Consider the following 55,348-nt stretch of genomic DNA (forward strand, 5'->3'; position numbering starts at 1 on the left):
GCCGTGCCGCGCTCGGCTGCTCCTGCGCCGCGCCGGGCTACTCCCGTGCCGCGCTCGGCTGCTCCTGCGCCGCGCCGGGCTACTCCCGTGCCGCGCTCGGCTGCTCCTGCGCCGCGCCGGGCTACTCCCGTGCCGCGCCCGGCTGCTCCCGCGCCGCGCCCGGTCACTCCCGCGCCGCGCCCGGTCACCGCCGCCCGCCGAAGCGCCCCGCGAGGAACTCCTCGAACGTGCCCTTGCCCACCGCCCGCTCGGGGGTCAGATGCCCGCCCGCGCGCATGCCGCGGTACGCCTTGCCCGCGAGCCGCACCGGCAGCACGGGTCGGCGCTTCCCGCTCGCCCGCAGATAGGCGCGGCCCAGCTCCTGGAACGTACGGACCTCGGGGCCTCCCATGTCCGCGACCCGCCCGGCGGGCGACGCCACCGCCAACTCCGCGAGCCGGTCCGCCACTTCGCGGACCTCGATCGGCTGGTCGCTGACGCCCGCGGGCAGCGGCATGACCGGCAGCTTCGCCGCGCCCGCCAGGATGCTCAGGACGAGGTCGTGGAACTGCGTCGTGCGCAGCACCGTCCAGCCGAGCCCCGACTCCTCGACCAGCTTCTCGACGGCGAGCTTCGAGCGGTAGTAGCCGAGCGGCACCCGGTCCACGCCGACGATCGAGATGTAGACCAGGTGCGGCACCCGGGCGCGCCGTGCGGCCTCGACGAGACGCCTCGCGGCCCGCTCGTCGCCGCCGCGCGGCATGGTCGCGCAGTGCACGATCGCGTCCGCGCCCGCCACGGCCGCGTCAAGACCCGCGCCGCCCTCGCGCAGGTCGACGGCGTACGGCCGGGCGTGGCGGCTCAGGACGCGTACGTCGTGTCCGTCCGCGCGCAGCCGATCGGCCAGCGGGCGGCCGAGGGTTCCGGTGCCGCCGGTCACCAGGATCGTGGTCATTGCAGGGCTCCTTCGCTGAGCGGTGCGGGACGCCGGGCAGGCGTCCTTCACAGCTGAGACCGGGCAGCCCTCAGGAATGTGACAGCTGCCCCGCCGAGAAGACCAGCTTGTCGGGATTGACCACCACCCACACCTCGCTGACCAGGCCGCCCCGGAACGCGAACGACGCGAGTCCCACGACCGTCCCCGCCGCCCTCGCGACCAGCGCGGGCGCGCCGTTGACCTCGGCGTACGAGAGATCCATGGCGGAGGCGAACTTCCGCATGCCGCCCACCACGAACGGCACCACCTTCGCGCGCCCCAGGATCGGCCTGCGCGCGGCGGTGACCTTGCCGCCGCCGTCGCCCCACCACGTCACGTCCGCCGCGAGCATCGTCTCCAGGCCCGCGAGATCCCCCTCGCGGGCCGCCGCGACGAACGACTCCAGGAACGCGTCCCGCCGCTCCGCCACCGCGTCGAACCGGGTCCGCTCGTCGGCCACCGCCCGCGCCGCCCTGCGGTACAGCTGCCGGCAGTTGGCCTCGCCGATGTCCAGGACACCGGCGATGTCCCGATGGCTGTAGGCGAACGCCTCCCGCAGCACGAACACCGCGCGCTCCACCGGCGTGAGCCGCTCAAGCAGGACCAGCAGCGCCATCGACACCGCGTCCCGCTGCTCCGCCGACTCCAGCGGGCCGAGCGTGCCGCCCGAGGTGACGACCGGCTCCGGGAGCCAGGGCCCCACGTACTCCTCGCGCCGCGCACGCGCCGAAGTCAGCCTGTTCAGACAGAGGTTGGTGACGACCTTGGCCAGCCACGCGGCAGGGTGCCCGATGTCCGCGCGGCGCGCGCCGCTCCAGCGCAGATACGCGTCCTGGACGGCGTCCTCCGCCTCCTGGGCGGAGCCGAGCATGCGGTAGGCGAGCGAGAACATACGAGGCCGATGGGACTCGAATTCATCGGCCGGAGCAGCGGTCGTCACGGCACTCAGCGTGCCAGAGGGGTCCGTCACCGCCGGTCAGAGGGCTGTCACAGGCTGCTGTGAGCCAGACCACAGAGGTTCGCTCGTATGGGCGTCGATCAGGCGTGGCACACTGGCCTCGTACCAAAAGCAGCGCACTCCGGGGTCGGTGTAATTCCGAACCGGCGGTTATAGTCCGCGACCCGGCCGCCTCCAGTGGCCGGTTGACCAGGTGAAACTCCTGGACCGACGGTGAAAGTCCGGATGGGAGGCAGTGCGCGGCGGGCGGGCATTCGTGCACGTCGCCGAGTGGCTTGTTTTTGGGATTCCCGGTTTTCCGGGTTCCCCAGGGAGAGGTCTCGTTTCCGGCGACGCTCCCGGTGTCGCAGTCCGTACATTCTGTCGTCATCGACAGGCCCCGGAGTCCGTGCCCCATGAGGCAGGAGGACCCGGTGGCCACCGCAGTCGCAGCGAACGAACCCGAGCGCACCGCCATGCGCCGCGCCATCGCGCTCGCCGCCCTCGGGCTCGGCTCCACCAGCCCCAATCCGGTCGTCGGCTGCGTCATCGTCGACGCCTCCGGGCAGCCGGTCGGCGAGGGGTACCACCAGCGCGCCGGCGGCCCGCACGCCGAGGTCCACGCCCTGCGCGCGGCCGGTGAACGAGCCCGCGGCGCCACCGCCCTGGTCACCCTCGAACCCTGCAACCACACCGGACGCACCGGCCCCTGCGCCCAGGCGCTCATCGACGCCGGGATCGCCCGCGTCGTCTACGCGGTCGGCGACCCGAACCCCGCCGCGACCGGCGGCGCGCAGCGGCTGCGTACCGCCGGGGTCGACGTGGAGGCGGGCCTGCTCGAGGGCGAGGCCGCCGCGGGTAACGCCGCCTGGCTGACCTCCGTACGGCTCGGCCGCCCGCACATCACCTGGAAGTACGCCGCGACGCTCGACGGCCGCATCGCCGCCGCCGACGGCAGCAGCCGCTGGATCACCTCCGCCGCGGCCCGCGCCGACGTCCACCGGCTGCGCGCCGAGTGCGACGCGGTCCTCGTCGGCTCCGGCACCCAGCGCGCCGACGACCCGCACCTCGCCGTGCGGGACATCGAAGGCGCCGTCCAGCCCCTGCGCGTCGTCGTCGACACGAACGGCACCGCGGTGGCGCCCGGCGCCCGCGTCCTGGACGACGCGGCGCCCACGCTCGTCGCCGTCGCCGAGAACGTGACCCCCGCGGCCGATGCGCAGACGGTGCGACTTCCGCGCGCGGACGGCGGGTTGGACATCCACGCCCTCCTCGACGAGCTGCACACCCGCGGCGTGCGCTCCGTCCTCCTCGAAGGCGGCCCGACGCTCGCCGGGGCCTTCGTCGCCGCGGGCGCCGTCGACCGCGTCGTCGCCTATCTCGCCCCCGTCCTGCTCGGCGCGGGCCCCGCCGCCCTCACCGGCGGCGGAATCACGACCATCACCGAAGCGTTGCGGCTCGACGTGAGCGAGACCGTCCGCATCGGCCCCGATCTGCGGATCACCGCGACCCTCGTAGCGAAGGAGCACTGAAGTGTTCACCGGAATCGTCGAAGAGCTGGGCGAGATCACCGCCGTCGAGAACCTGGACGACGCGTCCCGCTTCCGCGTCCGCGGCCCCGTCGTCACCGACGGCGCCAAGCACGGCGACTCCATCGCGGTCAACGGCGTCTGTCTGACGGTCGTGGAGCACGAGGGCGACGAGTTCACCGCCGATGTGATGGCCGAGACCCTGGACCGCTCCAGCCTGGGCGCGCTCGCGTCCGGCTCGCGGGTCAACCTGGAGCGACCCACCGCCGTGGGCGACCGCCTCGGCGGCCACATCGTGCAGGGACACGTGGACGGTACCGGCGAGATCGTCGAGCGCAAGCCCTCCGAGAACTGGGAGATCGTCAAGGTCTCGCTCCCCGCGGACCTCGCTCGCTACGTGGTGGAGAAGGGCTCCATCACCGTCGACGGCGTCAGCCTGACGGTGGTCGACGCCGGGCCCGACTACTTCACCATCAGCCTCATCCCCACCACCCTCGCGCTGACCACGCTCGGCATCAAGCAGCCCGGCGACCCGGTCAATCTCGAAGTGGACATCATCGCCAAGTACGTCGAGCGGATGCTCGGCGACCGCGCCCGCACCGCCGCTCCGGCTCCCGCTCCCGCTCAGGAGGCCACCAAGTGAACTGGCTCAACTCCGAAGCCTTCACGGCCTTCGGGCAGCACGTCATCTGGTCCGACATGGTGGGCAACACCGTCGGCCTGATCGCCCTCGCGCTCGGCTGGCGGCGCTCCATATGGACCTGGCCCGCCCAGTTCCTCTCCGGTGTCATCCTCGTCGGCGCGTACGCCTCCGCCCATCTCTCCGGCGGCGTCGGCAAGCAGCTGCTCGTCATCGGCGTGGCCCTGTGGGGCTGGCGCCTGTGGACCAACGGCAAGCAGCAGGCGCAGGACGGTTCCATCGCCGTCCGGTTCGCCACCTGGAAGGAGCGCGGGGTGCTGCTCGGCGGCACGGCTCTTGGCACCCTCGCGGTCGGCGCCCTGTTCTCCGCCGTGCCCGACCTGTCCTGGAACCCCTGGCCCGACGCCTACATCTTCGTCGGCACGCTCGCCGCGATGGTCGCCCAGGCCCGCGGTCTGGTCGAGTTCTGGTTCGCCTGGCTGCTGGTCGACGTGGTCGGCGTGCCGCTCGCGTTCAGCAGTGGTCTGGCCTTCTCCGGCCTCGTGTACGTCATCTACCTCGCGCTCGTCCTGTGGGGCATGCGCGACTGGTGGCTGCGGTCGCGCTCTGCGTCTTCGCAGGCCTCGCAGCCCGTCATGGAAGGAGCCCCGGCATGACTGCGGCACCTGTTTGGTACAGCACGGGTCACGAAGAGGACGCCTCTGACCTCGCCCTCGACCCCGTCGAGGCGGCCATCCGCGACATCGCCGCCGGGCGGCCCGTCGTGGTCGTCGACGACGAGGACCGGGAGAACGAGGGCGACCTCGTCATCGCCGCCGAGAAGGCGACGCCCGAGATCATCGCGTTCATGATGAGCGAGTGCCGCGGCCTGATCTGCGCGCCGATGGAGGGCGACGAGCTGGACCGCCTCCAGCTCCCGCAGATGGTCGAGAACAACACCGAGTCGATGCGGACGGCCTTCACCGTCTCCGTCGACGCGAGCGGCGCGCACGGCGTCACCACCGGCATCTCGGCCGCCGACCGCGCCACCACGCTCCAGATGCTCGCCGCGGGCACCTTCGAGCCCACCGACTTCGTGCGCCCGGGCCACATCTTCCCGCTGCGCGCCAAGTCCGGCGGCGTCCTGGTCCGCAACGGCCACACCGAGGCCGCGGTCGACCTGGCCCGCCTCGCGGGGCTGCGCCCGGCAGGCGCGATCGTCGAGATCGCCGGCGAGGACGGGACGATGCTCCGCCTCCCGGAACTGATCCCCTTCGCCCGCAAGCACGGCCTGACGATCATCTCCATCGAGGACCTGATCGCGTATCGCTCCAGCTCCGAGCCGAAGGTCCGCCGCGAGGCCGAGGTCCGCCTGCCCACCGCCTTCGGCGACTTCACGGCGTACGGCTACCGCTCCACCGTCGACGGGGTCGAGCACGTCGCCCTCGTGCACGGCGAGATCGCCGAGGGCGACGACGTCCTCGTGCGCATCCACTCCGAGTGCCTGACCGGCGACGTCTTCCACTCCCTGCGCTGCGACTGCGGCCCGCAGCTGGAGGCGTCCATGCGGCGCATCACGGACGAGGGACGCGGCGTCGTGGTCTACCTCCGCGGCCACGAGGGGCGCGGCATCGGTCTGCTGTCCAAGCTGCGCGCCTACGAGCTCCAGGAGCGCGGCAGCGACACCCTGGACGCCAACCTGGAACTCGGCCTGCCCGCCGACGCCCGGGACTACGGCGCGGGCGCGCGCATCCTGGACGACCTCGGCGTCCGCAGCGTGCGCCTGATGACGAACAACCCCGACAAGACCGACGCGGTGATCCGGCACGGCCTGAAGGTCACCGGACGCGAGCCCATGGCGGTCCAGGCGGGCGAGCACAACCTCCGGTACCTGCGCACCAAGCGGGACCGGATGGGGCACGACCTGCCCTGGCTGGACACCCCCGAGGTGTCCGCCTGCGGCAATCAGTAAGCAACGTACAGAGAATTTTCGAGCGACCAGGAGAAGCGCGTGAGCGGCAAGGGTGCACCCGAACTGAGCGTGAAGAACTGCGGAGACCTGAGGGTCGCGGTGATCGCCGCCCAGTGGCACGAGAAGGTCATGGACGGCCTCGTCGACGGCGCGCTGCGCGCCCTGCACGAGCTCGGCATCGACGAGCCGACCGTCCTGCGCGTGCCCGGCAGCTTCGAGCTGCCGGTCGTCGCCAAGGTCCTCGCGGGCCGCGGCTACGACGCGATCGTGGCGCTCGGCGTCGTCATCCGCGGCGGCACCCCGCACTTCGAGTACGTGTGCCAGGGCGTCACCCAGGGCCTGACCCAGGTCACGGTGGACACCGGAGTGCCGATCGGCTTCGGCGTCCTCACCTGCGACACCGAGGAGCAGGCCCTGGACCGGGCGGGCATCGAGGGCTCCCGCGAGGACAAGGGGCACGAAGCGGTCACCGCCGCCGTCGCCACCGCGACCACGCTGCGTACGATCTCCGAACCCTGGCGGTGAGCGGGGTCGACGAGCCGCGTAAAGTAAGCGACATCATGTCCAAGAAGACTTTCGAGGAGCTCTTCACCGAGCTCCAGCACAAGGCCGCCAACGGCGACCCCGCCACGTCGCGCACCGCCGAGCTGGTCGACAAGGGCGTCCATGCCATCGGCAAGAAGGTCGTCGAGGAGGCCGCCGAAGTCTGGATGGCCGCCGAGCACGAGGGCAAGGAAGCCACCGCCGAGGAGATCTCGCAGCTCCTCTACCACGTGCAGGTGATGATGGTCGCCCGCGGCATCTCCCTCGACGACGTGTACGCGCACCTCTGAGCCGTACGCCCCGCTGTCTCCAACTCCCTTCAACGCAAAGGAATCCGACCTCATGCTGCGCATCGCCGTCCCCAACAAGGGTTCACTGTCCGGACCTGCGTCGGCGATGCTCCATGAGGCCGGATACCAGCAGCGCAAGGAGTCCAAGGAGCTCGTCCTGGTCGACCCGGACAACGAGGTCGAGTTCTTCTACCTCCGGCCCAAGGACATCGCGATCTATGTCTCGGCCGGCAAGCTCGACATCGGCATCACCGGCCAGGACCTCCTGATCGACTCCGGCGCGAACGCCGAGACGATCCTGCCGCTCGGCTTCGCCCGCTCCACCTTCCGGTTCGCCGCGAAGCCGGGCACGGCGAGCACCATCGCGGACCTCGCGGGCAAGACCGTCGCGACCTCGTACGAGGGCATCGTCGCCAAGCACCTCGCGGACAGCGGCATCGACGCCTCCGTCGTCCACCTGGACGGCGCCGTCGAGACCGCCATCGAGCTGGGCGTCGCCCAGGTCATCGCGGACGTCGTGGAGACCGGCACCTCGCTGCGCAACGCGGGCCTCGAGGTGTTCGGCGAGCCGATCATGAAGTCCGAGGCGGTCGTCATCCGGCGCACCGGCGCCGGCACCGACGACCCCAAGGTCGAGCAGTTCCTGCGCCGCCTGCAGGGCGTCCTGGTCGCCCGGGCGTACGTGATGATGGACTACGACTGCCGGGCCGAGCACCTGGAGCAGGCCGTCGCCCTCACCCCGGGCCTCGAGTCGCCGACGATCTCGCCGCTGCACAACGAAGGCTGGGTCGCCGTCCGCTCCATGGTCCCGGCCAAGGAGGCCCAGCGGATCATGGACGACCTGTACGCCATCGGAGCGCGGGCCATCCTGACCACGGCCATCCACGCCTGCCGCCTCTGATGACCCGGCAGGAGACCCCGGCGATGACCGACCAGACCGACCTTCCCACGCTGCCCGTCACCTTCCGGCCCAGCCGGACCCGGGCCGTCCTGCTCACCGCGGGCGCCGCGATCTTCGTGGTCCTCACGGTGATCTCCCTGCTCATCCCGGGCCTCAGCCCGGGGGAGCGGACCAGCTTCATCTTCACCGGCGCGCTGCTGTTCGGCGTGCTCATGCTCCTGAGCAGGCCCAAGGTCGTCGCCGACGAGTCCGGCGTGACCGTCGTCAACATTGCCACCAGCAGGCGCCTTGCCTGGGCCGAGATCGTCCAGGTCAACCTGCGGCCCGGCGACCCGTGGGTGTTCCTCAACCTCACCGACGGCACCAGCCTCCCGGCCATGGGCATCCAGCCGGGCATCGCCAAGCAGCGGGCCATCAGCGACGCCCGCGCCCTGCGCGCACTCGCCGACGCCCGCAGCCCGCAGGGCTGACGTTTGTGGCCGGGTCTTGATTAACCTGGTGGCGGGGCACGCATGGTGTGCCGCCCCGCCCCTGTCGGGCCCGCCCGGTCCACAGGGGCTCCTGCTACCCGAGGAGTGACTCCCTCCGGCGATGGACGGTTCGTCCTGTAGTACATGCGCCGCCCCCTCCCGGCATACCGGGACTGGACACACCAGGGAGGCGGCGGCATGACGACTTCCCTGCTGCTTCTCGGGGCGGCATTCCTGCTGATCCTGGCCAACGGCTTCTTCGTGGCCGCCGAGTTCGGACTCGTCACCGTCGAGCGCCCGGACGCCGAGAGGGCCGCCGCCGATGGCGACCGACGGGCCCGCACGGTCGTCGACGCCCTCAAGGAGCTGTCCTTCCAGCTCTCCGGCACCCAGCTCGGCATCACCATCACCTCCCTCGTGGTCGGCATGCTCGCCGAACCGGCCCTCGCGCATCTGCTCGCGGGCCCCTTCACGGCGACCGGCCTTCCGGAAGGCGCCGTACCGGGCGTCTCCGTAGTGGTCGGCATGCTGCTCGCGTCCGCCGTGCAGATGGTGATCGGCGAGCTGGTCCCGAAGAACTGGGCGGTGTCCAAGCCGCTCCAGGTCGCGCGGTTCGTCGCGGGCCCGCAGCACGTCTTCTCGCGCCTCTTCAGGCCCGTGATCTCCCTCCTGAACGCCACGGCCAACCGACTCGTCCGGCTTCTGGGCGTCGAGCCCGCCGAGGAGCTTGCCTCGGCCCGCACCCCCGGCGAACTGGTCTCCCTCGCCCGGCACTCGGCGCAGGCCGGCACCCTCGAACAGGACACCGCGGAGCTGTTCGTCCGCACGCTCTCCCTGGGCGAGCTGACCGCGCAGCACGTCATGACCCCGCGCGTGAAGGTCAGCGCGCTCCAGACGTCCGCCACCGCCGAGGACGTGGTCAACCTGACCCGCGCCACCGGCCTCTCGCGCTTTCCCGTGTACCGCGAGCGCATCGACGAGATCGTCGGCATGGTGCACCTCAAGGACGCCCTCGCGGTCCCGGCCCACGAGCGCCTGAGAACGCCCGTGAGCCGCATCGCGCAGGCGCCGCTCCTGGTCCCCGAGACGCTGCCCGTGCAGCAGCTCCTGGAGCAGCTGCGCAGCGAGCAGCCGATAGCCGTGGTCGTCGACGAGTACGGCGGCACGGCCGGCGTGGTCACCCTGGAGGACATCGTCGAGGAGCTGGTCGGCGAGGTCCGCGACGAGCACGACCTGCTCGACCTGCCCGAGATCGCCGCGGCACCGGCCGAGGACGGCCGCCCCGCGTGGGACGCCGACGGCAGCTGTCGCGTCGACACGCTCCAGCGGATAGGACTCGACGTCCCCGAGGGGCCGTACGAGACCGTGGCCGGACTCGTCGCTGATCTGCTGGGCCGCATCCCCGCCCCCGGCGACCGGGCCGAACTGCCGGGCTGGCGGCTCGCGGTGCGCCAGGTGGACCACTACCGCGCCGAGCGGGTCCGTCTGGTGCGGACCGTGGGGGCCCCTGAGGCCATGAGCGTGGCGGAGGCCGCCCGATGAGCGTGCTGCAACTCCTGTTCGCCCTGCTGCTCGTCCTCGCCAACGGCTTCTTCGTGGGGGCCGAGTTCGCGCTCGTCTCCGTGCGCCGCAGCCAGATCGAACCGCTGGGCACCAAGCGGGCCCGCCAGGTCCTCTACGGCCTGGAGCATCTGCCGCAGATGATGGCGGCCGCCCAGTTCGGCATCACCATGTGCTCGTTGACGCTCGGCGCGGTCGCCGAGCCCACCGTCGCGCATCTCCTGGAGCCCGTCTTCGAGGCGGCGCACATCCCCGAAGGGGCGATCCATCCGCTCGGGTACGCCATCGCGCTCGCCGTGGTCGTGTTCCTGCACCTGGTGGTCGGCGAGATGGTCCCGAAGAACCTCGCGATGGCCGCCCCGGAGAGGACCGCGCTCTGGTTCAGCCCCGGCCTCGTCGCCTTCGCCCGGCTGTGCCGTCCGGTCACGGTGGCTCTCGGGGCGTGTGCGCGGCTGGTCCTGAAGCTCTTCGGGGTCGAGCCCAAGGACGAGGTCGAGGCCGTCTTCACCAGCGAGCAGCTCAACCGGCTCGTCGGCGACTCGGGCCAGGCGGGACTGCTCGAACCCGAGGAGCAGGAGCGCCTGGAGGACGCCCTGGAGCTGGGCTCGCGCCTGGTGACGGACGTCCTGCTCGACCGGGCCGCACTGGTGACCGTGGGCGCCGGGGTCACCCCGTCCCAGGTCATCGAACTCACCGGGCGCACCGGCTACTCCCGCTTCCCGGTCTGCGCGGAGAACGGCGCCTTCATGGGCTACCTGCACGTGAAGGACGTACTCGATCTCACCGAGGGCGCGGAGACGGACCGTGCGGTGCCGCAGCAGGTCTGGCGTCCGATGACGACGCTGCGCGCCGAACTCCCCCTGGACGACGCCCTGACGGTGATGCGCCGCGCCGCGACGCATCTGGCGCAGGTCGCCGACGCGTCGGGCAAGGTGCTCGGCCTGGTCGCCCTGGAGGACGTACTGGAGCTCCTGGTCGGCGAGGTCCGTGACCCGGCGCACCGGGTCTCCGTGCCCCGCAGGCCCCAGGAGTCCAGGGACGGCGCCCTGGTGTGACCGGGCGGGGCGGGGGCCTCATGCCCTCGGCGGGTCCTGCGGCCCCCGCCCCGAGAGCACTTCGCCGTACGCCTGCATGAGGTCCGGGAGCCGCAGGGTCGACAGGTCGTCACGGCTCGGCTCGCCGGGATAGCCGGAGAGCCGCAGGTCGCGGTAGGCACAGCTCTTCTCGTAGAGCGTGCGCAGGAAGCGGCCGTTGCCCAGCTCGTCGATCCACGCCTGGTCGACGACGTGCCCGCTGATGGAGCGCAGCTCGTCCAGGGCCTCCTCGTCCCACACGTCGCCGTTCTCGGCGGCCAGGACCTCGCCGATGGAGGTGAGCTCCAGGGGGCGGTACGAGGGGAAGTCCACGCGGGTCGTGAAACGGGACGAGAGCCCGGGGTTGGCGGCCAGCAGGCGGTCCATGCCCTCGGGGTAGCCCGCGAGGATCACGACCAGGTGGTCGCGGTTGTCCTCGGCGCGCTTGAGCAGGACCTGGAGGGCCTCGTCGCCGTACGCGTCGCCCTTGCCGTAGCCCGAGTTGGAGAGCGAATAGGCCTCGTCCACGAAGAGGACGCCGCCGATCGCCGAGTCGATCAGCTCGTTGGCCTTCACGGCGGTCTGGCCCAGATACTCGCCGACCAGGTCCGCGCGCTGCGCCTCCACCAGGTGGTCGCCGCCGAGCAGGCCGAGGGCGTAGAACGCCCTGCCCAGGATGCGGGCCACCGTGGTCTTGCCGGTGCCCGAGGGGCCGGAGAAGACGAAGTGTCGTTTCGGCGGCTGCACCGGCAGGCCCTGCGCGGCCCGCAGGCGGGCCATGTTCAGCTGCGCCGAGAGCGCCTTGACCTGGCGCTTCACCGGTTCGAGGCCGACCATGCCCTCCAGTTCGGCGAGGGCGGCCTCCAGGAGCGCGGGGTCGGTGGGCCCCGGCGGCAGCTGCGGCTGGACGGGGATCACGGCCTTCTCGCGCACCGCGTCGGCCTCGGACGGGCCGCCGGTGGGCGGCAGTTCGGCCTCGGTGACCTTCAGGTCGCGGCCCTCGGTGCCGAAAAGCGGCTCGATCCCGTCCGGGCCGTCGAGCACGTCCTGCCCGAAGCCGGTCAGGGCGATCGCCGCCAGGTCGGTGACCTCGTCGTACCCGTCGCCCTCGGAGATCGCCGCGAGCCGTGCGGAGGTGTCCATGAAGGAGGGGTCCACCCGGTGCACCGCCCGGTAGAGCGGCAGGGCCGCCGCCGAGCGGCCCGTGCCCTCGTGCGCGCGGGCCAGCCAGTAGCGCAGCTCCTTGCGCTGCGGCTGCTCGCTGCGGCACCGCATCAGGGCGGCGGACAGGAGCGGCTCGGCGTGGCCGAACATCTCCAGGCGTACGCGGGCCATGCCGCCGAAGAGGCCGGCCTCGATGCCCAGCATCGCGTCGTCGATCAGCGAGTCCGTGTGCCGCACCAACTGGTCCCAGTCCTTGACCAGGTAGGACCGGCACGCGTGCAGAAACCGCACCTGCGGGTCCGCGTCCACCGGCGGCAGACCCGCCAACGCCCGGTCGAGCTCCGGGACATGACGCCCGTCGAGCCAGTGCGATGCGTGCGCGAGCAGCAGATCGCGGGTGCTCTCCAGGACCGGCTGCACCCACCAGCCGAGCCAGTACCAGGAGTTGAGCGTGCGCGCGTGCCGGGTGCGCTGCTCCCCGAACCTGTCCCGGTGCTGGAACATCCGAAGGAGTGCCGTCGTCGTGTCGATGCGCAGCGCGTGCAGTCCGAGCCAGCCGTCGGCCATCCCCGGATCGATCCGCACCGCCGCCCGGAACTCCTCTTCCGCCTGCGGATAGGCGCCCATCGTGTAGGCGTCGACGCCCCTCAGCCAGGCGAGGTCGGCCGGGGCGGGTGAGCCCACCGCGTCGAAGTCCATCACGTCCCCCACAAACCGTGCCCCCGTTTGTGTACCGCCGGACCGGTGCCCGTCGGCAACTTCGCTGAACCGCCGTGCTGCGGACGGACGTTGAACCGGTGCGCCGAGCAGCAGCCGTCCGTAAGTCGCACCGAAAGGCATCGTACCTGCGGAGGAGCGCTCGGCCGTAGGGTGCCGCAGTGCGGGATCAGGCAGGTGAGGGGGAACCTCGTCGTCACCGAGGGTGAGCGAAAGGCGGCTCGCAGCGTCCGGAATGCGAGGTCGGAGGGCAGAACGAAGCCCCCGATCACGGGGGAACAACCGGGGGCTTCGCGTCTGCGGGCGACCTCGAAAGGCCGCACATTCAGAACGTAAGTCCTGTAAGGGCCCTCGGTCAAGCCGAGTTGAGGCACTCATGGAAACTCGTGAGAAGTTCCGGAAGGTGCTTTCCGCGGGTTCAGCGCACCGCCTCCGGTCCCTCACCGTGCGTGACGATTTGGCTCGGCGCAGCCGTCTCATTCGGACCCTGCAGCACCTCATATCCCTCGCGCCACTGTCGCACCAAAGACTGAGCGAAGGGGCGTGAGGGGTCATCCGCGAAGTGCCGGCGCTCCGCGGGCTCCCACCCGTCCCAGAACTCGCTCTGGACCGACCCGTCCCGGTGGCGCCCCCGGCCCCAGGCCTCTTCGCGGGGCAACTCCATCCACAGCAGCCACGCCAGGAACGGGCGCAGCGCGCGGCGGCCCGCGCCGACCCCCTCGACGAGGACCACGGGCGTCGGCGGCAGGGCGCGGGTCCCGGGGCCGAACCGGCGCGCGTGCCAGTCGTACGTCTCGTAGTGCGCCGTTTCGCCGCGCGAGAGCGGCAGGACGACCTGCCGCCGCAGCCGCTCCGTCCAGCCGAAGAGCGCCTCGTGGCTCGCGATGTCGTCCAGGTGCAGGACGGGAGCGCCGCCCAGGGCCGCGGCGAGGCGGTCGGCGAAGGTCGACTTGCCGGAGCCCGCGTGCCCGTCGACGGCGACGAGCCGGACGGGCCCGCAGGAGGGCGGCAGCCGGACCAGGGTGCGGGCGAGGCGGGAGAGGGGCGCGGGCGTGGAGCGGGGCTGTGCGGTCATCGCCTACCAGCGTACGGGTGCGGAATGTGCAGTTCCGCGCGCCGTCCCAGCTCACGCCAGTGGTCGAGGCCAATATTGGCGGACGCGGTGGGTGTCGAAGCGCTGGCAGAAGTCGGCGTGGAGCAGCCATAGTTGGCCTACCGCCGTGTATCTGACCTGCCCCTTCCGGATCCGTCCGGAACCCACGTCGACTGGGGGTCCCGCCATGGACCGAGCTGATGACATGTCCCGCAGAACCGTCCTCGCCGCGGCCGCTGCCGTGGCCGCGGTGGCCGCCACCGCGAGCCCCGCGCTCGCGTCGGGCGGCCTGAGCGGCGCCGCGCGCGCGAAGCGGCCGGTGAGCAACCGCTTCTGGACCTCGCACGCGGACTGGAGCGCCGGGAGCGCGAACGGCACCCGTGCGGTCTCCGGCGCCCGCCCCGCCGTGGAGATCGCCACGGCCGCGGGCCGCACCGACTACGCCGATCCGCACACCGGCAAGACCGCCACCTGGGAGTACGCCCAGTGGACCTCGCCCGTGCACCGCCCCACCGTCCCGGCCACGGAGGTGATCGCCTCCTGGAACGCGCGCACCCCCACCGGGACGTGGCTCCAGGTCGAGCTCCAGGGAACGTACTCGGACGAGACGAAGACTCCTTGGTACGTCCTCGGCCGCTGGACCTCGGGCGACGACAAGGAGAAGGACATCCGCCGTACGTCGGTCGACGACCAGAGCGACGGCAAGTCGAGCATCTGGACCGACACCCTCTCCATCGACGACACCACGACGGGACTCCGCCTCGTCTCGTACCGCCTGCGGCTGACCCTGTACCGCAAGCCCGGCGCCACGCAGACGCCCACCGTGTGGCGGCTCGGCGCGATGGCGTCCGCCGTGCCCGACCGCTTCACCGTGCCGGCGTCCAAGCCGGGTCTCACCAAGGAGCTGAAGGTCCCGCGCTACTCGCAGGAGACCCACGTCGGCCAGTATCCGGAGTACGACAACGGCGGCGAGGCCTGGTGCAGCCCCACCTCCTCGCAGATGATCATCGAGTTCTGGGGGCGCAAGCCGACCGCCGACGACCTGGCCTGGGTCGACCCGTCCTTCGCCGACCCCCAGGTGTGCCACGCGGCGCGCCACACCTTCGACTACCAGTACGCGGGCTGCGGCAACTGGCCCTTCAACGCGGCCTACGCGGCGACATACAAGGACTTCCAGGGCGTCGTCACCCGCCTCGCCTCGCTCACCGAGCTGGAGTCGCTGATCGCCGCGGGCATCCCGGCCATAACGTCCCAGTCGTTCCTCAAGGAGGAGCTGACGGGCGCCGGTTACGGCACGGCGGGCCACCTGATGACGGTGATCGGCTTCACGCCGAAGGGCGACGTGATCGCCAACGATCCCGCATCGCCCAGCAACGCGGCGGTCCGCCGCGTGTACAAGCGTCGCGAGTGGGAGAACATCTGGCTCCGCACGAAGCGCTACAACTCCACGGGCAAGGTCGTCTCCGGCACGGGAGGCGTCTGCTACCTGTACTTCCCGACCAAGCTCTCCGCCAAGCAGAAGGCGGCGCTGGCCGACGTCGGCATCCGCTGACGCCACCGCTCCCGGCGTCGCCGGTTACTGAGCCGTCCCAGGGAGCCGGAGCGTGCGCGCGAAGGCGTCCAGGGGCTCGATGGCCGCGGCCATCACCTCCGGATCGTCGTGGTGCCCGCGCAGGCAGACGTCGGGGACGCCGGGCGGGGTGTGCCAGTGGTAGGTCACCGAGGTCATCATGATGCTGCTGTCCGCGGGATAGGAGCGGGTGACCCGGACCCCGTCCGCGCCCAGGTGCGGAGAGGGGAAGGGAATGCTGCCGGACCGCTGCTGCCACTCGGGGATCTCCGGGTGCGGCACCGTGAACGCGGCCATGCCCTCGCAGGAGGCCGCGTCAGGGGCGTCGCAGTGGATGCGGGTGGCGTGCATCACCAGCGGCATGTAGGTCAGCGGAACGGGGTGATAGATGAACGCCTCGTCGGCCTGGAGCTTGTCCCGGAGTGTCACCAGCGTCTGCTCGTAGAAGTCCTTGTGGAATCGGCGGAGCTTGCGGGTGAGTTCGATGCCGTGAACGGTGGCCAGACCGGTCAAGTGCAGGTCGATCCATTCCTTGAAGGTCCGCTTGTCGATCTGGAGGTGCAGATAGCCCCAGAGATCTGGGTTGGCATCCGTGTCGATGTGGAGCGGGGCGCCGAGGTCGGTGCTCCACAGGGTGCCTTCGGACATGAGCGGTCTCCTTCGTCGGTGGCGCGGGCAGAGGGAAGCCTTCAGGCATAGCTCCAGCGGAAGGTGTTCATGACGGCGTCGAACAGTTCCACGAGGATGTCGTAGAAGGCGGGATCCGAGCCGGGCGCGATCAGGGCGCTGAAGGAGAAGGTGAGGTATTTGTCGGGCGTGCTGTCCGGGATCGGTACGAAGTATTCGACCTGCCGGTGGGCGACGTCGATGCCCTGGGAGGCGTCGGCGGGGACATCTCGCTCCGAGCGCAGTGCCGCGGTCTCGTCGAGCTCCCGCATCTCGGCTCCGGGGGTCTCGGAGGCGAGGGCGAGCAGGACCGCCTCCGGGCCTCTGTCGGGCCTGACCCGCGGGATCTCGATCGGCTCGGAGGCGACGATCGAGACGGGCAGCGCGACGCCGTGCAGGCGTTCGGTGGGGAGGTAAAGGGTCATCCCGCCCTTGGCGGCGGCCTGGCGGACGACCTTCTTCACCTCCTTGGCGAGCCTCAGCCGGGCCTTCGGGATGTCGTCCTTGGGAAAGCCGACGGGCAGCTGCGCGACGCCCTTGCGGACGATGTGCTCCATCGCTTCCTTGGTGCCCGTGTGCAGCGGAATCACGTCCCAGCCGGGCGGCGGCACCAGGTTGAAGCCGGTCGGGGCCGGGCGGTGCTCAGTGGTGGCCACGGTTTTCACGCATTCCTTCCACCGCGTAGGTGACGCCGACGAAGAGCGCCCATGCCGGAGCGGCGATCATGCCCGGCCAGAAACCGAAGAACAGCGAGGGCAGGAAGAAGCCGCCGCCCATGGCGAGATCCCGGGTGAGATAGGGCGGACGGCTCGCGTACCGGGGGTACTTCACGAAGACCCAGACGTAGTGCAGGAGGCAGCCGATGATCACGGCCTCGTAGACGTAGAGGACTTCGTTCATCAGGGACTTCGGCACCAGGATCATCGCCCCCAATACCGGCAGGAACAGCGGCATTCCGATGAGCAGGGTCAGCCGGAGCCGACGGTTGGGGCCGGTGCCGAGGCCGGTGCGGGCGGCTTCGGCCTCGGCTATGCGTCGCGCCGAGTGCAGGTCCATGGTCGATCCTCAGGGGTGAAGTGCGGACGGGGCAGCGGGATGCTCGCTCCAGGAAGCAGCATCGCTACCAGTGGGTGTCGGGGGCGGGCTTGAGCGTGTTGTCCTTCCAGTCCGAGTAACCCGCGTTGTACGGCTTCTCGCCGGTTCCGAACTTCTCGTCGGTCACGCTCGTCAGGTCGCTCTTGCCCAGCGACTTGTCCACGACGTCCATCCCCATGCCGGTCCAGGCGACGCCGAGGCCCACCTGGTAGGTCTTGTACGCCTTGTCCGCGGCGGCCCCCGCGGCCGCCGGGAACGTGGCCTTGTTCGCCTGCAGCATCTTCGCCATGCCGGCCATCTCCTTGTCGCCGAGGTGCGCCAGCGTCGACAGCGGGCTGACCCTCATCGGCGACTTGACGACCAGGCCGACGTTCTGGGAGATGGACTTGCGCATGGCGTTACGGGCCGCGCCGATGGCCTGCCTCCCCTGCCCTTCCGGCAGCTTGGTCATCAACCGCCCCATGTCGTCCATGGTGCCCTTGACGCCGCTGAGCCCTCGGCTCAGGCCCGCGGTCCGGGCGGTCTGAGCTGCCCCCACCGTGGCCTTGGCGCCGCTGGCGAGCTTCGCGGCGGCCCCGAGGCCACCCACCACGAGCAGGCCGCCCACGACGTCGAAGATGACATCCGTCCAGGTGGCGTCGCCGGATGCCACCAGCAGGAGTCTGAGTCCGATGGTGAGCAGCGCGATGCCAAGGACGAGCAGGTTCAGGCCGGGGATGAGCAGCGCCAGGAAGCCTGCCGCCGTCGCGATCCAGCCGAGGACGTCGATGAAGGCCTTGATCAGGTCCGCGTTGTCATGGGCCCAGCCCTTGACGTTGTCCCACCACGAGTCCTCGATGACGTCGTCGATCTCGTCGTTGATCTTGCCGGCGTAGTGGCTCGCGTCGCTGTCGCGGTTCCCGGTGACGGTGTTCAGCCGCGTTCGGTACGTCTTCAGCGGGTCGTCGCTGTCGCCGTCGGACGGCTTCGACTTCTTGTCCCCGTCGCCCTTCTCGGCGTCCTTGGCCTTCTCCCGCTCGGCCTCTTCCTGCTTCTCCTTGGCCTCGCGCAGGATCCGGTCGGCGTCGTCCTGGTGGTCCTCGAGCTTGTTCGCCCACTTGGTGAGGTGCCCGTGGACCCGCTCGTACCGGGAGGCCACCTCCCGCATGTGCTTCTCCAGCGTGCCGGAGTCTTCGCGCAGACGCTTGACGTACTTGCCCTTGAGCTTGTCCTCGTCCGATATGGCCTTGAGGTTTCGCGCCTGCTTGCGCAGCTTCTCGGCGACCGCGACCATGTGCCGGACCTCTGACCGGATCTCCTCCGGGTCGCCGGGAACGGGGTCGTCCTCGCGCAGCGGCTGCCAGTCGACGGGGCGGCGCTTGGATGCCGGGGTGCTCACTGGCCCTTCCCCTTTTCCTTGCCCTTGCCCGCCTTGGCGAGATCCTGGTCCAGTTTCTCGAACGCCTTCTTCGTCTCCGCGACGAGCTTGCCGGTCGATTCCAGGCCTTCGACGAGCTTGGTGCGGTAGTCGTCCCAGTTGTCGACGAAATCGCCCATGGCGTCCGCGATCTTCCCGGAGCCCCAGTGCTTGTCCATGTCGTCACGACGGTTCTCGATGTCCTTGAACGTCGTGTGCAAACTGCTGAGTTGGCTCTCGCAGTTGCTCAAGAACTCATAGTCGACCGTGAGGTCGCTGCTACCGGACACGGCTCTCCCCTCCCGTGGCCTGCCCACTGCTGTGTTCGGCAGGCCGCAGAGCATGTTCAGTTCATGACCTGGATCTTCATGACGGTGGCGTCCAGGGCACTTTCGGGCAATGCGTGCGTCACGCCGTCGCGGGAGGGGAGAAGGCGTGCCACCCGCACCATCCGTCCCAGCCCTCAGCGAGACTCACGGGATCGTAACCGACGGGGCTGATCCGATCATCAGCGATGGCCCCACCCCCGGGACCAGTGCCCGGGCTGTGACAGAACGGCGAAGGCCCCTCCCACGCGCGCGGGAGGGGCCTTCGTCCGGATCGGGCTACTTCGCCTCGGGTGTGCCCCGCCGCATCCGGGCCGCCTTCTCGTCCACCTCGGCCTGGGACGTGCCGGCCTTCACGACGATCACCGCCTGCGTGCCGTCCGGCAACGTCGCCTCCCGCATCTCCGTGCCCAGCAACTCGGGTCGCTTCCGCTCCTGCTCGTGGTCCGACATGAGACCTCCCAGCTCGACGGAGGCCCACCGTAACCACGGATCGGCCGTTGATCCTGTCGTACAAGCGCCCGGCGGCGTTCTTCACACGAACGCCGCCGCCAGACGGCTCAGCCCTGGACCGGATTCACCACCCAGTCCGGATGGCCCGGCATCGGCGGTGTCTTCGGGCCGTACAGCCACGGTCGCAGGAAGCCCTCCAGGTCCTCGCCGGCGACCTTCGACGCCAGGTCGATGAACTGCTGGGTGCTCGCCGTCTTCCCGCGGAAGCCGCTCACCCACGCCCGCTCGATCTTCTGGAACGTCGCGTCGCCGACCTGCTCCCGCAGTGCGTACAGGACCAGTGCCGAGCCGTCGTAGCGCATGCGCTTGAAGAGGTTCGGCTCCGTCGGCTCGGCGGGGGCGCCGAAGTCGTGGCGCCACTGGTCGTGCGCCGCGTAGGCCGTCTTCATGGCGGCCTCGAAGCTGTCGCCGCCGTGCTCCTCGGAGTACATCCGCTCGTAGAAGCGGGCGTGCCCCTCGCTCACCCACAGGTCGGACCAGCTCTTGAGGGCGACGCTGTCGCCGAACCACTGGTGCGTCAGCTCGTGCACCATGTTCCGCTCGGCGTCGACCTTCGTGCCCAGGAGGTCGGCCTTCGGGATGAGCGAGAGCGTCTGGGTCTCCAGGGCGACGGCCAGGTCCGTGTCGCCGACCAGCAGGCCGTAGCGGTTGAAGGGGTAGGGGCCGAGCTTCTCCTGGAGCCAGGCGAGGTGGTCGGGAGTGAGCTTGCGGTACTCCGCCGTCGGTTCGACCAGCGCGTCCGGGACGACGTCCCGCAGCGGCAGACCGCCCGGACCCTCACCGTCGACCAGCTTGAACTTGCCGACCGCCAGCTGCACCAGCTGCGTGGACAGCGGCTGCTCGGAGTCGTACGTCCAGCGCACCCGGTCACCCGGGCGCTCCGCGCGCTCGACCAGCTTGCCGTTCGCGACCGCCGTCAGGTCCTTGGGCGTGGTGATGCGGAAGGTGACCGGCGCCCGCTGGCTGGGGTGGTCGTTGGCCGGGAAGATCAGCCGGGCGCCGTTCGGCTGGGGGTAGACCACCGTGCCGTCGGCGGTGGGAATCCAGCCGTAGTCCTCGATGGCGTCGTCGCGGTGCCGCGTCTGCGTCGGGTCGGCGGTGTACGTGACCTTGGCCGTGAACGTACGGCCCTTGGCGATGGGGGACTTGGGCGTGACCGTCAGCTCGTCCCCGGCGCGGGACGTGCGCGCGGCCGAGCCGTCGACCTTCACGCCGCGCAGGGTGTTGCCCCCGAAGTCCAGGTTGAACCGGGAGAGCGACTGGGTGGCCGTGGCCTTGATCGTCGCCGTCGCCTCGAACGGGGTCCGCGGGGCCTGCCAGTCGAAGTCCAGGGTGTAGCGGTCGACCCGGTACCCGCCGTTCCCGTCCAGTGGGAACATCGGGTCGCCCAGGCCGGGTGCGCCGGGCGAGGGTGCCCCGACTGCGGACGGCGCGGCCTGTGACGCCGTGCCGGTGAGGGCCGCCGTCACGGTGACGGCGGCCGCGAGGGCGAGCCGCGCTCTGCGGCGTGACGTCCGGTACGTGCTCATCGGAAACCTTTCGGTCGGATGGTTGCGCGGACGAGTCGACAGGGGTGCGCCTGGGGGTGTGCCCCGTCGCTGATAGTGAGACGCACGGCACTCGGCCCGAGTTGTGCGGGATACGGCGTTTGAGTGACCAAGCTCTCGCCCGAGAAGGCCGGATCCGATGGCAAGGTGGACGGGTCAGTGGGGGGAGTCCGCTGCCGGACGTCGCGTCGAGAGGCGTGACGCATACGTATCGAGTGATGCCATGACCGCTGCCACCGCCACTGCCACCGCCGCCGCACAGCCCCGAGCCACCACGCGCACCGGCGGCCCCAAGGAAGACGGCCCGAAGGTGCTCGAGCACGTCCTTGGCTGGACGCTCGTCGTCGTCCTCGCGATGCTCGTCACGCAGACCGGTCTGATGTGACCCCGGTCTCCTCGCGGCCGGTGTCCCCGCCGGTGTCGAGGTCCGCGCGCCAGTGCCGGTGCACCACTCCCACCAGGTCGTAGAGCCGGCGCACCGGCGAGCGCCGCGACAGCAGCGTGAGCCCCGCAAGGACCGCGAACAGCGGCAGGCCGATCCAGCCGCCCAGGAGGCGGACGAGGACGCTCGCGACCAGCGCGCCGACGAACGGCAGGCCGTAGACCCCGGCCGCCGCGATGGCGATCGCCAGGAACCGGTGGACCTTGCGGTCCTCGTCCGCGCCGGGCAGCGACCAGCCCTCCATCAGCCAGCCGATCTCCGTCAGGAGCATCGTGCCGATCACGGCCGCGCCGAAGATCAGCAGCGCGAGGAACGTCCCGGACGTCAGGAAGTCCAGTACGTGGTTGACCACGCTGTCCTGCCGCCAGCGGGCGAAGTCCCGTGCGCCGGGGGAGAGGAACCGCTCGTACCCCCTGCCGTCCCAGCCGTGCACCAGCGTCCCGAAGAGCAGGAAGTACCCGCCCACGCACTGGAGATAGGCCCAGTAGCCCGCCCCCACCAGGACGAGCCCCTGTGCCACCAGGAACCCGATGACGGCGGCGACGGGGACCCCGCCCGCGTAGAAGAGCACGAACCCCGCCCACACCCCCTCGTGCCCGTCCGCGACGTGCATCGTCGCCCACGCGGGGTTCTGCCAGAGCAGGAACAGTCCCGTCGGCACCAGCAGGACCGCCGCGAACAGCACCGTGAGCGCCAGATACGGATTGGCGGCGCGGCTGCGCGTGCGCGGTCCCTCGCCCGCGTTGATCCGCTCCCAGACCTGCAGCTGCCGTCCCGCCGAGAGGGCGAACGTCGCGCCGATCGCGTACGCCCAGAAGAGGGCGGCCTGGATCTGGATCATGCCGATGCCTTCAGGGTGAGCCCGCCCGCGACGATCAAGTCCGACGTGACCAGGGCCTGTTCCGCCTCCACGTCGGTCATGAAGACGAACGGCGGCACCACCGGCGGCACCGGCAGCTTGTCCGGTGTGAAGGTCAGACAGAGCAGCCCCTCCAGGCAGCCCTTGAACTTGGTCAGATAGAGCGTTACCGAGCCGCTGAGGTCCAAGGTGTCGGCGCCCAGGGCGAGTTCACGGTCGCCGTCGCGCGTCGTGAGCCGGTAGTCGGTGAGAGAAGCGGCCTTCATCCGCAGCTCCATGACCTTCAACGGCCCGTCGGCCGTGGGGATCTCGCGCACACCGGCCAGGATGAAGCCCTGCGGCGAGAAGAGCGTGGTGGTGACCGTCGGCGGAGTCCGCGCCGCCACGATCGCGTCGCCGGGCGCCGCCCTGATCGCCGCGTCGGGCGCCGCCTTGGCCGGAGTGCCGCCCCACAGCGTCGCCCCGACGACGAGCACCGGAAGCAGCACGCCGAGCGTCCGCGTGCCCTGCCCGTCCCGCACCTTGGGCCGCTCCGCGTCCTCTTCGGCGTCCTCGGGCACCGGCGTCCAGCCGAAGCCCATCGCGCTGCCCACGATGCCAAGCGCCATGCCCACCAGGAACCCGCCGAGATTCGTGGCCGCGAACGAAAGCACCGACAGGATCAGCGCGTTGACGCTCACGTAGTGGTGGGCGTGCGGCAGGAGCCACAGGAAGATCCCGGCGGCGATCAGGGCGAGCCCGATGCCGATCGCGGCGAGCCCGCCCAGTCCCAGGCTGACCAGGACGGTCAGCGGCGACAGCGGCACGAGGAGCAGCTCGGCGCCGCCGATGACCAGGAGCAGCCCGCCCCAGAAGGGCCGGGTGCGCCGCCAGCGGCGCAGTACCCGGCGGGCCTCCGGCAGCGGAAGGCGCTCGTCGAGCCATCCGCCGCCGTCCCTGCCCCACGCTCTGACTCCGGCTCTGCGGCCGCCGGTCAGAAGCACTTCTTGCCGCCGACGCTCACATCGAGCTTCATGCCCTTGAGCCGGAAGTTCCCGCCGGTCGCCGACCAGGCGTGGGACTTCACCCCGGAGACGGTGATGTCCCCGGCCTGCAGTCCGAACTTCCCCTTCTCGCCCTTGATTCCGGACACCTCGTCGAGGGTCGAGGCGTCCCGGCCGATCTCGGCGGTGCCGAAGCGGGCATCGCCCTCCAGGTCCTCGCCGTCGATGATGAGATTGCTCGCGGTGACCTCGCCCGCCGAGCCGCCCGCGGTCAGCTTGAACACCACGGTGCCCACCGGGGTCTTGACCTCGGCGGCCTGGCAGATGTCGGAGAGGGTCGCGTCACCGATCCCGAGGAGCGCCACCGGGTGCCCCTTGCCGTCGATGTCCCGGTCGGTCTGTACGTAGGAGGACAGGCCCTCGCTGGTGAGCTTGCCGGATGACACCTGGAAGCTGGTGCCCGAGACGGCGAAGGAGGCGGCGAGCGCCCCCTCGGCCATCACGGAGGCCATCGCGCCGACGGCCAGGACGGCCGGCAGGGCCACGACGGCCGTCTTCTTCCAGGAGGTTCTGCCCTCGCGCAAAGGGGTACGCGCTGCGCTCATGAGTCTTCCTCCCGTACGTCGTCCACGTGCGTAGGGGGAGTGCGTGAGAGAGCGCCTTCGGACGCAGAACGGCAGGTGGCGTGCTTCTGCCATACTGCGCATCCCGAGGCAGTTGGAGACTAGGGCCGAAATTGAATAATAGTCAACAGCGCGGCATCGACCGTCCCGTGGACGCTCGCCCGCAGGCGCGCGGCACGGACCGTTCGGTGGCGCGTCGCGCCGAACTCATCACCATCGGGCGGAAGTTGTTCGCCGACACGTCCTACGACGCGCTCTCGATGGACGACATCGCCAAGCAGGCATGCGTCGCCAAGGGGCTGATCTACTACTACTTCAAGTCCAAGCGCGGCTACTACCTCGCGATCATCGAGGACTCGGTCGCGGAACTGGTCGCGCGCGCCGGACGCCACGACGACCTGCCGCCCGTGGAGCGGGTGCACAGCACCATCGACGGCTATCTGCGCTACGCCGAGCACCACCAGGCGGCGTACCGCACGATCATCAGCGGCGGCGTCGGCTTCGACGCCGAGGTGCACGCCATACGCGACGGCGTGCGCGAGGCCCTGATCGGGGCGATCGCCGACGGGGCGTACGGCCGCCGCGACATCCCGGAGCTGGCGCGCACGGCGCTGCTCGGCTGGCTGTGCAGCGTCGAGGGCGTCACGCTCGACTGGATCGGCCAGCGGGGCCTGGAGCGCGAGACGGTCTGCGACCTGCTCGTGCGGACGCTGGGTGACACCCTGCGCGTCATCGAGGAGTTCGAGCCGTCCTTCCCCGCGCCGCCGCGGCCATGAGGACACGAGGACACGAGGAAGGGGCGGGAGCCGACCGGCTCCCGCCCCCCTTCCGCCGTGCGGCAGATCAGTCGCCCACCTTGGTCAGTTGATGGCCTTGATCAGCTCGCCGTCCGCCGTGTCGCCGCTGAGCTCCCAGAAGAAGGTGCCGCCCAGACCGGCCTGGTTCTTGTAGTCCATCTTCCCCGCGATGGTGGCCGGGGTGTCATAGCTCCACCAGTTGGTCCCGCAGTGCGCGTACGCGGTCCCGCCGACCGTGCCGTTGGCCGGGCACTTGGTCTTCAGTTCCTTGTAGTCGTCGATGCCCGCCTCGTACTTGCCCGCGGCGGCCCCGGTCGCGGTGCCACCGGGCTCCTTCTGCGTGACGCCCGTCCAGCCGCGGCCGTAGAAGCCGATGCCGAGCAGCAGTTTGTCGGAGGGGACGCCCAGACCCTGGAGCTTCTTGATCGTGGCGTCGGTGTTCCAGTTGGCCTTGGGCGCGCCGTCGTACGTCTTGAGCGGCGAGTGCGGGGCGGTCGGGCCCTTCGCCTCCCAGGCGCCGAAGTAGTCGTACGTCATCGGGTTGTACCAGTCGACGTACTGGGCCGCGCCCGCGTAGTCGGCGGCGTCGATCTTGCCGCCCTCCTCGGCGTCGGCGGGGATGGCCGCGGTGACGAGGTTGTCGGAGCCGAACTTCGAACGCACCGCGGACATCAGGTCCTTGTACGCCGCGCGCCCGCTGGTGTCACAGGTCAGCCCGCAGGCGTTGGGGTACTCCCAGTCGATGTCGATGCCGTCGAAGACGTCGGCCCACTTGGAGTTCTCGACCAGGTTGTAGCAGGACTGGGCGAAGGCGGCCGGGTTCTTGGCGGCCTCCGTGAAGCCGCCGGACCAGGTCCAGCCGCCGAAGGACCACAGGACCTTGAGGTCGGGGTGGAGCTTCTTGAGCTTGCGCAGCTGGTTGAAGTTGCCGCGCAGGTCCTGGTCCCAGGTGTCGGCGACGCCGTCGACGGACTGGTCGGCGGTGTAGGCCTTGTCGGTCGCCGCGTAGGCGTCGCCCGTCGTGCACTTGCCGCCCTGGACGTTGCCGAAGGCGTAGTTGATGTGCGTGAGCTTGTCGGCGGAGCCGGACGTCTCGATGTTCTTGACGTGGTAGTTCCGGTCGTAGACACCCCACTCGGTGAAGTATCCGACGACCTTGGAACCGGCCACGGCCTTGGAGCTCGCGGCCTGCTGCGACCCGGTGTCCGGACCGGCGGCGGCGGTGCCCGCGCCGGCGAGCAGTCCTCCGCCGAGCACGGCACAACACGCGGTGGCGATGAGCGCCCGGAAGGGGGCGCGGGGGAGGTGCGGTCTGAGCATCGTTTCTCCTCGTGGGGGGAGAGGGCGCATGGGGGGACATGGTGCTTTTGACCTGCGAATGCCGAAAGACATCAGTGAAACTTGAATTGGCATGAACGCGGAAAGGCGCTCGGCTGGACTCTAGGAGGACTAGACCAGTGGGGTCAATGGTTCGGACCAATCCCGAGCCCCTCTTGCGGCCGTCGGTTATCTTTTGAGTAAGCGGTCGTTAACTAGTGACTGGCCGCCCTCGATCGGGCATACTCAACGCGCCAGAGCCGCTGGTCACAGCACCTTCCGCGACCCGGAAGGGCGCCACCGGCCGGGCCGTGAGACACGGTGGCGCCGCACTACCCCGCGGGTCCGCCGCAGTGCCGAAAGGGAGGATGCGATCGCCATGCCTGAGCAAGCCTTGCAGCAGTCGGTGGACCGTCAGTTGCCCACGGACGAGGCGCGGGATCTGCTCTCGCTCGTCCGGGACATCGTCCAGCGGGAGATAGCTCCCCGCGCGGCCGAGGAGGAGGACGCCGGGCACTTCCCGCGCGAGGTCTTCACCCTCCTCTCCGAGTCGGGGCTGCTCGGCCTTCCGTACGCCTCCGCGTTCGGCGGCGGCGACCAGCCGTACGAGGTCTATCTCCAGGTCCTGGAAGAGCTCGCCGCCGCCCGGCTCACCGTCGGCCTCGGCGTCAGCGTCCACTCCCTGTCCTGCCACGCGCTCGCGGGGTACGGCACCAAGGAACAGCAGGCCGAGCACCTCCCCGCGATGCTCGGCGGCGGACTGCTCGGGGCGTACTGCCTCTCCGAGCCGGCGTCCGGCTCGGACGCCGCGTCCCTGCGGACGAAGGCCGTGCGGGAGGGCGACGAGTGGGTGATCACCGGAACGAAGGCGTGGATCACGCACGGCGGCGTCGCCGACTTCTACACCGTCCTCGCCCGCACCGGCGGCGAAGGCGCCCGCGGCATCTCCGCGTTCCTGGTGCCGGGTGACGCCGAGGGCCTGCACGCGGCGCTGCCCGAGAAGAAGATGGGCATGAAGGGCTCACCCACCGCCCAGATCAACTTCGACGGGGTACGGGTGTCCGACGCCCGCCGCATCGGCGAGGAGGGCCAGGGCTTCGCGATCGCGCTCTCCGCGCTCGACTCGGGGCGGCTCGGCATCGCGGCCTGCGCCATCGGCGTGGCCCAAGCGGCGCTCGACGAGGCGCTTCGATACGCCACCGAGCGGCGCCAGTTCGGCCGGCCGATCGCGGACTTCCAGGGCCTTCGGTTCATGCTCGCGGACATGGCGACGCAGATCGAGGCGGGCCGTGCGCTCTATCTGGCCGCGGCACGGCTGCGCGACGCGGGCAGGCCGTTCTCCAAGCAGGCGGCCATGGCCAAACTGCTGTGCACGGACGCCGCGATGAAGGTCACGACGGACGCCGTGCAGGTGCTCGGCGGCTATGGCTACACCGCGGACTTCCCCGTGGAGCGTTTCATGCGCGAGGCCAAGGTGCTCCAGATCGTCGAGGGCACCAATCAGATCCAGCGGATGGTCATCGCCCGTCACCTCGCGGGTCCCGACTCGCGCTGAACTGCCCGAGCCTGACCGGCGGCGCCGCGAGCCGCACCCACTCCGGGTCGTGGCGCCCCGGCAGGGTCTTGCCCCGCTCGGCCCAGTTCCGGATGAGGGCGCGGTAGATCGGCGGATCCTGCAGGTGCGGCGGCTGGGGCTGCGGAGGCTGCTGGGGCGGCTGGGGGCGCGGCGGCTGCGGACGGGGCGGCTGGGGGCGCGGCGGTTGCGGGCGCGGCGGCTGAGGGTGCGGCGGCTGAGGGTGCGGGGGAACCGATTCTGCGGAGGGCGGGGGAGCCGTCAGGAGGGTGCGCCTGCGGCGGCCGGTCGGCGGGTACGCCATGGGCATCGGCGTGGGGGTGGTCATGCCCGGCCAACGCGCCCCGCCGGGCACAGGTCACCGCCCATCGGATTCGAGTGTCAGTTCACGCCCGGCCCGAGCGCCGGTCCGGGACCCGCCGCGTGAGGCCCCGCGGCCGGGTGATCCGTGCGGTTCCACGCCTCCGCGAACGCGGACTGACACGTGTCTGGCTCCGTCACGTCCTCTGACGTACCGTCAACTCCGCGCCGGGGCACCGGCCCGAGCCCGGCGCCAGCCAACTGCCGTGCGCCCAGGGAGGTTTGACGTGGCAGACGACCGTCCCGTCCCGCTCGACGAGTACCCGATCCATCAGGTGCCGCTGTCCATGAAGCAGGTCGCGACGGGCGACCGCAACGCCTACGACCGCTGCATCTTCCACCTCTTCGACCACGAGGGCCGCGCGCTCCTCATCCTCGGCCTCGGCGTCTACCCGAACGTCGGTGTCATCGACGCCTACGCCACTTTGCGCAGAGGAGATACGCTCCACGCCGTACGCGCTTCGGACGCGCTCGGCGACGACCGGATGGACCTCTCCGTCGGCCCGCTGACCATCACCGTCGAAGAACCGCTGCGGCGGCTGCGCCTGCGGTGCGCCGCCGATCCGGACGACCCCGGCTCCCTCTCGTACGACATCACGTGGAGCGCCTCCTTCCCCGCGCTCTGGGAGCCGCACCACATCCAGCGGCGCGGCGACCGGCTCTCCCTCGAAGGGCGCCGCTTCGTCCAGGCGGGCGGCTGTACCGGGATGATCCGCGTCGGCGGCGAGGACATACCGGTGACGGCGGGGGAGTGGACCGCGACCCGTGACCGCAGCTGGGGCGTGCGGCCGATCCCCGGCGAGGAACGCGGGCGCCTGGAGGAGGAGTTCGGCACCGAGGGCTTCCACTGGATCTGGAGCCCGGTGCGCTTCGAGGACCGCTTCCTGATGGTCATCTCCCAGGAGGACGCGGACGGCTACCGCACCCTCAACGAGGCCACGCTCGTACGGCCCGGGATGCGCGACCGCCAACTCGGTTGGCCCCAGGCCGACATCACCTACCGCTCCGGCACCCGCCACCCCGAGCGCGCCGTCGTCCACCTCACCGACCCCGACGGCCGCAAGCCCCTGGAACTGGGCGTCGAGGTCCTCGCCTCTCTGCCGCTGGCCGTGGGCGCCGGCTACCCGCCCGCGGACGACTGGCAGCACGGCACCTGGCAGGGGCGCGGCTGGACCGACCGCCGCGCCTACGACCTCTCGGACCCGGCGGCGCACCCCCGGGCCGCGTACGGAGTCATCGACCACGCCGCACGCTTCACCCTCGACGGGCGCACGGGGTACGGCATCTTCGAGCACGGCAGCTTCGGCCGCCACGACCCGAGCGGCTTCACCGGCTTCGACTCCGTGGCCCCCTGAGGCCCGCAACCCCTGAGATCCGTGGTTTTTCGAGGCCCGCAGCCCCTTGAGAGGAGCTCAGCGATGGCGACAGCACCACGCCCCCGCACCACCACCCGCGACCCGGAGGAGCTCGCCCGCAGGCTCACGGCCTGGCTGGGCGCGCGCCTGCCCGGCGCCAAGGCCACCGGCGTACGGGTCCCCGAGTCCAACGGCATGTCGAGCGAGACCCTGCTCTTCGACATCGAGCACCCGCAACCACCCCTGAAGGCGTGCGCGTTGCGCGTGGCGGCGGACCCGGCCGCGTACACGATCTTCCCGGTCTACGATCTGCCGCGCCAGCACCGCACCATGCGGCTCGTCGCCGAACACACCGACCTGCCCGTGCCGCGCGTGCTGTGGCTGGAGGAGGACCCGGGGCCGCTCGGCGCGCCCTTCTTCGTCATGGAGCGGGTCGAGGGGCGCGTGCCGCCGGACGTCATGCCCTATACGTACGAGGGGAATTGGCTGCACTCCGCGAGCGACGCCGAGCGCGCACACCTGGAGGAGGCCTCGATCCGTCTGATCGCCCACCTCCACGACCAAGTGCCCGTCGCGGAGGCCGAGTTCCTGGCCCTGCCCGGCGAAGGCAGCCCGCTGCGCCGCCACGTCGAGGCCCAACGCGCCTACTACCACTGGGTGGTCGACGGACTGCCCCGCTCGCCACTCATCGAGAGCGCCTTCGACCGGCTCGAGGAGTGGTGGCCGCACGACGAGGGCGAGACCGTCCTCAACTGGGGCGACGCGCGCATCGGGAACATCATCTACGACGGCTTCGAGCCAGCCGCCGTACTGGACTGGGAGATGGCGGCGCTCGCGCCCCGCGAGGTCGACCTCGGCTGGACGGTCTATCTGCACCGCTTCTTCCAGGACCTGACGGTGAGCTTCGGGCAGGACGGCCTGCCCGGCTTCCTGCGCCGCGAGCGGATCGAGGAGCGCTACGCCCAACTCACCGGCCACACACCGCGGTCCATGGACTTCCACACGCTGTACGCGGCGCTGCGGCACGCCGTCGTCATGCTGCGCGTCGCCTACCGCCAGGTGCACTTCGGCGAGGCCGCGGTCCCCGACGATCCGGACACGCTGATCCTGCACCACGCCAGCCTGGCGGCCATGGTGCAGGACAGCTACTGGTAGGCGTCAGGCCGCGGAGCGCCCGTCCTGCTCCGGGGCGCGGCGCGGGCGCGGTCCCGCGACGTGCGAGAAGGGCTGCGTCCGCCAGTCAAGTCCTTGAGGGAGCGTCAGGAGCAGGGCGGTGTCCTGCTCCTGAGCCTCCATCGTCTCGTCCGCGGGCTCCGCCTCGGCGGCGGAGCGGCCCGTGCCCGGGCACACCGTGAGCCCGAACGGGTTCCACCGGGTGGCGCACAGCGCGTGCTCGGGCAGGACGTCCTCGTCCGCCAGGAGCGCGATCGGCTGCGCGCAGTCGGGGCACGTCACCCGGTACATCTCGAAGGTGTCGTACGCGTCGAACTCCGCGTCGGTCGCGTCCGACGGTTCGACGCCCTCCGATACGGGCGCGGACATGGATTCATCGGAGCGCTGCTGCTTGCTGCGGGCAGGGCGACCGGGGCGCTTCACGTTCTGCATGGGATTCTCCCCCTTGGGTGGGCCGAGAAGGCGCTGCGGCCTCGACCACAGCAAGCACTTCCCGTCCCGTCGTAGAGGTAATCGTGGCATCCCTTTGGACACGGTCACAGGTATGTGGCGTTCGTCACATGCCCGGAGAAGATGCAGCTCCCGTGCCCACAGGTATCCGGAGGGATCAAGAGCCCTGTAGGTTCGGCGCATGGAGGAGCTGGACCGACAGATCGTGCAGCTGCTCGTCAAGGACGGGCGGATGAGCTACACCGACCTGGGCAAGGCCACGGGCCTGTCCACATCGGCCGTGCACCAGCGGGTGCGCCGGCTCGAGCAGCGCGGTGTCATCCGCGGTTACGCCGCGGTCGTGGACCCGGAGGCCGTCGGCCTGCCGCTCACGGCCTTCATCTCGGTGAAGCCGTTCGACCCCAGCGCGCCCGACGACATCGCCGAGCGCCTCGCGGGCGTCCCGGAGATCGAGGCGTGCCACAGCGTGGCGGGCGACGAGAACTACATCCTCAAGGTGCGCGTCGCGACCCCCCTGGAACTCGAACACCTGCTCAGCCGCCTGCGCGCGCTCGCCGGTGTCTCCACGCGCACGACGGTCGTGCTCTCCACGCCGTACGAGGCCAGGCCCCCGCAGGTCTGATCCTGCCGCGGGAGACCCCTGCGCGGGGCCCGCACCCCCAGGGGTCAGACTGGTCCCATGAGCGAGAGCACCACCCCCCAGAACGGCCCTGAAGGCCACCGCACCGTGCTGCTGCGCGGCGGAGACGTCCACAGCCCCGCCGATCCGTTCGCCACCGCCATGGTCGTCGAACGCGGGCACGTCGCCTGGGTGGGATCCGAGGGCGCGGCCGACGCGTTCGCCGACGGCGTGGACGAGGTCGTCGACCTCGAAGGGGCGCTCGTGACCCCGGCGTTCACCGATGCGCATGTGCACACCACGGCGACCGGCCTCGCCCTGACGGGCCTCGACCTGACGGGCGCCCGCTCGCTGGGCGACGCGCTGGCTCTCGTCCGCGAACACGCCGCCGCCAGGCCGCACGACCGGGTCCTGCTCGGCCACGGCTGGGACGCCGCCCGCTGGGCGGACGGCCGTCCGCCCGCGCGCGCGGAACTGGACGAGGCCACCGGCGGCCGTCCCCTCTACCTCTCGCGCATCGACGTCCACTCGGCCGTCGTCTCCACGGCGCTGCTCGACCTCGTCCCCGGCGTCACCGGGCGCACGGGCTTCCACGCGGACGCGCCGCTGACCGCCGACGCCCACCACGCGGTGCGCGCCGCCGCCCTCGGCGCGCTCACCCCGCAGCAGCGCACTGAAGCCCAGCGCGCCGCGCTGCGCCATGCCGCGTCCCTCGGCATCGGCTCCGTGCACGAGTGCGCGGGCCCCGAGATCTCCGGCGAGGACGACCTGACAGGGCTGCTGCGCCTGGCCGCCGAGGAGGCCGGTCCCCGCGTCGTCGGCTACTGGGCGCAGCAGGGTGAGGAAGGCGTCGCCCGTGCAAAGGAGCTGGGGGCCATCGGCGCCGCGGGCGACCTCTTCGTCGACGGCGCCCTCGGCTCGCACACCGCCTGCCTGCACGAGCCGTACGCCGACTCCGGCCACACCGGCACCGCCTATCTGGACGCGCCCGCCGTCGCCGCGCACGTCGTCGCCTGCACCGAGGCGGGGGTCCAGGCGGGCTTCCACGCCATCGGCGACGCCGCGGTGAGCGCCGTCGTCGAAGGCATCCGCGCCGCCGCGGAGAAGGTCGGCCTGGCCCGCGTGCGCGCCGCCAGGCACCGCGTCGAGCACGCCGAGATGCTCACCCCGGAGACGATCGCCGCCTTCGCCGAACTCGGCCTCACCGCCTCCGTGCAGCCCGCCTTCGACGCCCTGTGGGGCGGCGAGGACGGCATGTACGCCCAGCGTCTTGGTGCCGAACGGGCCCGCACCCTCAACCCGTACGCGGCCCTCCTGCGCACCGGCGTCCCGCTGGCCTTCGGCTCCGACAGCCCGGTCACCCCGCTCGATCCCTGGGGCACCGTCCGCGCCGCCGCGTTCCACCAGAACCTCGATCACCGCGTGTCGGTGCGCGCCGCGTTCACCGCCCACACCCGGGGCGGCTGGCGGGCCATCGGCCGGGACGACGCGGGCGTCCTGGTGCCCGGTGCGCCGGCCGACTACGCCGTCTGGCGCACCGCGGATCTCGTGGTCCAGGCCCCCGACGACCGGGTCGCGCGCTGGTCGACCGACCCGCGCTCGGGCACGCCCGGTCTGCCCGACCTGAGCCCGGGCGTCGAACTCCCCGTCTGCCTGCGTACGGTCGTCTTCGGAAAGCCGGTCTTCGTACGGCCGGACGAGTGATGTCCCGGCGGTGCGTACCGCCGATCGCGGCCCGTTGTCGCGTCGCACGACCTGCGTATCCTCGGCACTGACCTGGCTGTCTTTGGAATAGAACCAGGTCAAAGGGCTATTGACAGAACGCGGCCGTCGGCCGGTAGGTTCGGCCGGGTCCACCACAGGACGTCCGACCGGAGAACCTCCACGCAACCGTCGAACGCCGCTGGGCCATGGGTGGTGTGCCGCACCGGCGCACCACCACTGGGAGCCAGGTCCAGCGCCCGCGCCGCGGATGCGAGGGAACGTTCCACCGGGCCGGCAGGTGTGACCCGGGTGGGGCCCGGACGCTCAGTAGACAACGGCTCTCGGTCGACCCGCAGCCAGCGGGCCCCAGGTCGGCCCGAAGGGTGCCGGGCCCCGATCCGCAGTACTCCCCTCGACTGCCCGTGCCGCCGTGGCCTCGACGGAAGCGGCCACTATGGTGGTCCTCTGCGTACGAACGAAGGGGCAGTAGTGAACGACGGCGGTGGGGTCTCCGAAACCGGTGACCAGGGGAGGCAGTTCGGCCCGCTCGGCATGGCCTTGGTGATCATTCCGACCTACAACGAGGCGGAGAACATCCAGTCCATCGTCGGCCGTGTCCGGGTCGCCGTGCCCGAGGCGCACATCCTCGTCGCCGACGACAACAGCCCCGACGGCACCGGCAAGATCGCCGACGAGCTCGCGGTCGACGACGACCACGTCCACGTACTGCACCGCAAGGGCAAGGAAGGCCTCGGCGCGGCCTATCTCGCGGGCTTCCAGTGGGGCCTGGACAACGGCTACGGCGTGGTCGTGGAGATGGACGCGGACGGCTCCCACCAGCCCGAGGAGCTGCCGCGGCTGCTCACCGCGCTCAAGGGCGCCGACCTCGTCCTGGGCTCGCGCTGGGTGCCGGGCGGGCGGATCGTGAACTGGCCCAAGTACCGCCAGCTCATCTCGCGCGGCGGCAGCACGTACTCCCGGCTGATGCTCGACGTGCCGATCCGCGACGTCACCGGCGGCTACCGCGCCTTCCGCCGCGAGACCCTCCAGGGCATCGGCCTCGACGAGGTCGCGTCGCAGGGCTACTGCTTCCAGGTCGACCTGGCGCGCCGGGCGATCAAGGCGGGCTATCACGTCGTCGAGGTGCCGATCACCTTCGTCGAGCGGGAGCACGGCGACAGCAAGATGAGCCAGGACATCGTCGCCGAGGCGCTGTGGCGCGTCACGGCGTGGGGCGTGGGCGAGCGGGTCGGCCGCGTGGGCCGCGCGCTGGGCCGCAAGGACGCCGAGGGACCGCAGGGGCCCCAGGGGGCGCAGGAGCCCCAGCAGAACCAGAAGGACCAGAAGGATCAGAAGGACTAGCAGGACCGTAAGAACCCCTGATCACCGCTCGTCCGGCGGTTCGCCTGCCGATCATCCCCCTTATGCCGGTCTGAGCCGTGTCCAGGCACACTGGAGCCATGACGACTGGCGTACCGCCCACCCGACCCGCCCGGCCCCGGCGCTCCCGCGTCCTCAGGTTCCTGCCGCTCGGCATCGCCGCGTGGCTGGTCCTGGAGATCTGGCTGCTCACCGTGGTGGCGGGCGCCGCGGGCGGGCTCACGGTGTTCCTGCTGCTCGTGGCCGGTGTCGTGCTCGGTGGCATGGTCATCAAGCACGCCGGACGCCGCGCCTTCCGCGAGCTGAGCGAGGCGGTGCAACAGCAGCAGAGCGGTCTGGCGCCGCACCCCTCCGAGCGGGGCGGAGGCAACGCCCTGACGATGCTGGGCGGCCTCCTGATCATCCTGCCGGGGCTGATCTCCGACGTCCTGGGGCTGCTCCTGCTGGTGCCGCCGGTCCAGAAGGCGGTCAGCCGCAGGGCGGAGAAGACGTTCGAGCGCAAGGTCCGCGAGGCCACCCAGGGCGGTGGCCTGGGCAATGCCTTCCAGCAGGCGCGCATGCACCGCCCGGACGGCAGGGTCGTCCAGGGCGAGGTCATCCGGGACGACGAGCGGCCGGCCCGTGGCGCGCACCCGGACGATCCGCAGCTGCCGCCCCGCTGAGCGGCTCGGCCGCCCGCGCGGGCGGCCGAGGGCAGCACGAAGGCCGGGGTCACTGCTCAGCAGTGACCCCGGCCTTCGTATGCGGTGTTGTGCGGTGTACCTCAGTTCGCCGTCAGGCGGACTTGCGGCTGTCCCGCGGGTGCACCGCGATGTTCATGGCTCCTGAACGGAGAACCGCGAGGCGCTCCTCCAGGACCTCCTCGAGTTCTTCTCGAGTGCGGCGCTCCATGAGCATGTCCCAGTGCGTACGCGCAGGCTTACCCTTCTTCTCCTCAGGTCCGTCGCCGTCTACAAGGAGTGCCTGGACCCCGCAGACCTTGCACTCCCACTCCGGCGGGATTTCTGCCTCTACCGAGAACGGCATCTCAAATCGATGTCCGTTCTGGCATGCGTACTCCACGGCCTGGCGCGGAGCCAAGTCGATGCCGCGGTCGGTCTCGTAGCTGGTCACCACGAGGCGCGTGCCGCGAAGAGCTCGCTCACTCATGAATCGTGCCTCCCGGGCTTGTCGCCCACAGGACAGGTGTCGCTGTCGTCGTCATCCGGTCAACGTCCGGTCGGCGGTAAAGATTCCCGTTAAGGGTCATGCGTCGCCGTCGTATGCCGCCCCTTGTTGTACCCACCAGCGCCCGGTATGTCACATCTGACAGAGGATGTCACCCTGCGTTTCTCAATCTTGAGCGCGCAGTAACGGTCCGCCTGGTAAGCCAAACGCGTACACTACCGCCCTTTGGCTTCAGTTGCTAAATCCTGTCGGGTACGGGATTTCCCGCGTCGCGGATCGCACGCCCCACGGGTACCCGTGCGAGCAGGACGAAACCGATCACGAAGAAGGCCACCAGCGAGACGATCGCGTCCCGGTAGCTCCCCGTGAGCTGGTACGTCAGGCCGAAGATCAGCGGCCCGAGCCAGGCCATGCCGCGATCGCTGATCTCGTACGCGGAGAAGTACTCGGCCTCCTTGCCCGCGGGCACCAGGTGCGAGAACAAGGACCGCGAGAGCGCCTGCGAACCCCCGAGCACCAGGCCGATCCCCGCCGCGAGCACGAAGAACCACACCGGCGCGCCCGCGGGCAGGAAGAACCCGGCGCCGATCGTCACCGTCCACGCGACGAGCGAGCCGAGGATGGTGCGCTTGGCGCCGTACGTCCGTGCGAGGCGCCCCATGGCGAGCGCTCCCGCCACCGCGAGCACCTGTACGAGCAGGACCGCCACGATCAGCGTGGACTGGTCGAGGCCGAGCTCCTCGGAGCCGTAGACCGACGCCTGGGAGATCACCGTCTGCACGCCGTCGTTGTAGACGAGATAGGCGAGCAGGAAGGACAGGGTGTGCGGGTGGCGGCGCATGTCGCGCACCGTCGACGCCAGCTGCCGCCAGCCGCGTGCCGATCCCGGCGAAGGCGGCACCTTGCGGTCGCGCAGCCGCCGCAGCGGTACGAGCGTGAAGGCGCCCCACCACACGCCCGCCGACGCCAGGCAGATGCGCACGGCCGTCGACTCCGAGACCCCGAAGGTGTCATGGGCCAGGAACAGGACAAGATTCGCCACCAGGACGAGCGCGCCCGCCGCGTAGCCGAACGCCCAGCCGCGCGATGAGACCGCGTCACGCTCCTGAGGAGGGGCGATCTGCGGCAGATAGGCGTTGTAGAGCACCATCGAGACGGCGAGCGAGGCGTTGGCGACGATCAGCAGGAAGCCGCCGAGGAGATAGCGGTCGCCGTCCAGGAAGAACATGCCGGCCGTCGCCGCGGCCCCCAGGTAGGCGGCCACCGCGAGCAGCGGCTTCTTGCGGCCCGTGCGGTCGGCGGCGGCGCCCGCGACCGGCATGACCAGGACCGACACGATCACCGACGCCGAGACCGCGTACGCGAAGAAGGACCCGGCGCTGATCGGGATGCCCAGCGGGTGCACATACCCGTCCCCGTCGGCGGCCGACTTGGCGATCTCCGTCAGGTACGGGCCGAGGAACACGGTCAGGACGCTGGTCGAGTAGACCGAGCACGCCCAGTCGTAGACGTACCAGCCGCGCTGCTCGCGCCGCCGCTCGGCGGCGCTCTCGTCGGCCGGTGGCGTTGCCCGCACGGTGTCGGTGCCCACCCGTGCCCCCCTCGCTGGTCCCCGTGGTCCGCTGCCGCCCAGAGGCGGTCAGGCCCAGGCTCCCCGGTCCTTCAGCACTTCGCGCAGCGTCTCGATGTGATCAGTGATGATGCCATCCACCCCGAGGTCGAGAAGGGCGGCCATGCGTTCGGCGTCATTGACCGTCCAGACGTGCACCTGCAGCCCGCGCGCGTGGGCCGCGCGCACGAAGCGGCGGTCCACCACCCGGATGCCGGCATGCGTCTCGGGCACCTGGGCGCACACAGCGGAGCCCCGCACGGGGGCGGGGATGCCGTACGAGCTGAGCCGCAGGCCCGCCGCGCCGCGCGTGCCGAAAGAGGTGGCCAGGCGCGGGCCCGCGAGCCGCTGGGCCCGGGCCACGCGCGCCTCGGAGAACGAGCCGACGCACACGCGGTCCCAGGCGCCGGTGCGGCGCAGCAGCTCGAGGAGCGGGAGCAGCGCGGGCTCGGCCTTGACGTCCACGTTCCAGCGGACGTCGGGGAAGGACTCCAGGAGCTCTTCGAAGAGGGGCACCGGTTCGCTGCCCGCTACGCGCGCGTGGCGGACGTCGCTCCACGGGAGGTCGGCGATCTGCCCGGCGGTGTCCGTCACCCGGTCGAGCGTCGCGTCGTGGAAGGCCACGAGACGGCCGTCCGACGTGGCGTGCACATCCGTCTCGATGTAGCGGTATCCCAGGCCGACCGCGCGCCGGAACGCGGCGGCGGTGTTCTCCAGGCCGTCCGCCGCCCCGCCGCGGTGGGCGAAGGGGAGCGGGCCGGGATGGTCGAGGTAGGGGTGGCGTACGCGCGTGGTCACCGCTGAAGTATCGCCTGCTCCGGTTGACCGCCGGCAGCCACGACGCCTCCCTTGGATGGAGCGGGGACGGCGAAGAAGCGCAGGAAGAACTGGGCCAGCGGGCCGATCGCCAGCGCGTACAGGACCGTTCCGATGCCCACCGTGCCGCCGAAGGCGAAGCCGGTGGCGACCACCGCCACCTCGACCAGCGTCCGCATCAGCCGGATCGAGCGCCCTGTGCGCTGGTGAAGGCCCGTCATCAGGCCGTCCCGGGGGCCGGGGCCGAACTTCGCCGCGATGTAGAGCCCGGTGGCCACGCCGTTCAGGACGATCCCGGCCACGAGGAGCGGTATGCGGGCGCCGAGCCCGTGTGCGTCCGGCATCAGGGCGAGGGTGCCGTCCATCGCCAGGCCGACGACGAAGACGTTGGACACCGTGCCCAGGCCGGGGCGCTGGCGCAGCGGGATCCACAGGAGAAGGACCGCGGCACCGATGAAGATGGAGACGACGCCGATGGACATCCCCGTCAGTTCGGCCAGGCCCTGGTGCAGCACGTTCCACGGTTCGAGGCCGAGGCCGGACACCACCAGGAGCCCGGAGCTCGCGCCGTACAGCGTCAGGCCGACGTACAGCTGGATGAGTCGACGGGTGACGGACAAGGGAGCCCCCTGCTGGTGGTAGTGGCCTGACGCATGACACTCTGTGGCTCGTAAAGGGATGCCAACCATGGCCAATTCCAGGAAGGTGGACTGGGAATCATGGCTCAGTGGACTTCGGCGGTGGGCGCCACGCAGCTCGCCCGGCTGCTCACCTCTCAGCAGACACGGCCCGCGGGCCCCGGCACGCGCCGGCCGCCCGCCTACCGCGCCCTCGCCGACGGTATCCGCATGCTCGTCCTCGAGGGCCGCGTCCCGGTCGCCGCACGGCTGCCCGCCGAGCGCGAGCTTGCGGTCTCCCTCGCGGTCAGCCGCACCACGGTCGCCGCGGCGTACGAGGCGCTGCGCACCGAAGGCTTCCTGGAGTCCCGCAGGGGAGCGGGCAGTTGGACCGCCGTCCCGGCCGGCAACCCCCTGCCCGCGCGCGGGCTCGAACCCCTTCCGCCCGAGGCCCTCGGCTCCATGATCGACCTGGGCTGCGCGGCGCTGCCCGCGCCGGAGCCCTGGCTCACCCGCGCCGTCCAGGGGGCCCTGGAGGAACTGCCTCCGTACGCGCACACGCACGGGGACTTCCCGGCCGGTCTGCCCGCCCTGCGCCAGATGCTCGCCGAGCGCTACACCGCGCGCGGCATCCCGACGATGCCCGAACAGATCATGGTCACGACCGGCGCGATGGGCGCCATCGACGCGATCTGCCACCTGTTCGCGCCGCGCGGTGAGCGCATCGCCGTCGAGTCCCCGTCGTACGCCAACATCCTCCAGCTCATGCGCGAGACGGGCGCCCGGCTGGTCCCCGTCGCCATGTCCGAGGGGCTCGAGGGCTGGGACATGGACCGCTGGCGGCAGGTGCTGCGCGATGCCGCGCCCCGCCTCGCGTACGTGGTCGCGGACTTCCACAACCCCACGGGCGCGCTCGCCGACGATGACCGGCGGCGTCAGCTCGTGGACGCGGCGCGCTCCGCGGGCACGGTCCTCGTCGTCGACGAGACCATGATCGAGCTGCGGCTCGACGACGACGTGGCGATGCCCCGCCCGGTCTGCGGCTTCGATCCGGGGGGCTCCACCGTCATCACCGTCGGCTCGGCGAGCAAGGCCTTCTGGGCGGGCATGCGCATCGGCTGGGTGCGGGCCGCGCCCGACGTGATCCGCAGCCTGATCTCGGCACGCGCCTACGCCGACCTGGGCACGCCCGTCCTGGAACAGCTGGCGGTGAACTGGCTCCTGAGCACCGGCGGCTGGGAGTCGGCCGTGCAGGTGCGCAGGGACCAGGCGCGCGAGAACCGCGACGCCCTGGTCGCCGCCGTCCGCCGCGAGCTGCCCGAGTGGGAGTTCGCGGTCCCGGCGGGCGGCCTCACCCTGTGGGCACGCGCCGGAGGTCTCTCCGGCTCCCGGCTCGCCGAGGTGGGCGAGCGGGTGGGGGTCAGGGTCCCGTCCGGGCCGCGCTTCGGCGTGGACGGAGCCTTCGAGGGGTATGTGCGGCTGCCGTTCACCGTGGGCGGCGCGGTGGCGGACGAGGCGGCGGTGCGCCTTGCCGCCGCGGCGCGTCTGGTGGAGACGGGTGCGGGCGGGGGCATGGACACGCCGCGGGCGTTCGTGGCCTGAGGGCCGGCTCTGCCCGAGCCCCGGTTCGCCCTGCGCCTCAGGTCTCCCCGAGCCTCAGCTTTCGGCGGCCACGGGCTGCGGCGTCGCGTCGGGTTCCGTCGCCACGGTGTCCGCCTCGGAGTCGGCCTCAGTGCCGGTGCCGGTGCCGGTGCCGGTGCCTGGCCCGGCGTCCGCGGGGGCGCTGCGTGCGGGCAGCAGCTCCGTCACCGCCTGCCGGTGCGACTCGCTCGTGGCGTCGTCGTACGGATCGGGCGTCGCGGGCACCTGGAGCCGGTGCACCGGACCCGTGCCGAGCCGGGCGTACCCGCGGCCGGGCGGGACGTCGGAGGTGGGCGTCGTGCGCGGCGGCACCCCGAGGATGTCCTCGACCTGGTCGAGCGTGGTGGGGCCGAGGACCACGCGCGCGCGGGTGTGCTGGCGCACCGGATCGCTCAGGGCGTCCAGGCTGTCGAACTGGTCGGCCACGACGACCGTGACGTTGGCCGCCCTGCCGTGCCGCAGCGGCACCTGCAGCAGTGACTGCGGGTCCTTGCGTCCGTCGGCCGCCGCGAGGTGGCCGAGCACGCTGGGGCGGTCCATGAGGATCCACAGGGGGCGCTTGGTGTCGTCCGGGGCGGGGTGGCCCGCCTGGCGGGCGCGGTTGGCGGAGATCAGGCGCCGCTCCGTCTCGTGCGCGGCCCACTCCAGGCTCGCCAGGGCTCCGGCGAGCCCGCACTCGATGGCCAGGACGCCGTCGCGTCCGGTCAGGCAGGCGTAGTCGCCGATGCCGCTGCCCTCGACGACCAGGACGTCGCCGTGCAGCAGGGCCTGCAGGGCGATGGAGCGCAGCAGGGTCGTCGTGCCGCTGCCGGGTTCGCCGATCACCAGGAGGTGCGGCTCGGTGGAGCGGGGGCCGGTGCGCCAGACGACGGGGGGAACGTCGCGCTGCTCGTCGCCGTCCGTCACGGGCAGGGTGCGCTGGACGCCGGTGGGGTCGGTGAAGCCGAGGACGGTCTCGCCGGGGGACGTGACGAACCGCTGGGCGGCGATGTCGGTGGGCAGCGGGGGCAGCACGTTCACCGTGAGCTGGTTGCCCTCCTCGTCCCACTCGAAGTGGTACTCGCGGCCGCGGCCCGACTTCGCGTGCAGCAGCTGCTCGATGCGTGCGCGCGATTCGGGCTCGCCGTCGGTGAAGTACGCGGGGTAGCGCACCACCAGGTGGGAGACGCGGCCGTTGTCGTCGAACTCGTAGGACGTGAGGGCCTTGTCCCACTCGCCGCCGTGCGCGAAGAGCGGAGCGGGGTCCTCGGGAACGGAGAAGTACGGGACGAGCGCTTCGTAGAGGGACTGAAGCCGCTGGGTCTGCGCCTCGTCGGGACCGGTGGGCGCCGGAGCCGGCTTCTCCCTGCCGCTCCATGCGGCGGCCGCCATCAGGCAGATGGCGGCGAGCAGCGGACCGTACGGGATGAGGGCCACGACCAGGACGACGGACGCCACGAGGAACAGCAGCGGTCCGCGCCGGTCCTTGGGGGTGTCGGCCCACTTGCGCCGCCCGGCCGCCGCCAGCCGGCGCAGTCCACGAGTGATCGTGATCAGCGGGTGGAGGACGTCCGTGGCGCTGTCGGCGGCCGACCGTGCGAACTCCCGGCTCCGGGCGATCGAGGCGGTGCCGTTGCTCAGGATGCGGGGGAGGGGGCGCCGTGCCACGTCAGTCTCCAGATGGTGCGAACGAAGTACTACAGGGGGCAGGGAGCAGGGGACGTCAGAACTTGATCCCGCCGAGGAGGCTCGCCAGGCTCGCGCTGCCGGCCTTGATGCTCGGGGCGATGGCGGTGCCCGCCATGAAGAAGCCGAAGAGCGCGCAGACCAGCGCGTGGGACGCCTTGAGGCCGTCCTTGCGGAAGAACAGGAAGACGATGATGCCGAGCAGCACGACGCCGGAGATGGACAGGATCATGAGGGTTCTCCTGGTTGGTGGGGACAGTCACCATGAGTTGTTCCAGGTTCACAGCATGTATCCATACGATAAAAGGTGCAAATGGGGGAATTTCCGCGAAATTCCCTCGAATGGCGGGGTCTGCTGAGCCGCGCGAGCAGGGGTTCGGAGGGCGTCCGGGTCCCTTCGTGATCTTTGCCGCGGGCGCGCCCCGTCATGTGCCCGGACGGGCAGTACCCTGTCGATTCACCCGTACGGCTGCACTCGTCGCCGTACGCCCCCTTTGAGTCACCCCGCAGTCGAAAGGCGGTCCGGTCCATGAGTGAAGCCCCCGACCCGGAAGTCGTGGAGCTGGCGACCAAGATCTTCGATCTGGCGCGCCAGGGCGACACCGAGGCCCTCGCCGCGTACGTGGACGCTGGCGTTCCGGCCAACCTCACGAACGACAGCGGCGACTCCCTCGTGATGCTCGCCGCCTACCACGGCCACGCGGACGCCGTCCGGGCCCTCCTGGAGCGGGGCGGTGACGCCAACCGTGCCAACGACCGGGGGCAGACACCGCTCGCCGGCGCCGTCTTCAAGGGCGAGGACACCGTGATCAGGGCGCTGCTCGACGGAGGCGCGGATCCGGCCGCGGGCACACCGTCGGCCGTGGACACCGCCAGGATGTTCGCCAAGACGGAGCTGCTCGAGCTCTTCGGGGCGGCCTGAGCGGGGTAGCTGACCAGCAACAACGGGGGCGCTGGAAATGTGGTCGCGGCGGGCTGAACCGCTGGGTCATCATGACGACGTGATTCACGGACGCGACGGCGGGGCAGGAGTTGCCGCACCGCGCGGACCGTGACGGCCCGCCCCCGGACCTCCCGTCCGGGATCCCTACGGGCCACCGACGAGAGGCAGAGGAAGATGGTCTACAGCAAGCAAGAGACGGCGGGCGGCCCGACGTGTTGGCGCACGGCCAGGTAATTCACGATTCCCGGTTGCGTCGACGCTTGATGTGAGGCTGTTTCCCATGTTCGATCCGGTCATAGCGCCCAGCGGTACGCTGCTCGGCCTGCTGCAGCGGGGCCGCGGCGACGGCACGCTGCACGCACTCACCGCCCCCCGATCCGAGGCGCTCGCCGCCCTCGAGACCTGCGTGCTCCACGACCCACGCCACGACTGGCAGGTGGAGAACCGCTCCCTCTACTACGCCCGGCTCTACCTCGATCTCCGCGGCGGGATCCAGGAGATCGAGCGGCATCTCTTCGATGCCGAGGACGTCCTGAACACGGACGACTCACGCACCGGCCTCGCGCTGGCGGTCCTGGGGCACCTCGCCTCGTACGGCAGGCACGACGCCCTCGAACTGCTGCGCAGGTACGCCGCGTTCGGCACCAACTGGGCCTGGGCCCTGGACGAACTGGCGCTGCGGGACGACGACACGGGCCTGCGCGCCCTAGCCGTGCCCGTACTCGCCAGATTCTCCCAGGACGCGCAGGGCGAGGCCGAACTGGCCGCCGCCGTGCGCGACGCCTACGAACCCCGGCCCTGGCGGCTGTGGGAGGAGGACCCGAGGGAGGGCGTCGGCGCCCGCGTGCGAGCCGCGCGCGAACAGGGGTCCTTCGACCGCTGGCAGCGCCAGCTGAGGCCATCGGGCCCACGCCCGGGATGGAGCGTCCGGGCCGTCTTCGACTGGGCGCAGGAAGGGCTCGAACGCGGCGCCGTCCTGCACGTGCCCGCCGCCCGCTGCCTGAGCGCCGTCGCCGGACCGGAAGACCGCGCCGAGATCCTCGAAGCCGCCCGCAACGGCTCCGACGGGGCGCGCGGCACGGCCCTGCGCTACCTCGCGGACGCCCATGATCCCGACGTCTTCGACCTGATCGAGTACGCGGTCCAGAGCCCGTCACGGGCCGTCGTGGACGCCGCGGCCGAGGCCTTCGAACGGATGCGCAGCGTCGCCGCCGTGGAGCGCGCCCGCCGCTGGGCCCTGCGGCCCGACGAACTCGGAGCCGCCGCCGGACGGGTGCTCGCCTGCAGGGGCGGCGCCCAGGACAGCAAGCTCGTCCTCGCCGCCCTCCGGGAAGCCGTCCGGGGCGAAGGCCCGGACGCACCGACCCTCTGGACCCTCGTCGACGGCGCCGGTCGGCTCGGCATCGCCTGCGCGGCCCCCGTGCTGCGCCACGTCTACCGCGAGACCGCCTCGTCCCACCTGCGCGGCCGCGCCGCCCGCGCGCTCGCCGCCACCGACCCCTCCTTCGCCGCCGGATTCGCCGTCGAATGCCTGTGGGACTGCGAGGAGTCCACCCGCGAGGTCGCCGCACGGCACGCCGAGACCGGCGACGCCCGCGTGGTCACCCAGCTCAGAAGGCTCGCCGCGGACCCCGCCGAGGAGGACGAGGTACAGACCGCGGTCCGCAGCAGAATCGGACCCGACGCGGCCGAGGTGTAACCCGGAGCGCCCCGGAGCGGGGCGCTCGGCGGGGGGACGGGGCGGGCGCGGAGCGGAACGCTCATGGGACGTTCCTCGCCAGGAAAGATCCACGTTGACGTGACCACGCCCCGCGCGACGACAACACGGGTATGCGTGTCGTCATCGTCACCGAATCCTTCCCTCCCGACGTCAACGGCGTGGCGCACTGCGCCCTCCAGACCGCCCGGCAGCTCGCCGCCCGCGGTCACGACCCCCTGGTCATCGCCCCGGCCCCCGCGGCCGGTGCGGACGCCGCATCCGATGCCAGTGCGCCCTGCCCCGTCATCCGCGTCCCCTCCCTGCCCCTGCCCGGCTATCCGCAGGTCAGGGTGGCGCTGCCCAGCCGCCGTCTGTCGGCCGCGCTGAGCGCGCACCGGGCCGACCTCGTCCATCTGGCGAGCCCCTTCGTCCTCGGCGCGCGCGGCATGGCGGCCGCCGCGCGCCTGGGCATTCCCGCCGTCGCCGTCTACCAGACGGACCTGGGCGGCTACGCGCGTACGTACATGGGAATGGGGGAGTCCACCGCCTGGCGGCGCATCCGCGCCGTCCACGCCGCGGCCGACCGCACCCTCGCCCCGTCGTCGGCCGCCCTGCGTGATCTCGTGACGCACGGGGTGCCTCGGGTGCGGCTGTGGCCGAGGGGTGTGGACACCGCCCGGTTCGGGCCCGCCCTCCGGGACGAGGCCGTACGCCGTGAACTCGCGCCGAACGGTGAGCTGATCGTCGGCTACGTGGGGCGTCTTGCTCCCGAGAAGCAGGTCGAACTCCTGGCCGGGGTGTGCTCGCTGGAGGGCGTACGCCTCGTCGTCGTCGGCGACGGCCCCAGCGAGCACTCCGTGCGCGCGGCGCTGCCCGGCGCGGTCATGCCGGGGCGCCGCACCGGGGGCGAACTCGCGCGGATCTTCGCCTCGTTGGACCTCTTCGTGCACACCGGGCCCTACGAGACCTTCTGCCAGACCGTGCAGGAGGCCATGGCCAGCGGAGTGCCGGTGGTCGCGCCCGCCGCCGGCGGACCGCTGGACCTCGTCGTCCCGGGCCGCACCGGAATCCTCGTGCCGCCCCGGGACGCCCTCGCGGTGCGGGACGCGGTCTGGGCGCTCGCCGCCGATCCAGGGCTGCGCGCCGCGTACGGCAGGGCGGGGCGCGCGGCCGTCGAGGGGCGGACCTGGGAGGCGGTGGGCGAACAGCTCGTCGACCACTACGCCCAGGTGCTCGCCGCGCGGACGGCGGTGGCGGCATGAGGGCGGCCCTGTACAGGGAAGCGGCCTACCGCGCGGCGGCCGAGCGCTCCGGAGCGCGGTCCGGCGAGTCGCTGCGCATCGTGCGGCTCGCCAACTTCGTCGCCCCCACGTCGGGCGGACTGCGCACCGCGCTGTGGGAGTTGGGACGCGGCTACCGCGCGGCCGGGCACGAGCCCGTGCTGATCGTGCCCGGCGAACGGGCCGGGGTCAGCGAGACGGACCAGGGGCGCGTCGTGACCCTGCCGGGCACGCCGCTGCCCGGCACCGGCGGCTACCGCGTCCTCGCGGACCGCCACCGGGTCGCCCGCCTCCTCGAACGCCTGGCCCCCGACCGCATCGAGGTCTCCGACCGCACGACGCTGCGCTGGACCGGAGCCTGGGCCCGGCACCGCAGGATCCCGGCCGTGATGGTCTCCCACGAGACGACGGACGGCGTCCTCAGGTCCTGGGGCATGCCCCGGCAGACCGCCCTGCGAGCCGCCGACACCCTCAACTCCCGTACCGCGCACGCGTACGCGCGGGTCGTGTGCACCACGGAGTGGGCCGCGCGCGAGTTCGTCCGCGTCGGGGCGCGCAATGTCGTCCGTGCTCCGCTCGGCGTCGACCTCGTGGGCAGTCATCCGGGGCTGCGTGATCCCCGCGTGCGCGGGCGCCACGCGCGCGAGGACGAGGTGCTGCTGGTGCTCTGCTCCCGGCTGTCCGTGGAGAAGCGGCCCGGCACGGCTCTGGACGCCTTGGAGGTGCTCCGTGGCCGGGGCGTGCCCGCGGTGCTCGTGGTGGCGGGGGACGGGCCGCTGCGCGCGCGCCTGGAACTGCGGGCGCGCGAGCGGCGGTTGCCGGTGACGTTCGTGGGGCACGTCGCGCACCGCACGACTCTGGGGGAGCTGCAGTCCGCGGCCGATGTCTGCCTGGCGCCGGGCCCCTGCGAGACGTTCGGCCTCGCGGCCCTGGAGGCGCTGGCGTGCGGTACGCCGGTGGTGGCCAGCGCGTCGTCGGCGCTGCCGGAGATCGTGGGCGGGGCGGGCACGGTGGCGACGGACGGCGGCGAGGCGTTCGCGACCGCCGTCCAGACTCTCCTCGCCCGCCCCGAGCGCATACGGAGGGAGACGGCACGCGCGCGTGCGGAGTGCTTCGGGTGGGGGAGAGCGGTCGGTGCGTTCTTGGCGGCGCATGACGCGGTGCCCCCTCGCCGTGCCGGAGGGGCGCGCTCGGCGGCGCCCCACGAGGAGCGTGCCTCGTGAAACCGCTGCGGTTCGTGGCCATGGGGGACTCCCTCACCGAAGGCGTCGGGGACCCCGTGGAGGAGGGGTGGCGAGGCTGGGCCGCGCTGCTCGCCGCGTCCGGCGTGGACGTCGAGTTCCACAACCTCGCCGTCAGCGGGTCCCAGACCGGCGACGTCCTGGACCGGCAGCTCCCCGCGGCGCTGGAGCTGCGGCCCGACCTGGCCTCCGTGATCGTCGGCGTCAACGACACCCTGCGCTGCACCTTCGACATCCGGGCCGTGGCCACGCGGCTGGACGAGATCTACGGAGCCGCCGCGCGGCAGGGCGCCCAGCTGCTCACCGCCTGCCTCCCCGACCCGGGAGCCATGCTCGGTTTGCCGGGCGCGCTGGCCCGCCCGCTGGCCCGGCGGCAACGCGCGGTCAACGCCGTCGTGCACGCCCTGTCCGAGCGGTACGGCGCCGTCCACCTGCACCTCGCGGAGGACGAGTGGGTCGCCGACCGCACCCTGTGGAGCGCGGACCGGCTGCACCCCGGCGAGCGGGGCCACCGTCTCGTCGCCGCCCGCTTCCACGCGCTGCTCGCGGCGCGGGGCCTGGTGACGGGCGGTCCGCCCTCGTGCGAGCCCCAACTGTCCTCGCCCACCCGCTCGGCGAGCCTGCTGTGGCTGGCCACCGCGGGCACCGGCTGGGTGGCGCGCCGGTGCACCGACCTGCTGCCCCAGCTGCTCACCCTCGCGGCCGACGAAGTACGCCACCAGGTGCGGGGCAGCAGCGCCCGGCTCGACCTGAGCGCCTCCCACGCGGTGACGGCGGCCCTCGCCGCGCTGACCGCGGCCGAGCAGCCGGACGCGGCGTAGGAGAGCGCGGGAAAGGAGGAGGCCGCGGGAACGGAGAAGGACTCAGCGCCGTCCCGCCGGGACGAAACGCACCGGTGTGCCCGGCACCGCCTGCGCGGCCCCGGCCAGATCCGCCTCCCTGACCACCGCGATCACCGGATAGCCCCCGGTCGTCGGGTGGTCGGCGAGGAAGACCACGGGCAGGCCGTCCGGCGGCACCTGGACGGCGCCGAGGACCATGCCCTCGCTGGGCAGCTCATCGGTGAACGCCCGCTCCAGGGAGGGCCCTTCGGTGCGCAGGCCGATGCGGTTGCTGGACGAGGACACCCGGTACGCGCGCGTGGTCAGCGTGCGCAGGGCCGAGGGGGTGAACCAGTCGGCGCGGGGTCCGGGCGTCACCCTCAGGACCAGTTCGTGCGGTGGCGCCGGGTGCGGGACGGTGTCCACGCGCGCGTGCGGCGCGGCGACGCTCCCCAGGGGGATGACCGTTCCGTCCGCGAGCGGCGGCGGGCCCAGCCCGGAGAGCAGGTCCGTGGAGCGGCTGGCGAGCACCGGGTCGACGGCGACTCCGCCGCCGAACGCGACGTAGCACCGTACTCCGGAGACGGCCGCTGCGACGTCGAGCAGTGCGCCGGCCGGGACTCGAACGGGGGCGCCCCATGCCGCCGGGCGGCCGTCGACCGTCACCGGGCAGGGCGCGCCCACCACCGCGACCGTCACCGCGCAACGCGGCCGCACGGAGCAGCCGTTGAGGGTGGTCTCCAGGACGGCGGCGTCGACAGGGTTGCCGACGAGTCGGTTGGCCAGGCGCGCCGCGGCCGGATCGAGGGCTCCGGAGCGCGGCACTCCGAGGTGCGCGTGCCCGGGGCGGCCCTGATCCTGCACGGTGGTCAGCGCACCGGCCCGTACGACGGCGAAGGCCCGGTCGGTCATCGTTCCTCCGACGGGTCCGGGTGCGACATGGGCACGAAGCGCACCCGCACGCCAGGGGTGAGCAGCGCGGCGGGCACGCGCGCGTGGTCCCACAGCACGGCGTCCGTCGTGCCGATCAGCTGCCAGCCGCCGGGCGACGAGCGCGGATACATCCCCGTGTACGGCCCCGCCAGAGCGACGCTGCCGGCCGGGACGCTGGTGCGCGGCGTGGTCCGGCGAGGCACTTCGTAGTGCTCCGGCAGCCCGGTGAGGTAGCCGAAGCCGGGCGCGAACCCGCAGAAGGCGACCCGGAATTCGGCCGCCGAGTGGATGCGCGCCACCTCCGTCACCGGCACGCCCCAGTGCGCCGCCACGTCGGCCAGGTCGGGCCCGTCGTAGCGGACCGGGATCTCCCGTACCTCCTCCGCGCGCGCCGACAGCGGCGGGATGTCCAGGGCGGCGAGCTCAGCGCCGACGCGGCCGGGGTCGTCGAGGCCGTCCAGGAGCACCGTGCGGGCCGCGGGCACGATCTCCCGTACGCGGACCAGGCCCGCGGCCCTGCGGCGCAGCAGCTCGGCGTGGAGCGCCTGCGCCTCGTCGCCGTCGGCGAGTTCGACGAGCAGCGCCAGGTCGCCGACCGGGAGCACCCTCACGCGAAGGCCTCCACCCGGACGCCCGCCGATTCGAGGCGTGCCCGGACCTGCCGGGCCAGGGCCACCGCTCCCGGGGTGTCGCCGTGCAGGCACAACGAGCGCGCGCGGACGTCGATCCGCCGGCCGTCCTGGGCGGTGACCGTCCCGAACCGGGCCATCCCCACGGAGCGTTCGACGACGGCGTCCGCCTCCGCGATGACGGCGCCGTCGCTGCCGCGCGGCACGAGCGTCCCCTCCGGGGTGTACGCGCGGTCCGCGAACGCCTCGGTGACCTGGGGAAGACCGGCCTTGTCGGCCACCTCAAGGAAGCGCGATCCGGGCAGCCCGAGTACGGGCAGCGTGTGGTCCGCGAGCAGGACCCCTTCGACGACGGCGCGCGCCTGGTCCTCGTCGTGCACGACGCGGTTGTAGAGCGCGCCATGCGGCTTCACGTACGACACGCGCGTGCCGGCCGCGCGCGCGAAGACCTCCAGGGCGCCTATCTGGTACGCCACTTCGGCCGCCAGCTCGTCGGCAGGCACGTCCATGGAGCGGCGCCCGAAGCCCGCCAGGTCGCGGTAGGAGACCTGGGCGCCGATCCGCACACCGCGCGCGGCGGCCTGCTCGCAAACGCGGCGCATGGTGGCCGCGTCCCCGGCGTGGAAACCGCAGGCCACATTGGCGCTGGTGACGACGGAGAGCAGCTCCTCGTCGTCGGTCAGGCGCCAGCGGCCGAAGCCCTCGCCGAGGTCGGCGTTGAGGTCGATCACGGCGTCGATCACGGCGTCGGTCATGCGGGTGACTCTCCTGGTTCCGTCCGGTGGCCCGCTCAGGCCACCCGGTACTGCTCGTCACGGGCGTCGGTGATGAACATCTGGCCCGGCGCGTGCGTGATGGCGAACGGCGGGCGCGAAGCCATCACCGCGGCCTGCGGTGTCACTCCGCATGCCCAGAACACCGGGATGTCACCGGGCTCCTCGGCCACCGGATCTCCGAAGTCGGGCCGGGCCAGGTCGTCGATGCCGAGCCCCGCCGGGTCGCCGCAGTGCACCGGGCTGCCGTGCACCGCGGGCAGCAGGGAGGTCTCCCTGATGGCCGTCGAGAGGTGCTCGGGCGGCACGTGGCGCATCGACACCACCATGGGGCCGTGCAGGCGGCCCGCCGGACGGCAGGGGCGCGCGGTCACGTACATGGAGACGTTGCGGCCCTGTTCGACATGGCGCATGGGTACGCCGGACTCGGTCAGCGCCCACTCGAAGGTGAAGCTGCAGCCGATGAGGAACGACACCAGGTCGTCCCGCCACCGCCCGACCACGTCGGTGGGCTCCTCGACCAGCTCGCCGTCCTCCCACACCCGGTAGCGCGGCAGGTCCGTCCGCAGATCGGCGCCGGGCGCCAGGGGCGTGGTCCAGGAGCCCGCGTCCGTGACGTCGAGCACCGGGCAGGGCTTCGGGTTGCGCTGGCAGAACAGGAGCATGTCGTACGCCCAGTCGGCGGGCACGGCGATCAGATTGGCCTGCGTGTGACCGGCCGCCCAGCCCGCGGTCGGCCCGCTCGTGCCCGAACGGAAGAGCGCGCGGGCCTGCTCAGGGCTGTGCAGCGCGGCGGTCGTGGCGCTCACACCAGCTCCTTCCCGCGCGTCTCGGGCAGCCCGAACAGCGCGAGCACGGCGATGGCGTAGCCCATCGCGCCGAAGATCAGCGCACCGCCCACGCCCCAGCTGTCGGCCAGGAAGCCGACCATGGTGGGGAACACGGCGCCCACGGCGCGACCGGTGTTGTACGTGAAGCCCTGTCCCGTGCCGCGCACGGCGGCCGGATAGAGCTCGCTGAGGAACGAACCGAAGCCGCTGAAGATGGCCGACATACAGAAGCCCAGCGGGAAACCGAGCACAAGGAGAAGGCCGTTGGCCCCGTCCGGGATGTTCGTGTACGCCAGGATGCTGGCCGCGGAGAGGAACGCGAAGAGCGTGATGTTCCTCTTGCGGCCGAGCACGTCGGTGAGATAGCCGCCCGCCAGGTAGCCGATGAACGCGCCGGAGATCAGGAAGGCGAGGTACCCGCCGGTGCCGACGACGGTGAGGCCGCGCTCGGTCTTCAGGTAGGTGGGCACCCAGGTCGCGAGCGTGTAGTAGCCGCCCTGTACGCCGGTGGACAGCAACACGGCGAAGAGCGTGATGCGCAGGAGGCCGGGCTTGAAGATCGCGGTGAACGACCCCTTGTTCGCGCTCTTCTTGCGCTCCTCGGCCGCCTCCGGGGCGTCGTGCACGTTGCGGCGTACGTAGACGACGAGGAGGGCGGGCAGCGCGCCGGTCCAGAACAGCACACGCCAGGCGATGTCCTCGTCCAGGAACTGGAACACCACGGTGTAGACGATCACCGCGAGCGCCCAGCCGACCGCCCAGGCGCTCTGGATCCCGCCGAGCGTACGTCCGCGGTTCTTGGCGGTGGCGTACTCGGCGACCAGGATCGCGCCGACCGCCCACTCGCCGCCGAAACCAAGGCCCTGGAGGGCGCGGAAGACCAGCAGGGTCTCGTAGTTGGGTGCGAAGCCGCAGGCGACGGTGAAGACGGCGTACGTGACGACCGTGATCATCAGGGCCTTGACCCGGCCGATCCGGTCCGCGACCACTCCGGCTATCGCGCCGCCTATCGCGGAGACCACCAGCGTGACGGTGGTGAGCAGGCCGGTCTGGCCGCTGTCCAGGCCGAAGTACGCGGCGATCGCGACCATGCTCAGCGGCAGCGTGAAGTAGTCGTAGGAGTCGAGGGCGTAGCCGCCGAAGGCGCCCCCGAAGGCGCGGCGACCGCGCGGGCCGAGGGCGCGCAGCCAGCCGAACGCGCCGTCGTCGTTGGGAGGTCCGCCGTCCACGGGAGGTGTGGCGGTCGAAAGGGCCTGGGGCGGAGGGGGCGTGCTCATGGGCACCTCGCAAGAGGGGGGACGGAGGGTGCGGAGCGGGCGGGGGTGCGGAGCGGGCACTCGGCGTGCGGTGGGCAGGGCGTGGGGCACGGGCGGGGTGTCCGGCACGGTTGGGGACGGTGCCGTGCCCGACAAGGTAGAGGATCGTTGAACGATCCCTCAATACCCATGTTGTCTCGTTCTTGCATCTGCGATTGAATCCGGGCATGGCTGAGGCAATGGCTGGCGCGAGCGGACTGGCCGACGACCGTGCGCTCCTGGGGCGTACCAGCACCGCGGAGCGGGTCTCGGACATCCTCCGGAGCCGTATCGCGGAGGGGTACTTCCCGCCGGGGGTGCGGCTGTCGGAGGACAGCATCGGCGGCGCGCTCGGCGTCTCGCGCAACACGCTGCGCGAGGCCTTCCGTCTCCTGACGCACGAACGGCTGCTGGTCCACCAGCTCAACCGCGGGGTATTTGTCCGAGTTCTCACGATTGAGGATGTGGAGGACATCTACCGCACCCGACGCCTCGTGGAGTGCGCCGTCGTCCGCGGACTCGGAGAACCGCCCTTCGCGCTCGACGGCCTCGCGGGCGCCGTCGCGGACGGCACGAAGGCCGCGCGGGAGCGGAAGTGGAAGGGCGTCTCCACGGCCAACATCCACTTCCACCGCGAGCTGGTCGCCCTCGCCGGAAGCGCCCGCACCGACGAGGTGATGCGCAGTGTCTTCGCCGAACTGCGCCTGGCCTTCCACGTGGTGGACGACCCGCGCCGGCTGCACGAGCCCTACCTCGCACGCAACCGGCAGATCCTGCAGACCCTCCAGGAGGGCGACGCCGCGCAGGCCGAGCGACTGCTCGCGGACTATCTGGACGACTCGCGGCTCGGCCTCGTCGAGGCCTACGGCCAGCGCGTGGCACAGGGCGAGCCGACGGGCTCCTGAGCCCCCGGCGGGCCACGGCCGGACGCTGTCAGATCTGCGCCGTTTCGACCGTTGTCAGACCGAGGATCTAGTCTGTGCACCGTGACTTCGCCTGCCGTTCCGGACACCGCTCCACCCCAGCTCAGCGCGGGGCCGAGGCCCGCCCTGGGCCCGGCCGCCGACGAGGGCCTGGCGCGGCGGCTCCGCGCGCTCGCCTGCACGGCCCCGCTGCACGACCTGGACGTGCGCAAGGCCAACCTCGCGGGTGAGTACTCGGTGTACGCGATGGCGGAAGTGGCCCTCTCCGCCATCGACCTCGTCACGCTGAACATGGACTTCGACACCGGCGCCGACCACGAGCAGATAGTGGCCAGGCTGCTCCCGCGCGTCGGGGCCCAGGCGCCCCGGCGCCCCGTGGCCGAGCACGAGCGCGTGGCCCGCTGGGTCCTGGAGAACCTGATCAACGTCGGCAGCGTCGACCGCGGCTTCCGCGCCGTGTACGGCACGTTCGCGCCCGACGGCACCTATGTGCGCAGGGACTACGACTTCAAGCTGATCGAAGAGGTGCCCGGTTACGGGGGGAGTGTCTATCTCCGCACGACGGACGAGGCGGTCAACGTCCTCGTGGGCGCCCTCGACACCGACGTCACCAGCGCCCAGATCGCCGCCGAGGTCAAGCTCGAGGTGCTCATCAGCCGCGGCCGCCTCGCCGACGCCCAGCTCGCCGCCGAACAGGCGCGGTACCGCACGGTGCAGTACTCGGAGACGCTGCGCAGGGCCCTGGACGCCACCCGGCGCAACGTCCGCGCGGTGGACTGGCTCCAGGCCGTCCCCGACATGATCGCGGAGGCGCTCGACCACGTCGCCGACCGCTATCGCCACGAGAACGCGATCCTGACGAACATCCGCAAGGCACGCGACGAGTCCGAGGACCCCGAGCAGAAGCGCCGCGCCGCCGAGCTGGTCGACATCGTCAAGGACTGCATCCGCCGCCACACCCAGCTCCAGTCCCGGCTCCTCGACGCGGGCCCGCTCTTCCGCGCCGAGCAGGACCGCCAGGCGTTCGCCGCGCCCACCTCGCAGACCGGGCTCGATCTGTACGGCCAGCTCGTCGCGCCGCTCCTGCCGCTCCCCGTCGAGCAGGCGAGCCGCGTGACGAACGCCTTCTTCGCGCGCGGCACGGGACTGCGCACGCCCGTCTCCGTCCGCGTCGGCGACCTGGTCGACATACTGCTCACGCCGCCGCAGGAGCGCGAGCACCTGGGCGTGGAGATGCCCGAGCCCGACCTCATCGCCACCCCCGACGACAGCCGCTTCAGCGAGCAGCAGCTCGCCAGCGCCATGGAGCTGCTCGACCTGCCGGCCGACGCGCCCCGGCGCCTGTCCGGGCTCCTCGCCGACGCCCGCGTCCGCGACACCGAACTGCCGTACCTGGTCGCGCTCCTCGCCGTCCACGCGGCCAGCCCGCCGGTGGGCACCGCCTACCGCCAGGGCGAGGAGAAGCTCCTGTTCGCCGTGGACGACGGCACGGAACTCGACGACCAGGAATTCGGCGGCGCCGACCTCATCGTGGGCACGGCACTGCTCGACGCCGCCGGCATGGCGGCAGGCAGGACGGAGGGCGCGTGAGCACAGTGAGCACTCCTGACCCGCTGGCGGGCACTCCCGCCCCACCGGCGAGCGCCCCCGCCCCGCTGGTGAGCACTGCCGACCCCCTCAAGACTCTTCAGCACGACCGCCGCAAGGAGCACAAGCCGTGACCGAGCACCCCGCAGAGCACACGGCGTGGGGCGAGCCGGAGACATCGGCGGCGCCCGCCGCGCCCGCCGCCGTCACCCCGGCCGACGCCGCCGACGCCGCGCGCCTGGTCGCCTTCGGACTCCAGCCCAAGCTCCAGCCCGCACGCGACCAGGAGTACGGCGAACTGCTGCGCA

Annotated in this window: 57 protein-coding genes and 1 riboswitch (1 of these 58 only partly in view); of the genes, 30 read left to right on the forward strand and 27 right to left on the reverse strand. The window is 71.7% G+C overall.

From position 1 onward, the window contains the following. Positions 1–184: 184 nt before the first annotated feature. Both ACIGXX_RS38140 and ACIGXX_RS38145 read right to left on the reverse strand, forming a co-directional pair. Positions 185–934 carry an SDR family oxidoreductase gene (locus ACIGXX_RS38140; protein ID WP_399982878.1) on the reverse strand — a complete coding sequence of 250 codons (750 nt, stop codon included), beginning with the start codon at positions 932–934 and terminating at the stop codon, positions 185–187. Between the two features lie 70 nt (positions 935–1,004). Further along, a complete protein-coding gene (locus ACIGXX_RS38145) occupies positions 1,005–1,895 on the reverse strand; it encodes an RNA polymerase sigma-70 factor (protein WP_399982881.1) in 891 nt (296 codons plus the stop codon). Positions 1,896–2,025: 130 nt separating this feature from the next. After that, a riboswitch (FMN riboswitch) is annotated at positions 2,026–2,156 on the forward strand. A 212-nt stretch (positions 2,157–2,368) separates the two neighbouring features. On the opposite strand from ACIGXX_RS38145, the gene ribD reads away from it, so the two are divergent. From ribD to ACIGXX_RS38195, 10 genes are all read left to right on the forward strand, one after another. Further along, complete coding sequence (gene ribD, locus ACIGXX_RS38150) at positions 2,369–3,424, forward strand: bifunctional diaminohydroxyphosphoribosylaminopyrimidine deaminase/5-amino-6-(5-phosphoribosylamino)uracil reductase RibD (protein WP_399982997.1); 1,056 nt, start codon at positions 2,369–2,371, stop codon at positions 3,422–3,424. A gap of 1 nt (position 3,425) precedes the next feature. Beyond that, entirely contained in the window at positions 3,426–4,064 is a 639-nt protein-coding gene (locus tag ACIGXX_RS38155) for a riboflavin synthase (RefSeq protein ID WP_351168739.1), read from the forward strand. 56 nt (positions 4,065–4,120) lie between these two features. After that, positions 4,121–4,717: a nicotinamide mononucleotide transporter family protein gene (locus ACIGXX_RS38160; RefSeq protein ID WP_351168882.1), complete on the forward strand. Its 597-nt coding sequence runs from the start codon at positions 4,121–4,123 to the stop codon at positions 4,715–4,717. Continuing rightward, on the forward strand, positions 4,714–6,012 hold the full coding sequence (locus ACIGXX_RS38165; protein ID WP_351168741.1) for a bifunctional 3,4-dihydroxy-2-butanone-4-phosphate synthase/GTP cyclohydrolase II: 1,299 nt from the start codon (positions 4,714–4,716) through the stop codon (positions 6,010–6,012). Before ACIGXX_RS38160 ends, ACIGXX_RS38165 begins: the two co-directional genes overlap by 4 nt. Before the next feature lie 39 nt (positions 6,013–6,051). Beyond that, positions 6,052–6,537, forward strand: a complete 486-nt coding sequence (gene ribH / locus ACIGXX_RS38170) for a 6,7-dimethyl-8-ribityllumazine synthase (RefSeq protein WP_351168743.1) — start codon at positions 6,052–6,054, stop codon at positions 6,535–6,537. A gap of 35 nt (positions 6,538–6,572) precedes the next feature. After that, entirely contained in the window at positions 6,573–6,845 is a 273-nt protein-coding gene (locus ACIGXX_RS38175; protein WP_351168745.1) for a phosphoribosyl-ATP diphosphatase, read from the forward strand. 52 nt (positions 6,846–6,897) lie between these two features. Continuing rightward, entirely contained in the window at positions 6,898–7,746 is an 849-nt protein-coding gene (gene hisG, locus ACIGXX_RS38180; protein ID WP_351168747.1) for an ATP phosphoribosyltransferase, read from the forward strand. A 23-nt stretch (positions 7,747–7,769) separates the two neighbouring features. After that, entirely contained in the window at positions 7,770–8,216 is a 447-nt protein-coding gene (locus ACIGXX_RS38185; RefSeq protein WP_351168749.1) for a PH domain-containing protein, read from the forward strand. A gap of 198 nt (positions 8,217–8,414) precedes the next feature. Beyond that, positions 8,415–9,758, forward strand: a complete 1,344-nt coding sequence (locus ACIGXX_RS38190) for a hemolysin family protein (RefSeq protein WP_351168751.1) — start codon at positions 8,415–8,417, stop codon at positions 9,756–9,758. Continuing rightward, positions 9,755–10,831 carry a hemolysin family protein gene (locus tag ACIGXX_RS38195; RefSeq protein ID WP_351168753.1) on the forward strand — a complete coding sequence of 359 codons (1,077 nt, stop codon included), beginning with the start codon at positions 9,755–9,757 and terminating at the stop codon, positions 10,829–10,831. The genes ACIGXX_RS38190 and ACIGXX_RS38195 overlap by 4 nt, the downstream gene beginning before the upstream one ends. An 18-nt stretch (positions 10,832–10,849) precedes the next feature. Here ACIGXX_RS38195 and ACIGXX_RS38200 read toward each other — a convergent pair whose 3' ends face one another. After that, positions 10,850–12,712, reverse strand: a complete 1,863-nt coding sequence (locus ACIGXX_RS38200) for an AAA family ATPase (protein ID WP_351168755.1) — start codon at positions 12,710–12,712, stop codon at positions 10,850–10,852. A 436-nt stretch (positions 12,713–13,148) separates the two neighbouring features. After that, positions 13,149–13,805, reverse strand: coding sequence for a uridine kinase (locus tag ACIGXX_RS38205; protein ID WP_399982891.1), 657 nt, complete (start codon positions 13,803–13,805; stop codon positions 13,149–13,151). A gap of 205 nt (positions 13,806–14,010) precedes the next feature. On the opposite strand from ACIGXX_RS38205, the gene ACIGXX_RS38210 reads away from it, so the two are divergent. Then, entirely contained in the window at positions 14,011–15,375 is a 1,365-nt protein-coding gene (locus ACIGXX_RS38210; protein ID WP_399982894.1) for a peptidase C39 family protein, read from the forward strand. Between the two features lie 24 nt (positions 15,376–15,399). Here ACIGXX_RS38210 and ACIGXX_RS38215 read toward each other — a convergent pair whose 3' ends face one another. The 7 genes from ACIGXX_RS38215 to ACIGXX_RS38245 all read right to left on the reverse strand — a co-directional run bounded on the left by ACIGXX_RS38215 (position 15,400) and on the right by ACIGXX_RS38245 (position 20,918). Further along, a complete protein-coding gene (locus ACIGXX_RS38215; RefSeq protein ID WP_351168761.1) occupies positions 15,400–16,041 on the reverse strand; it encodes a hypothetical protein in 642 nt (213 codons plus the stop codon). Positions 16,042–16,082: 41 nt separating this feature from the next. Beyond that, complete coding sequence (locus ACIGXX_RS38220) at positions 16,083–16,715, reverse strand: hypothetical protein (protein ID WP_351168763.1); 633 nt, start codon at positions 16,713–16,715, stop codon at positions 16,083–16,085. Beyond that, positions 16,702–17,115 (reverse strand): hypothetical protein, encoded by a 414-nt coding sequence (locus tag ACIGXX_RS38225; protein ID WP_351168765.1) that lies wholly within the window; start codon positions 17,113–17,115, stop codon positions 16,702–16,704. The genes ACIGXX_RS38220 and ACIGXX_RS38225 overlap by 14 nt, the downstream gene beginning before the upstream one ends. Positions 17,116–17,179: 64 nt before the next feature. Next, complete coding sequence (locus ACIGXX_RS38230) at positions 17,180–18,532, reverse strand: hypothetical protein (protein ID WP_351168767.1); 1,353 nt, start codon at positions 18,530–18,532, stop codon at positions 17,180–17,182. Next, positions 18,529–18,840, reverse strand: a complete 312-nt coding sequence (locus ACIGXX_RS38235; protein WP_351168769.1) for a WXG100 family type VII secretion target — start codon at positions 18,838–18,840, stop codon at positions 18,529–18,531. The genes ACIGXX_RS38230 and ACIGXX_RS38235 overlap by 4 nt, the downstream gene beginning before the upstream one ends. A gap of 315 nt (positions 18,841–19,155) precedes the next feature. Further along, complete coding sequence (locus ACIGXX_RS38240) at positions 19,156–19,329, reverse strand: hypothetical protein (RefSeq protein WP_351168771.1); 174 nt, start codon at positions 19,327–19,329, stop codon at positions 19,156–19,158. A 107-nt stretch (positions 19,330–19,436) separates the two neighbouring features. After that, positions 19,437–20,918, reverse strand: a complete 1,482-nt coding sequence (locus ACIGXX_RS38245) for a M1 family metallopeptidase (RefSeq protein WP_361463353.1) — start codon at positions 20,916–20,918, stop codon at positions 19,437–19,439. A 241-nt stretch (positions 20,919–21,159) separates the two neighbouring features. Here ACIGXX_RS38245 and ACIGXX_RS38250 point away from each other — a divergent pair, with 241 nt between their 5' ends. Further along, positions 21,160–21,321 (forward strand): SCO1431 family membrane protein, encoded by a 162-nt coding sequence (locus ACIGXX_RS38250; RefSeq protein WP_366465019.1) that lies wholly within the window; start codon positions 21,160–21,162, stop codon positions 21,319–21,321. On the opposite strand, the gene ACIGXX_RS38255 is transcribed toward ACIGXX_RS38250, so the two are convergent. Genes ACIGXX_RS38255 through ACIGXX_RS38265 form a run of 3 tightly spaced genes read right to left on the reverse strand, consistent with a single transcriptional unit; the run spans position 21,299 to position 23,825 of the window. Then, positions 21,299–22,219, reverse strand: coding sequence for a hypothetical protein (locus tag ACIGXX_RS38255; protein WP_351168777.1), 921 nt, complete (start codon positions 22,217–22,219; stop codon positions 21,299–21,301). The genes ACIGXX_RS38250 and ACIGXX_RS38255 overlap by 23 nt on opposite strands. Next, positions 22,216–23,220 (reverse strand): DUF6114 domain-containing protein, encoded by a 1,005-nt coding sequence (locus tag ACIGXX_RS38260; RefSeq protein ID WP_399982905.1) that lies wholly within the window; start codon positions 23,218–23,220, stop codon positions 22,216–22,218. The genes ACIGXX_RS38255 and ACIGXX_RS38260 overlap by 4 nt, the downstream gene beginning before the upstream one ends. Further along, positions 23,211–23,825 carry a DUF6230 family protein gene (locus ACIGXX_RS38265; protein ID WP_351168779.1) on the reverse strand — a complete coding sequence of 205 codons (615 nt, stop codon included), beginning with the start codon at positions 23,823–23,825 and terminating at the stop codon, positions 23,211–23,213. Before ACIGXX_RS38265 ends, ACIGXX_RS38260 begins: the two co-directional genes overlap by 10 nt. A gap of 131 nt (positions 23,826–23,956) precedes the next feature. Between ACIGXX_RS38265 and ACIGXX_RS38270 the strand changes: the two genes are divergently transcribed. Continuing rightward, a complete protein-coding gene (locus tag ACIGXX_RS38270) occupies positions 23,957–24,619 on the forward strand; it encodes a TetR/AcrR family transcriptional regulator (RefSeq protein ID WP_383818314.1) in 663 nt (220 codons plus the stop codon). Between the two features lie 84 nt (positions 24,620–24,703). Here the strand turns inward: ACIGXX_RS38270 and ACIGXX_RS38275 are convergent, their stop codons facing one another. Beyond that, positions 24,704–25,960 (reverse strand): glycoside hydrolase family 18 protein, encoded by a 1,257-nt coding sequence (locus ACIGXX_RS38275; protein WP_399982910.1) that lies wholly within the window; start codon positions 25,958–25,960, stop codon positions 24,704–24,706. 376 nt (positions 25,961–26,336) lie between these two features. Here ACIGXX_RS38275 and ACIGXX_RS38280 point away from each other — a divergent pair, with 376 nt between their 5' ends. From ACIGXX_RS38280 to ACIGXX_RS38290, 3 genes are all read left to right on the forward strand, one after another. Continuing rightward, positions 26,337–27,512, forward strand: coding sequence for an acyl-CoA dehydrogenase family protein (locus ACIGXX_RS38280; protein WP_351168785.1), 1,176 nt, complete (start codon positions 26,337–26,339; stop codon positions 27,510–27,512). A 605-nt stretch (positions 27,513–28,117) separates the two neighbouring features. After that, positions 28,118–29,245: a hypothetical protein gene (locus ACIGXX_RS38285; RefSeq protein WP_351168787.1), complete on the forward strand. Its 1,128-nt coding sequence runs from the start codon at positions 28,118–28,120 to the stop codon at positions 29,243–29,245. Between the two features lie 63 nt (positions 29,246–29,308). Further along, positions 29,309–30,400 (forward strand): phosphotransferase family protein, encoded by a 1,092-nt coding sequence (locus ACIGXX_RS38290; RefSeq protein ID WP_361463363.1) that lies wholly within the window; start codon positions 29,309–29,311, stop codon positions 30,398–30,400. Between the two features lie 3 nt (positions 30,401–30,403). Here the strand turns inward: ACIGXX_RS38290 and ACIGXX_RS38295 are convergent, their stop codons facing one another. Then, entirely contained in the window at positions 30,404–30,850 is a 447-nt protein-coding gene (locus ACIGXX_RS38295) for a hypothetical protein (protein ID WP_383818321.1), read from the reverse strand. Positions 30,851–31,049: 199 nt separating this feature from the next. Here ACIGXX_RS38295 and ACIGXX_RS38300 point away from each other — a divergent pair, with 199 nt between their 5' ends. From ACIGXX_RS38300 to fxsA, 4 genes are all read left to right on the forward strand, one after another. Further along, positions 31,050–31,490, forward strand: a complete 441-nt coding sequence (locus ACIGXX_RS38300) for an Lrp/AsnC family transcriptional regulator (protein WP_030789227.1) — start codon at positions 31,050–31,052, stop codon at positions 31,488–31,490. 57 nt (positions 31,491–31,547) lie between these two features. Beyond that, positions 31,548–33,191, forward strand: a complete 1,644-nt coding sequence (locus ACIGXX_RS38305) for an amidohydrolase (protein WP_351168793.1) — start codon at positions 31,548–31,550, stop codon at positions 33,189–33,191. A gap of 489 nt (positions 33,192–33,680) precedes the next feature. Further along, entirely contained in the window at positions 33,681–34,553 is an 873-nt protein-coding gene (locus ACIGXX_RS38310; protein ID WP_399982917.1) for a polyprenol monophosphomannose synthase, read from the forward strand. A 98-nt stretch (positions 34,554–34,651) separates the two neighbouring features. Beyond that, entirely contained in the window at positions 34,652–35,233 is a 582-nt protein-coding gene (fxsA, locus tag ACIGXX_RS38315; RefSeq protein ID WP_399982922.1) for an FxsA family membrane protein, read from the forward strand. 112 nt (positions 35,234–35,345) lie between these two features. On the opposite strand, the gene ACIGXX_RS38320 is transcribed toward fxsA, so the two are convergent. The 4 genes from ACIGXX_RS38320 to ACIGXX_RS38335 form a co-directional block, all read right to left on the reverse strand. After that, the gene (locus ACIGXX_RS38320; RefSeq protein WP_249591189.1) at positions 35,346–35,720 is read right to left on the reverse strand and encodes an RNA polymerase-binding protein RbpA; all 375 of its coding nucleotides are present in this window, start codon (positions 35,718–35,720) and stop codon (positions 35,346–35,348) included. 256 nt (positions 35,721–35,976) lie between these two features. After that, positions 35,977–37,329: an MFS transporter gene (locus ACIGXX_RS38325; protein ID WP_361463365.1), complete on the reverse strand. Its 1,353-nt coding sequence runs from the start codon at positions 37,327–37,329 to the stop codon at positions 35,977–35,979. A gap of 48 nt (positions 37,330–37,377) precedes the next feature. Continuing rightward, a complete protein-coding gene (locus tag ACIGXX_RS38330; protein WP_361463367.1) occupies positions 37,378–38,145 on the reverse strand; it encodes a glycerophosphodiester phosphodiesterase in 768 nt (255 codons plus the stop codon). Next, complete coding sequence (locus tag ACIGXX_RS38335; RefSeq protein ID WP_351168804.1) at positions 38,142–38,783, reverse strand: hypothetical protein; 642 nt, start codon at positions 38,781–38,783, stop codon at positions 38,142–38,144. Before ACIGXX_RS38335 ends, ACIGXX_RS38330 begins: the two co-directional genes overlap by 4 nt. Positions 38,784–38,882: 99 nt before the next feature. Here ACIGXX_RS38335 and ACIGXX_RS38340 point away from each other — a divergent pair, with 99 nt between their 5' ends. Beyond that, the gene (locus ACIGXX_RS38340; RefSeq protein WP_351168806.1) at positions 38,883–40,382 is read left to right on the forward strand and encodes a PLP-dependent aminotransferase family protein; all 1,500 of its coding nucleotides are present in this window, start codon (positions 38,883–38,885) and stop codon (positions 40,380–40,382) included. Positions 40,383–40,436: 54 nt separating this feature from the next. Here the strand turns inward: ACIGXX_RS38340 and ACIGXX_RS38345 are convergent, their stop codons facing one another. Together ACIGXX_RS38345 and ACIGXX_RS38350 are read right to left on the reverse strand one after the other, a co-directional pair. Beyond that, entirely contained in the window at positions 40,437–42,068 is a 1,632-nt protein-coding gene (locus ACIGXX_RS38345; RefSeq protein ID WP_399982928.1) for a hypothetical protein, read from the reverse strand. Between the two features lie 55 nt (positions 42,069–42,123). Next, complete coding sequence (locus tag ACIGXX_RS38350) at positions 42,124–42,318, reverse strand: hypothetical protein (protein ID WP_249591193.1); 195 nt, start codon at positions 42,316–42,318, stop codon at positions 42,124–42,126. Between the two features lie 297 nt (positions 42,319–42,615). Here ACIGXX_RS38350 and ACIGXX_RS38355 point away from each other — a divergent pair, with 297 nt between their 5' ends. The 5 genes from ACIGXX_RS38355 to ACIGXX_RS38375 all read left to right on the forward strand — a co-directional run bounded on the left by ACIGXX_RS38355 (position 42,616) and on the right by ACIGXX_RS38375 (position 48,070). Beyond that, positions 42,616–43,008 (forward strand): ankyrin repeat domain-containing protein, encoded by a 393-nt coding sequence (locus ACIGXX_RS38355; RefSeq protein ID WP_351168810.1) that lies wholly within the window; start codon positions 42,616–42,618, stop codon positions 43,006–43,008. A gap of 301 nt (positions 43,009–43,309) precedes the next feature. Beyond that, the gene (locus ACIGXX_RS38360) at positions 43,310–44,728 is read left to right on the forward strand and encodes a HEAT repeat domain-containing protein (protein ID WP_351168812.1); all 1,419 of its coding nucleotides are present in this window, start codon (positions 43,310–43,312) and stop codon (positions 44,726–44,728) included. 131 nt (positions 44,729–44,859) lie between these two features. Further along, a complete protein-coding gene (locus tag ACIGXX_RS38365) occupies positions 44,860–45,990 on the forward strand; it encodes a glycosyltransferase family 1 protein (RefSeq protein WP_351168814.1) in 1,131 nt (376 codons plus the stop codon). After that, on the forward strand, positions 45,987–47,231 hold the full coding sequence (locus ACIGXX_RS38370) for a glycosyltransferase (protein ID WP_399982934.1): 1,245 nt from the start codon (positions 45,987–45,989) through the stop codon (positions 47,229–47,231). The genes ACIGXX_RS38365 and ACIGXX_RS38370 overlap by 4 nt, the downstream gene beginning before the upstream one ends. Further along, complete coding sequence (locus ACIGXX_RS38375) at positions 47,228–48,070, forward strand: SGNH/GDSL hydrolase family protein (RefSeq protein ID WP_366464642.1); 843 nt, start codon at positions 47,228–47,230, stop codon at positions 48,068–48,070. The genes ACIGXX_RS38370 and ACIGXX_RS38375 overlap by 4 nt, the downstream gene beginning before the upstream one ends. A gap of 42 nt (positions 48,071–48,112) precedes the next feature. On the opposite strand, the gene ACIGXX_RS38380 is transcribed toward ACIGXX_RS38375, so the two are convergent. The 5 genes from ACIGXX_RS38380 to ACIGXX_RS38400 are packed head-to-tail and all read right to left on the reverse strand — an operon-like array spanning position 48,113 to position 52,512. Further along, complete coding sequence (locus tag ACIGXX_RS38380) at positions 48,113–48,982, reverse strand: biotin-dependent carboxyltransferase family protein (protein WP_399982938.1); 870 nt, start codon at positions 48,980–48,982, stop codon at positions 48,113–48,115. Beyond that, positions 48,979–49,614, reverse strand: a complete 636-nt coding sequence (locus tag ACIGXX_RS38385; RefSeq protein WP_351168820.1) for an allophanate hydrolase subunit 1 — start codon at positions 49,612–49,614, stop codon at positions 48,979–48,981. The genes ACIGXX_RS38380 and ACIGXX_RS38385 overlap by 4 nt, the downstream gene beginning before the upstream one ends. Next, entirely contained in the window at positions 49,611–50,387 is a 777-nt protein-coding gene (locus ACIGXX_RS38390) for a 5-oxoprolinase subunit PxpA (RefSeq protein ID WP_351168822.1), read from the reverse strand. Before ACIGXX_RS38390 ends, ACIGXX_RS38385 begins: the two co-directional genes overlap by 4 nt. Before the next feature lie 35 nt (positions 50,388–50,422). Beyond that, a complete protein-coding gene (locus tag ACIGXX_RS38395) occupies positions 50,423–51,214 on the reverse strand; it encodes a putative hydro-lyase (protein ID WP_361463382.1) in 792 nt (263 codons plus the stop codon). Beyond that, complete coding sequence (locus ACIGXX_RS38400) at positions 51,211–52,512, reverse strand: MFS transporter (RefSeq protein WP_399982943.1); 1,302 nt, start codon at positions 52,510–52,512, stop codon at positions 51,211–51,213. The genes ACIGXX_RS38395 and ACIGXX_RS38400 overlap by 4 nt, the downstream gene beginning before the upstream one ends. Positions 52,513–52,718: 206 nt before the next feature. On the opposite strand from ACIGXX_RS38400, the gene ACIGXX_RS38405 reads away from it, so the two are divergent. The 4 genes from ACIGXX_RS38405 to ACIGXX_RS38420 all read left to right on the forward strand — a co-directional run. Then, positions 52,719–53,435, forward strand: a complete 717-nt coding sequence (locus ACIGXX_RS38405) for a GntR family transcriptional regulator (RefSeq protein WP_399982946.1) — start codon at positions 52,719–52,721, stop codon at positions 53,433–53,435. An 81-nt stretch (positions 53,436–53,516) separates the two neighbouring features. Then, positions 53,517–55,043, forward strand: a complete 1,527-nt coding sequence (locus ACIGXX_RS38410) for a hypothetical protein (protein ID WP_351168830.1) — start codon at positions 53,517–53,519, stop codon at positions 55,041–55,043. Next, on the forward strand, positions 55,040–55,174 hold the full coding sequence (locus ACIGXX_RS38415) for a hypothetical protein (protein ID WP_351168831.1): 135 nt from the start codon (positions 55,040–55,042) through the stop codon (positions 55,172–55,174). The genes ACIGXX_RS38410 and ACIGXX_RS38415 overlap by 4 nt, the downstream gene beginning before the upstream one ends. Continuing rightward, positions 55,171–55,348, forward strand: the start of a protein-coding gene (locus ACIGXX_RS38420) for a hypothetical protein (RefSeq protein WP_351168833.1). Its footprint extends 716 nt past the window's final position; the window shows 178 of its 894 coding nt (coding positions 1–178); it begins with the start codon at positions 55,171–55,173; its stop codon lies off the right edge, out of view. The genes ACIGXX_RS38415 and ACIGXX_RS38420 overlap by 4 nt, the downstream gene beginning before the upstream one ends.

The organism is Streptomyces sp. NPDC055243 (assembly GCF_044544025.1).
Lineage (GTDB): Bacteria > Actinomycetota > Actinomycetes > Streptomycetales > Streptomycetaceae > Streptomyces.

Bases quoted from the DNA above. Each gene is read 5' to 3' on its own strand.
- ACIGXX_RS38140 (WP_399982878.1), bottom strand. From the start codon at position 934: ATGACCACGATCCTGGTGACCGGCGGCACCGGAACCCTCGGCCGCCCG.
- ribD (WP_399982997.1), top strand. From the start codon at position 2,369: ATGCGCCGCGCCATCGCGCTCGCCGCCCTCGGGCTCGGCTCCACCAGC.
- ACIGXX_RS38160 (WP_351168882.1), top strand. From the start codon at position 4,121: ATGGTGGGCAACACCGTCGGCCTGATCGCCCTCGCGCTCGGCTGGCGG.
- ACIGXX_RS38165 (WP_351168741.1), top strand. From the start codon at position 4,714: ATGACTGCGGCACCTGTTTGGTACAGCACGGGTCACGAAGAGGACGCC.
- ACIGXX_RS38175 (WP_351168745.1), top strand. From the start codon at position 6,573: ATGTCCAAGAAGACTTTCGAGGAGCTCTTCACCGAGCTCCAGCACAAG.
- hisG (WP_351168747.1), top strand. From the start codon at position 6,898: ATGCTGCGCATCGCCGTCCCCAACAAGGGTTCACTGTCCGGACCTGCG.
- ACIGXX_RS38185 (WP_351168749.1), top strand. From the start codon at position 7,770: ATGACCGACCAGACCGACCTTCCCACGCTGCCCGTCACCTTCCGGCCC.
- ACIGXX_RS38190 (WP_351168751.1), top strand. From the start codon at position 8,415: ATGACGACTTCCCTGCTGCTTCTCGGGGCGGCATTCCTGCTGATCCTG.
- ACIGXX_RS38195 (WP_351168753.1), top strand. From the start codon at position 9,755: ATGAGCGTGCTGCAACTCCTGTTCGCCCTGCTGCTCGTCCTCGCCAAC.
- ACIGXX_RS38200 (WP_351168755.1), bottom strand. From the start codon at position 12,712: ATGGACTTCGACGCGGTGGGCTCACCCGCCCCGGCCGACCTCGCCTGG.
- ACIGXX_RS38205 (WP_399982891.1), bottom strand. From the start codon at position 13,805: ATGACCGCACAGCCCCGCTCCACGCCCGCGCCCCTCTCCCGCCTCGCC.
- ACIGXX_RS38210 (WP_399982894.1), top strand. From the start codon at position 14,011: ATGGACCGAGCTGATGACATGTCCCGCAGAACCGTCCTCGCCGCGGCC.
- ACIGXX_RS38215 (WP_351168761.1), bottom strand. From the start codon at position 16,041: ATGTCCGAAGGCACCCTGTGGAGCACCGACCTCGGCGCCCCGCTCCAC.
- ACIGXX_RS38225 (WP_351168765.1), bottom strand. From the start codon at position 17,115: ATGGACCTGCACTCGGCGCGACGCATAGCCGAGGCCGAAGCCGCCCGC.
- ACIGXX_RS38240 (WP_351168771.1), bottom strand. From the start codon at position 19,329: ATGTCGGACCACGAGCAGGAGCGGAAGCGACCCGAGTTGCTGGGCACG.
- ACIGXX_RS38245 (WP_361463353.1), bottom strand. From the start codon at position 20,918: ATGAGCACGTACCGGACGTCACGCCGCAGAGCGCGGCTCGCCCTCGCG.
- ACIGXX_RS38250 (WP_366465019.1), top strand. From the start codon at position 21,160: ATGACCGCTGCCACCGCCACTGCCACCGCCGCCGCACAGCCCCGAGCC.
- ACIGXX_RS38255 (WP_351168777.1), bottom strand. From the start codon at position 22,219: ATGATCCAGATCCAGGCCGCCCTCTTCTGGGCGTACGCGATCGGCGCG.
- ACIGXX_RS38265 (WP_351168779.1), bottom strand. From the start codon at position 23,825: ATGAGCGCAGCGCGTACCCCTTTGCGCGAGGGCAGAACCTCCTGGAAG.
- ACIGXX_RS38275 (WP_399982910.1), bottom strand. From the start codon at position 25,960: ATGCTCAGACCGCACCTCCCCCGCGCCCCCTTCCGGGCGCTCATCGCC.
- ACIGXX_RS38280 (WP_351168785.1), top strand. From the start codon at position 26,337: ATGCCTGAGCAAGCCTTGCAGCAGTCGGTGGACCGTCAGTTGCCCACG.
- ACIGXX_RS38290 (WP_361463363.1), top strand. From the start codon at position 29,309: ATGGCGACAGCACCACGCCCCCGCACCACCACCCGCGACCCGGAGGAG.
- ACIGXX_RS38295 (WP_383818321.1), bottom strand. From the start codon at position 30,850: ATGCAGAACGTGAAGCGCCCCGGTCGCCCTGCCCGCAGCAAGCAGCAG.
- ACIGXX_RS38300 (WP_030789227.1), top strand. From the start codon at position 31,050: ATGGAGGAGCTGGACCGACAGATCGTGCAGCTGCTCGTCAAGGACGGG.
- ACIGXX_RS38305 (WP_351168793.1), top strand. From the start codon at position 31,548: ATGAGCGAGAGCACCACCCCCCAGAACGGCCCTGAAGGCCACCGCACC.
- fxsA (WP_399982922.1), top strand. From the start codon at position 34,652: ATGACGACTGGCGTACCGCCCACCCGACCCGCCCGGCCCCGGCGCTCC.
- ACIGXX_RS38320 (WP_249591189.1), bottom strand. From the start codon at position 35,720: ATGAGTGAGCGAGCTCTTCGCGGCACGCGCCTCGTGGTGACCAGCTAC.
- ACIGXX_RS38340 (WP_351168806.1), top strand. From the start codon at position 38,883: ATGGCTCAGTGGACTTCGGCGGTGGGCGCCACGCAGCTCGCCCGGCTG.
- ACIGXX_RS38350 (WP_249591193.1), bottom strand. From the start codon at position 42,318: ATGATCCTGTCCATCTCCGGCGTCGTGCTGCTCGGCATCATCGTCTTC.
- ACIGXX_RS38355 (WP_351168810.1), top strand. From the start codon at position 42,616: ATGAGTGAAGCCCCCGACCCGGAAGTCGTGGAGCTGGCGACCAAGATC.
- ACIGXX_RS38360 (WP_351168812.1), top strand. From the start codon at position 43,310: ATGTTCGATCCGGTCATAGCGCCCAGCGGTACGCTGCTCGGCCTGCTG.
- ACIGXX_RS38365 (WP_351168814.1), top strand. From the start codon at position 44,860: ATGCGTGTCGTCATCGTCACCGAATCCTTCCCTCCCGACGTCAACGGC.
- ACIGXX_RS38370 (WP_399982934.1), top strand. From the start codon at position 45,987: ATGAGGGCGGCCCTGTACAGGGAAGCGGCCTACCGCGCGGCGGCCGAG.
- ACIGXX_RS38380 (WP_399982938.1), bottom strand. From the start codon at position 48,982: ATGACCGACCGGGCCTTCGCCGTCGTACGGGCCGGTGCGCTGACCACC.
- ACIGXX_RS38390 (WP_351168822.1), bottom strand. From the start codon at position 50,387: ATGACCGACGCCGTGATCGACGCCGTGATCGACCTCAACGCCGACCTC.
- ACIGXX_RS38400 (WP_399982943.1), bottom strand. From the start codon at position 52,512: ATGAGCACGCCCCCTCCGCCCCAGGCCCTTTCGACCGCCACACCTCCC.
- ACIGXX_RS38405 (WP_399982946.1), top strand. From the start codon at position 52,719: ATGGCTGAGGCAATGGCTGGCGCGAGCGGACTGGCCGACGACCGTGCG.